The following is a 57,671-nucleotide window of genomic DNA, read 5'->3' on the forward strand; positions in this document are numbered from 1 at the left end:
AGAACAGAGAATGCAGATTCTAAGTGAGCAGCCCTTTTTTATAACATGGTATGAAGAATATAAACAGTATGTTGAAGAAATAGATCGTATCTGGATGCGCTATAATAATGCGTTAGATGAATTTTCTGCCCAAAAAATTAGCATGGAAGATATGAATACAGATTTGCTGAAAATACAGGCCGATTCTGATGAACTGAGAAATGAGCTGGAAAAAAAATTGCCGCCGCAGGAATTGTCAGATGAAAATTATAGACTGGTGTATGAAGTCTTGGAAAAGACACGACAATATCTGGCTGCGGAAAATTCTACCATAAAAATGACTGTTCAAATGATGCAAATTCCTCAATTTAAAATGAAAGCAGTTGAGGAACAGTATAGGGAACTGGATAATATCCGCATTCTTAATTCGCCGGTCAACTTGAATGCAGCGGGAGATATTTCTTCAGTGAGGGATAATCTCAGTCTGCCGGATCTGTAAAATTACCTTCAAAATCAACATAATCTTTTATTTTATAAAGGAATAAGCTTTTTAATAAAGAATATACTAAAAGAATAAATAGAGAGAATTTTGTTCTTATGACCACCAAAAAGGGGGAAGTTTCTTTAAGTGGAATTTCATCATATAAGTGTTATGGCTGATGAAGTTATTGAAAACTTAAAAATAAAGCCAAATGGAATATATGTCGACTGCACTCTGGGCGGTGCCGGACATTCTTCCCGCATTGCCGGGGCACTGAATGAACAGGGTGTCTTATTGGGGATAGATCAGGATACTGAGGCAGTGAATGCCGCAAAGGAAAGACTGGCGCATTGTGTCTGCGATGTCAGGATCATACATGATAATTTTGCGCATCTTGAGCAAATACTTATTGATCAGGGAATAGAAAAGGCAGACGGTTTTTTGTTTGACCTGGGTGTTTCCTCACATCAAATTGACGATGCCGGGCGCGGTTTTTCTTATATGCATGACGCAATTTTGGATATGAGAATGGATAAAGATGCGAAACTCACGGCTCAAATTGTTGTCAATGAGTATAGTCAGGAACGGCTGACTGAAATAATAAAAAACTATGGTGAAGAAAGATGGGCAAAAAGAATAGCGGCATTTATAGCAGAAACCAGAAAAACAACTCCAATACAGACTACGGGACAGTTGGTGGATGTTATAAGGAGAGCAATCCCTGCCGCAGTTCGCAAAAATATGCAGGGGCATCCTGCTAAGAGAGTTTTTCAGGCTGTCAGAATAGAAGTCAACAATGAGTTGAATATTTTGGAAGAATCTTTTAAATGTGCTGTACGGCACTTAAATAAGAATGGCAGACTTGCTATAATAACTTTTCATTCATTAGAGGATAGAATTGCTAAAAATACCCTTAGGCTTATGGCCAGAGGCTGTATCTGTCCGCCGGAAGTTCCTTTTTGTGTATGCGGACATGAAAAACAGCTGAAGCTCTGCGGCAGGGCGGCCACTCCGTCTGAAACTGAAACAGACGATAACTCCAGAGCCAGAAGTGCTAAACTGCGCGTCGCGGAGAAAATAATATAAATGGAGACTTAATTCAGACGGCGTTTTGACGCCGCCTGAATAGTAGTCGAAATTATCCAGGAAGTTAGCCGCTCTTTACTCACCGCTTGCAGAAGCAGGAGTATTAGAGCGGGTTAGTCATCGGATAAAAAAGTATTTTGGGAAGAACATGCGGAGGAACGGGCAATGTCAAAGTATTATAATTATAGTAATTTAGCAGAGAAGCCGACTGATAAGAAAAGAAAATCGCCTACACGCAATTATATAAATTATTCTAAATCAAAAGCAGCGGGAACTAAGATACATTTAAATAACAAGCTGCGCTTGCGTTGCTTTTTCTTAGTTGTGATTGTATCTGCGATGGGGATGTTCATTACCTTTCGCAATGGAGTGGCAGCCAGCCAAGGGTATGAGCTTGTAAAAATGAAACAGTCTGTGTCTTCCCTTGAAAAGGAAAACTCAAGATTAAAGCTTGATATCGCTGGACTGAAATCGCCTGAGCGCATAAAGGGGATAGCAGTTAAAGACCTTGGCATGGTGCTGCCGCCTCAGATATATTTTGCTAACAAAAATCGTTGAGCTTGTGATTTAAGGGGCTGTTTTTTTACAGCTCCTTTTTAGTTTGCTGATTATCTGCTATAATATATTTGTTTTGGAAAAATAGGAGGTATTGTGATGCCAAAATCTATAAAGACATTGATAGAAAAGCTGGACAATGCTAAAATTACGAATGATGCAGAAGTTGATATCACTTCAGTCGAATGTGATTCGCGCAGGGTGAAAAAGGGTTCTCTTTTTTTCTGTGTAAAGGGGGCCACAGTGGACGGACATGAATTTGTTCCGGCTGCTTTGTCAAATGGTGCCGTGGCGGTCATAGCTGGAAGAGATGTCGATGTACCTGATAATATAGTCAAAATAATAGTTGATGATGTACATGCGGCAATGGAAAAAATTGTGCCGTTTTTTTATGACTATCCTGGCAAAAAAATGAGAATGATCGGTGTTACCGGTACCAACGGAAAGACAACGATAACGTATATCATACGGTCAATTTTGCGTAAGGCCGGATATAAGACAGGTCTTATAGGCACTATAAAAATAATGATAGAAGATGAAATACTGCCAATTCATAATACTACACCTGATATAATTGATCTGCAGCAGACGCTGTTCTGCATGGTAAAAGCCGGTATGGATTACGTTATTATGGAAGTATCGTCCCATGCGCTGGCACTGCATCGTGTTGCCGGGTGTGAATATGATACGGCAGTATTTACCAATCTTACGAGGGATCATTTAGATTTTCATAAAACATTTGAAAATTATGCTTTGGCAAAAGCCCGTTTGTTTTCTTCCTTGAGTGCGCCAGAAAACGAAAAAGGTAACAAGACTGCTGTGATAAATATAGATGATGGTGCTGCCGCGGTGATGCAGCAGCATGCAAAGTGCCGTACATTTACTTATGCGATCGATAAGCAGGCAGATATTAAGGCTGATAATATCAATATTCATGCTGATGGAGCATCTGTACATATAGGCGGTAGTTTGTGCAATATGGATTTGCTTTTGAATATAACGGGACTTTTTAATATATATAATGTCATGGGAGCTGTTGGCGCTGCCTTAGCGGAAAACGTAGCTCCTCATATCATAAAAGAGGCTTTGGCGGATTTTCACAGTGTTCCGGGAAGATTTGAATTGGTGCGCGCAGGGCAAGACTTTTCTGTTATAGTTGATTATGCGCATACACCTGACGGACTGGAAAATGTTTTAAAAACAGCCAGGCAGATAGCCAAAAAAAATATTATTACAGTATTTGGCTGCGGCGGGGACAGGGATCGCACTAAGAGACCAATAATGGGACGCATAGCTGCTGAAAGATCAGATATAGTTATTGCTACCTCTGATAATCCGCGTACGGAAGATCCTGAATTTATACTGGAAGAGGTTGAAAATGGTGTTCTGCCGTCTTTGCACGGTAACTTTCATGAAAAAATTACTGACAGAAAAACAGCAATTTACCGTGCCGTGGAATTAGCTCAAAAAGATGATATTGTCATAATAGCAGGAAAAGGGCATGAAAATTATCAGCTATTGAAAACGGGAACGATACACTTTGACGATAAGGAAGTAGCTGCCGCGGCTATAAAAAGGAAACTTTCGGAGGGAAAATAATTGCCGTCTTTTACATTGGAAGAAATAAAAGAATATACTGGCTGTGAAGTTATAGAAGAAAAAAGCACAAAATTTGATAATGTGTGCACTGACACCCGCAGTATAATGCCTGGGATGATTTTTCTGGCTATAAAAGGAGAAAAATTTGACGGACATGATTTTCTTGATAAGGCACTGGAAAAGGGAGCGGCGGGAATCATTCTGTCGGACAGAAATAAAGCTGAAAAAGTAAAAAATAAAAATGGCACAATTTTATATGTGCCTGATACATTAAAAGCGTATCTAGATATTGCCGGTGGATGGCGAAGTAAATTTTCTCTGCCTGTATTGGCTGTAACCGGTTCAAACGGAAAAACGACAACAAAAGATTTAACGGCGGCTGTGCTGTCGGAAAAATATAAGGTTTTAAAAACACAGAAAAACTTTAATTCAGAAGTGGGTATGGCTCTGACCTTATTAGCGTTGAAACCGGAACATGAAGTTGCCGTGATAGAAATGGGAATGAGGGGTCTGGGGCAGATACGGAACTTGGCTGAGGCGGCTAAGCCGAATATAGGAGTGATCCTCAATGTGGGAAACACCCATATGGAACTGCTGGGATCGATTGAAAATATTGCTAAGGCTAAAAGTGAGCTGGCAGAGGCGATAGAGTCTGACGGAATTGTTATTCTTAATGCTGACAATGAATACACTGCTTCTATGGCAGAAAAAACAAGAGCAGGAGTAATAACTTTCGGTATAAAAAAAGCTGCGGATGTAGCCGCAGTAAATATACATACTGAAGGTGCCGCAAGGACGATATTTACTTGTAAAACTGCAGAGGAAAGTGTTGAACTTTCCATACCGCTCATCGGTGATCATAATGTTTATGATGCCTTGGCAGCTATTGCTGCCGGCCGTGCCATGCATTTGAATTGGGAGATGATAGCTCGGGGCCTGAATAATTTTGTATCATCCGGCATGCGCTTTGAGATTTTTGCGCTGAATGATTATACGGTTATCAATGATGCATATAATGCCAGCCCGCTTTCGACAAAGGCTGCAATAGAAAATTTATCTGTCATACCGGCAAAAAGACGTATTTTTGTGTTTGGGGATATGAAAGAATTGGGTGCCGCGGCAAAGGCAGCGCATGAAGAAATAGGAAAGCTTTGCTTTTTAAAAAAAATAGATATATTGATAACTTTGGGTGCCCTGGCTGGATATGCCGCCGCTGCCGGCAGGCTGTATGGAATGGAAAATGTCAGCAGCTGCAGAACGCGAGAAGATATAGCCGTGCTTTTGAAGAGCATTTTAAAAAAAGGAGATGCTGTTTTGTTTAAGGGATCACACAGCATGCAAATGGAAAAAATAATAGAGTTATTGGGGAAAAGGCAATGATGATAATAGCTTATCCTGTTTTGGCTGCAATTTTTTCTGCGGCCATCGTTCTTTTCTGCGGACCGAAGCTTATTCCTGAGCTTCACAAATTGAAATTTGGACAGAGCATACGACAGGAAGGACCTAAAAGTCATCAGGCCAAATCAGGTACGCCTACTATGGGCGGTATTATGATTGTTATTGGGATTACTGCAGGTACAATGGCTTTTGCACATTTGAGTGTAGAAATATTGTTGGCATTATTAATAATGTTTGGTTATTTTATTATAGGATTTATAGACGATTATATAAAAGTGGTTTTAAAACGGAATCTTGGCCTAAAAGCCCGTCAAAAGTTTCTTGCACAGCTTTTTATTGCACTGCTCGCAACCTATTGGGGAATACACAGCGGTGTATTGGATACATCTCTTTGGCTGCCGATATTGAATATGAATATAAATATTGGGTTGTTATATTATGTATTGGTATGGTTGGTTTTTGTAGGTACCACAAACGCAATAAATTTAACGGATGGACTGGATGGTCTTGCGGCTGGATCTGTCGCCATTGCTTCTTTTATTTATGCACTGATATGCATTTATCTGGCAAAATATGATCTGGCGGTTTTTTGTCTGTCATGTACCGGCGCATTGGTAGCCTTTTTAAAATTCAATCAACATCCGGCCAGAATTTTCATGGGAGATACAGGATCCTTAGCACTGGGCGGTGTTATATCGGCAGTGGCTGTTTTGACACACACAGAAATACTTTTGATAATTATTGGCGGACTTTTTGTAATAGAAGCTCTTTCTGTTATAATTCAGGTTATTTCTTTTCGCTGCAGAAATGGCAAGAGAGTTTTTCTGATGAGTCCGCTTCATCATCATTTCGAATTGAAAGGGTGGCCTGAGATCAAGGTAGTGCGGAATTTCTGGCTGACTGGTGCATTATTCGGAATACTGGGTATGGCTGTTGTTCTATTAAGTTAAGAAAGAAGTAATAAAATGAATTTTACGGATAAAAATATTATAATTTTAGGGGCGGGAATAAGTGGCATAGGAGCTGCGAAGACAGCCCATAAATTGGGCGCGGAAGTGACACTGTGCGATGCAAAACCAGCAGAACAGATAAAATATGATTTGAGTGAACTAAGAAATATTAATATAAAATTAGTTTTAGGTCAGCAGAAAATAAATATTTTAAAAAATGCGGACATGGTAATATTGTCTCCGGCGGTAGCATTACATATTCCTCTTTTGGACGAAGTAAGGAAACTGGGAATAAAAATAATAAGTGAAATAGAATTTGCCTGGTATATTGCATCAGCTCCTATATATGCGGTAACGGGGACAAACGGAAAAACGACTACCACCGTGCTGCTGGGGTTGCTCATGAAAAAGATATATGAACGGGTCGGTGTGGGAGGCAATATAGGTGTACCATTGTGTGAAGAAGTGCAGCGTGTCGCTGATAAAGGCTGTACTGTGGCAGAAATATCAAGCTACCAGCTGGAAAGTTCACATGAATTTTGTCCGCATATAGCCGCTGTATTGAATATTACACCTGATCATATCGCGCGGCATGGATCAATGGAAATATATCAGCAGATGAAAGAGAAAATTTTTGTCAATCAGACAAAGCAGGATTTTCTTGTTCTGAATTATGATGATCTGCGTACACGCAATATGGCCGAACGGGCTAAAAGTACGGTTATGTTTTTCAGCAGGGCGATATCTCTTGAAGAGGGAGTATTTGCCCTGGATAGCAAATTGATGATAAAGTGGCGGGGGAGAGAATATCTTGTTTGCGGCGTGGATGAAATAGGAATAAAGGGCGGACATAATGTGGAAAATGCCTTAGCTGCCACGGCTACGGCTTTTTTGGCAGGTGTTTCGCCGGCTCAGATAGCTGATGTTTTGAGAAATTTTTCGGGAGTTGAGCATCGTATAGAGGCAGTAAAAGAGATCGCTGGCGTGAAATATTTCAATGATTCAAAGGCGACAAATACAGATGCTGCTATAAAAGCGTTAGAAACATTTGACGGGCATGTTGTTCTTATAGCCGGTGGACATGATAAGAAAACAGATTTGACAGAATTTATGCGGCTGGCCAGCCAGCGTGTCGATAAATTGATTTTGCTCGGTGAAGCTGCCGCAAGATTCAGAGAGGCTGCTATCCTCAATGGAATAAGAGAAAATAATATAGTGGAAGCGGGCTATTCAATGAAAAAGGCAGTATCATTGGCGCGGCAGTATGCTGTTGCACCGCAGGTAGTATTGCTTTCACCGGCTTGTTCGAGTTTTGATATGTATGATGGATATGAAGAACGAGGACGTGACTTTAAAAAAATAGTTAACGAATTGGAATAATAGGGTAAGCAGGTAATAGGAAAATGAAACTTATTTTTTCAGGGGGCGGGACCGGAGGACACATTTATCCTGCAATAACGCTGATTGAGAGTATAAAAGAGAGAAATCCTCAGGCGCAGATACTTTACGTCGGGACCTCCAGAGGGTTGGAAGCCGATATAGTGCCGAAAGAAAATATCCCATTTAAAACTATTGATATAGAGGGTTTTTCCAGGCACCTGACTGTAAAAAATATTGTTGTTTTTGGTAAGGCAGTCGCTGGAATGATAAAGGCTCGCACCATACTAAAAGAATATAAACCGGATGCTGTCATTGGAACGGGCGGATATGTGAGCGGACCAATCCTTCTTGCAGCTTCTTTTATGAATATTCCTACGCTTATTCAGGACCAGAACGCTATTCCGGGAATTACCAATAAAATTTTGTCAAAATTTGTCAATAAAATAGCATGCGGTTATGAATCAGCATGCAGCCATTTCCCTTCGCAAAAGACTGTCCTGACAGGAAATCCTGTACGAAAAGATGTTTTGATGTCTTCCCGCAGTGAGGCATTGTCTTCAATTGGATTGGACAATACAAGAAAGACAGTTCTCATTACAGGAGGAAGCAGAGGGGCAAGAAGAATAAATGAAGCTATGACGGATGTGTATGAGCAGTTTTTGAATGATACGGCAGTTCAATTCCTGCATATAACGGGGACAAATGAGTATCAGAAAGTGCTCGACAGTATAAAAGCTAAAGGCATCGATTTGGGGAGAGCAGATAATATATTTGTAAAACCGTATTTATATGATATGCCAAAAGCTTTGGCAGCCGCTGATATGGCAGTTGCCAGGGCAGGAGCCATAGGTTTGGCAGAAATAACAGCCTGTGGTATTCCTTCAATACTGATTCCCTATCCATATGCCGCGGAAAATCATCAGGAATTTAATGCCCGCGCACTTGTCGAAAAGGGTGCTGCAGTAATGATATTGAATTCAGAACTCACAGGCAAACGTCTGGCTCGGGAATTGACAGAATTGCTTGCATCAGAAAATAAAGTGCAAAAAATGGCTTTGGCCAGCAAAACTATGGGACATCCCGGAGCGGCAGGGGAAATTGCGGATATGATTTTAGAACTGATTTATAATAAAGGATAATCTATTTAAATTGCAGGAGGGAAATTTTTTGCTTAAAAATATAAAAAAAATTCATTTTATCGGTATAGGCGGAGTCGGCATGAGCGCTATAGCTGAAGTCTTGTTGGAAAAAGGATACATTGTGACCGGTTCGGATTTGAATGCATCAGATATTGTTGCAGGTCTGCAAAAACGCGGAGCTTTAATATATAAAGGGCATTGTCCATCAAATATTACTGATTGTGATGCTGTGGTAATCTCTTCGGCTATAGCTGAGGATAACCCTGAATTATTGACTGCCAAAAGCAAAAATATAAAAATATATCATCGCTCAGATATACTGGCTGAGCTGATAAATTCAGCTAAAGGGATAGCAGTGGCAGGATCACATGGCAAAACCACCACATCATCAATGCTGAGTGTGGTCCTGGATAATGCAGGTGTTGATCCCACCGTATTGATAGGTGGTGTAGTCGATTATTTTCACGGCAATGCCAGACTGGGAAAAAGTGAATATGTGATAGCTGAGGCTGATGAAAGTGATGGATCTTTTTTGAAGTTTAATCCTTATATTGCTCTTGTTACAAATGTTGAGGACGATCATATGGATCATTACGGAACAATGGAAAATATCATTGTGGCATTTCGCCATTTTTTGGCTAATACTGATCCGGCAGGAATAGCAGTTTTATGTTTTGATCATGAAAATGTGAGGAAGATAGCTGCGCTCACCGACAAACGTTTTATTTCATATGGAATTGTCAATGATGCTGACTATATGGCAGCTAACATGAACATGTCAAAATTAAAAACAAGCTTTGATGTAATTTATAAAAAAGAAAATATTGGTAAAATAGAGCTGAACATACCGGGACGGCATAATATTTTAAATGCTTTGGGAACCATAGCGGTATGCAGGTTTTTGGGCATATCTATGGAGAAGATCGCAGATGGATTTAAAATATTTCACGGTGCTGACCGCAGATTTCAAACAAAAAAAAGAACAAGTGACTTTTGGGTAGTAGATGATTATGCACATCATCCTACAGAAATAGAGACGACTTTGGAAGCGGCAAAGCAGACCAGCCCAAAGCGCCTTATTTGCATATTCCAGCCGCATAGATACAGCAGAACAAAAATTTTGGCGCAGGAATTCGGCAGCTGTTTTTCACAGGCTGATATTTTGATTTTTACGGACATATATTCTGCAGGTGAAAAACCTATTCCGGGTATATCTGGAAAAACTATTTTCGATGAAGTAGAAAAAAACGGGAAAAAAGCCATATATATAGAAAATATGGAAGAAATAAGCAGTTATGTGAAGTCTATAGTCAAGTCTGGTGATTTGATTATTACGATGGGAGCAGGTAATATATTCAGGTGCGGAGAAAAATTGGCACAGGAATTATAGCTGCTTAGCCAGTATAAAAACATATATGCATAAGCATAATTACAATCAGGCAGGAGAGTAAAATATGAAATATAATAAAATCGCAGTTGTCATGGGCGGACCATCTTCAGAGGCAAAAATATCGCGATTGACAGGAATGGCGGTAATGGAAGCTTTAAAAAGCAAGGGCCATGAGGTAATACCAGTCGAGCTTTGTCGGAACACTGTTGTGGATGATATAAAAAAAAGTGGCTGTGACGTGGTTTTTAATGCTGTTCACGGCAGGTATGGCGAGGACGGAATACTCCGTGCAGTTATGGAGATGATTGATATGCCATGTACAGGCTCAAATGTACTTGCAAGCGCGCTGACTATGAATAAGGCAGCCAGCAAACGCATATTCTTGTCGGCAGGTATAAGCACGCCGCGTACATTGTTTTTTAAAGATACAGATGCAGAAAACATTGATATAAAAGCGCAGGTAATGGAAGAATTTGATTTCCCGGTAGTCGTCAAGGCTGTGGATCAGGGATCAAGCATAGGCGTAGTTACTGTAAATAATGAAGAAATTTTTATTAAAGGAATGGAAGAGGCATTCCGATACAGTAAAGAGATTATTATAGAAGAATTTATAAAGGGCCGTGAATTGACAGTCGCAGTGTATGGCGGCAAGGAAAAAAAGGCCATGCCCATAATAGAAATAGTTGCAGCAGACGGTGTTTACGATTATCATAATAAATATACAAAAGGCTGTTCAAAGCATATAATTCCAGCTCCACTGTCGGCAGAATTAACAGAAAAAATCAAGCAGATATCTGTAGAGGCCTGCGAAATAACGGGCTGCAGCGGAGTGGCTCGTGTTGATTTGATTTTAAGCGAGGATAATGTGCCCTATGTGCTGGAAATTAATACGGTGCCGGGAATGACTGAAACATCATTAGTACCTGACGCAGCGGGGCACGCAGGTATAAAATTCCCCGAACTGTGTGAAATGATGATAGATATGATAGATTAAAAATGCGAAAGAATATGGGAAGGAGAGGGCGGCAGCCTGCGTATAGAATATGAAAAGAAGATTTTCCCGATATACGGCAAGAATATCTTTCCTGCTTCTTTTGTTAACAGGCGCTGTTTTTTTTCTGAATTCCCCCATATTGGCAGTGAGCAGCATAGCGGTGCAGGGAAATGAAGAATTGACCAAAGAACAGGTAATTCAAATAGCAGATATCAGAGAACCAGTAAATATTTTTGCGGTAAAAACAGATTATCTGCAAAAGCGTTTGGAAAGCGATCTGCGCATTGCAAAAGCTTCTGTAAGGAGAAGTTTCCCCAATGTTCTTCTTATTGATATAAAAGAACGAAAGCCTATTGCTACATTACGCTGCAATTATGGATATGTTGATATAGCGGGCAATGGAATTATTATGAACTCCTATCGGAATATGCAGACCATGAAATTTCCCATGATGACCGGTATCACACTGGGGGACGTTTATATTGGCGATAAAATAGATGATGCGAATGTCTTGAAAGCGGCAGCTTTTCTTGAGCAAATGGACAGCACCGCTTTAGCTCAGATATCGGAAATCAGCATCATATCACCTCAGAATATTGTGGCATACACTACAGGCGGTGTGAAAATAAAATTGGGTGATTTGTCATTTTCTGAGCAAGAGGCGAAGAAAACAGCTGTTTTTCTGAACGATTTAAAAACAATGAAAAAACCTGTCGAATATGTTGACTTTGGCTATATATCACCTGTACTTAAATTTAAACCCTGATCGAGGAGTAAATTATGCTGTCAAGAAAATATAACCGGATATCTATAATACTGGCCTGCTTCCTTCTGGGGTTTATGTTGGCAATTCAGTTCCATTCTACGCAGAATAGTCTGAAATATTCAACGCAGTATCAAAGGACGGAGGAGCTGTCACAGCGTCTTTTGGCAACAGAAAAAGAAAGGGATTCTTTGAAAAAACAGAATCAAAAATATACACAAGATAAAAATGGTGGACTGACAGATGCGCAGATCATTGAAGCTGGTGCCTCAGAGGTCAGCGGACCGGGTCTGGTGGTGACTGTTGAAGACAGCAGCAAAAAAACTGCCACCGATGAAAATGCTAATTTATATATAATACATGATGAAGATATGCTGCGGATCATAAATGAGCTTCGTGCGGCGGGAGCTGAGGCTATTTCCATTAATGGGCAAAGAGTGGTGGCTACGACCGAAATAAGATGCGCAGGACCTACTGTGTCTGTTAATAATGAACGTTCGGCACCTCCTTTTGTAATAAAAGCAATAGGTGATGCCGACACGCTGGAAAATGCAATGAAGATGCGCGGGGGCGTGATTGATACGTTGAGTGTATGGGGCATAAAGATTGATATTGCAAAAAAAACGCAAATACTGCTGCCTGCTTATAGCAAAGGTGTTGATTTTAAGTACACTGAATTGGTGGAGAAAGGCGGAGAAAAATGATTTTTGCTGTATTAAGTTTAACTGCAGGGGCAATAGTAGGGTATTTATGCAATGTAACAATACCCGGCGAATACAGCAAATTATTTTCTGTGGCGTTGCTTGCTGGATTTGATGCCATATTCGGCGGATTGAAGGCCGTTTCATTAAATAATTTTGATAATATCAATTTTTTGCTCGGCTTTTTTTTAAATACAATATTGGCAGTTTTTATGGTATTTATCGGTGACAATTTGTCAATTGAACTCTATTATGTTGTTCTATTTGTATTTGCTCTCAGAATTTTTAAGAATCTATCATACCTTAGACATCACCTGATTAGAAAATAATGAAACTATATAGAAAATTAAGATGGATTATTCACTGCATATGTTATATAATATAACTATTAATCTGACTGCTTATATGCCATGAACGGCATTTTATATGGAGTATATGGGGGTTGCTTCTATTGTTTGAATTAGATATGGACGTTGACCAATTTGCTAAGATAAAAGTTATTGGTGTTGGCGGTGGCGGTAACAACGCAGTCAACCGCATGATTGAGTCCGGTCTTAAGGGTGTTGATTTCATAGCGGTCAACACGGATGCACAGGCTTTATTGAATGCTAAGGCACAGAATCGCATACAGATCGGTGAAAAATTGACAAGAGGATTAGGGGCCGGTGCGAAACCGGAAATTGGTGAAAAAGCTGCTGAAGAAAGCAGAGAAGAACTGCTTGGAGCTCTCAGAGGCGCTGATATGATTTTTGTGACGGCTGGAATGGGCGGAGGAACAGGTACAGGAGCGGCACCCATAGTGGCAGAATGTGCACGCGAGATAGGTGCACTTACTGTTGGAGTTGTGACAAAGCCATTTACCTTTGAAGGACGCAAACGCTTTAAACAGGCTGAAATAGGTATTGTGAACTTGAAGACAAATGTCGATACACTCATAACTATACCTAATGACAGACTGTTGGATGTTGTTGATAAAAAAACATCCATGATGGATGCTTTCCGCATAGCTGATGATGTGTTGCGTCAGGGCGTGCAGGGGATTTCGGATTTGATAGCCATACCGGGACTGATCAATTTGGATTTTGCCGATGTCAAATCTGTTATGAATAATGCAGGTTCAGCGCTCATGGGTATAGGTGAGGCAACAGGGGAAAATGCTGCTGTGGATGCAGCTCGTGCGGCAGTGAACAGCCCTCTGCTGGAAACTTCTATTCAGGGTGCCCGTGGAGTGTTGCTCAATATAACAGGCGGTTCCAATTTGAGCCTTTTTCAAGTAAATGAAGCTTCCGCTATAATATCAGAAGCTGCGCACGAAGACGCGAATATAATTTTTGGTGCGGCTATTGATGAAAATATGCAGGACAATGTGCGGGTTACTGTTATTGCAACAGGATTTGATGACAGCACGGTAACTGTCGAGCTGGATGGTAAAAAAATGGATGTTAGTACTGTAACGCATAAGATAAATGACTTTAAAATGGACAGGGAAATTCCTGATATACCAATATGGATGCGGAAAAAATAGCAGAATGCAAAGAGAGCAATCGTTGCGGTTGGCGGCGGTTGCTTATTTTTTATAAAATGTTATACTTTAATGTAAAGTGAATTTTTGACAGAATAAGTGCATTGATTATTCGCTTCTGACAGTTGGGAGGCTGGTTATGCGGCGCTATATACCGTTGTTTTTTATCGTGTGCAGTATCTTGTTAATTTTGTTGGCGGTAAACACATATTGGATATATCATACAAGTGATAATCGGCAGATTACTGTTACAAGGAATAAAATAACTGTTTATACTACACTGCCTATGCAGGTAGCTGCTCCAATAGCGGCAGAATATGAAAAGCTTAACAAAGTAAAAGTGAATTTTGTTTTGCTTTCTGAAAAAGAATTGACAGATAAAATGCAAAATGGAACTATGCCTTTAAATGGACAGGCAGACATTATTCTTGCAGGGCAGGATGTTTTGAAACGGGCAGCTGCTTTAAATGTTTTGGCAGCGTTTTCGTCTGAGCAGGAGGATGTTGTAGCAAACATATTTAAAGATAAGAATAATTTATGGACGGGCATTTGGTACGATCCGATTATTTTTTGTGCTAATAGAGATTATCTGCAGGCTGCTCCTTATATACCTCGTACATGGGCTGCTTTAGTGAATGAGGAAAATATACGTATTGGACTCACAGACTTTTTGGCTTCTGATACTTCAGCAAATTTATTCTATGCGTTCATCAGGCATTATGGAAATGAACAGGCGTTTTCCTTTTTGCAAAAGCTGCATCCTAAAGTTCTGCAATATGCAAAATATCTGTCAACACCTGTCAGAATGGCTGGAATGGGTGAGGTAGATATTTCTATTGCAGTGCAAAGTGAGGCTGTTAAATATTTAAATAATAATTATCCTTTAGTGATAATTTATCCTGAAGACGGGACCTATTATCAGGTCACAGGAGCAGCACTTTTAAAAAATGCGCCCGATAAGGCTCAGGCATCCCGATTTATTCAATGGCTTCTCGGTGATGATATACAGCTTTGTCTGCAGCGAAACGGATTTTTTTTCGTACCAACAAATTATTCCACATTTGCTTATAAAACTTATGCGGGAAAGGGCTTGGTTCCCTTTTCAAATAATATAGAGATGCCTACTGAGGAGCAGAAAATGAGTCTGCTTGATGAGTGGGTAAAAAATATACGGCTGCAATAGACCGTATGTGCAATGATGGGTGGATGATTTGCTTTACAATATATATTTTGGAGGAACTAAATGCTTAGAGCTGGATTTGTAAGTCTTGGATGCTCAAAAAACCGTGTTGACACAGAGGTTATGTTGGGTATACTGAGTAAAAATGATATAAAAATCACTGCCGAACCATCTGAGGCAGATATATTGATAGTAAATACCTGCAGCTTTATTGAGTCAGCGAGAGAAGAATCAGTAACGACTATTTTGGATATGGCCGAATGTAAAAAGACGGGGAAATGCAGATCCCTGATTATCGCAGGCTGTTTAGGCCAGCGTTATGGACAGACATTACTGGATGAGATGCCGGAAGCTGACGCTGTTATCGGTACAGGCGCGTGGAACAGAATCATGGAGGCTGTGGATTCAACTTTGGCGGGGCGGCGTGTGGTAATAACCGGTGAGGCAGATACTATCTATGGGCAGGATACACCGCGCATCATTACAACACCTTCCTTCAGTACATATGTTAAAATTGCCGAAGGCTGCAACCACAGATGCGCTTTTTGTTCTATTCCTTTGGTGCGTGGCAATTACCGCAGTCGTACCATTGAAGATATAAAAGAAGAAACAGTGCGGCTTGTCAAAAATGGCGTAAAAGAAATAAATCTTGTTGCCCAGGATACGACAAATTATGGCAGTGACATCTATGGACGTGAAAATTTGGCTGGACTGCTTCGCGAATTGGTTAAAATCAAAGAACTGCAGTGGATAAGAGTACAATATACCTACCCGCATTCTTTCACCGATGAACTAATTAACGTGATGGCATCGGAAGAAAAAATCTGTAATTATGCAGATATTCCACTTCAGCATGCCCATAATGCCGTGTTGAAAAATATGCGCCGTTCTGATACGACTGAATATATTGAAGATGTGATAGGCAAGTTGAGAATGCGTATTCCGGGTATATCTCTGCGCACAACATTTATTGTTGGGTTTCCCGGTGAAACAGATTCACAATATCAATTTTTGCGGAATTTTGTGGAAAAATATCGTTTCGATAAAGTAGGGGTCTTTACTTTTTCAAAGGAAGAAAATACACCTGCGTACAGCATGTCCAATCAAGTGCCAGAAAATATAATGCAGGAAAGATACCACGATTTGATGAGTGTGCAGAGTAGAATTTCAGAAGACATAAATAAAAGCTTGGAAAATAAGATATTCGATGTGCTTGTTGAAGGCCGCGATGCAGAACAGAGCAATGTTGCATATGGCAGATCATATCGTGAGGCTCCTGATATAGATGGGCAGATATATATAGAGAATGATGAAGAAAGCAGTCCTGGGGATATTATAAAAGTAAAAATTCTTCAGGGATTTGCTTATGATCTCGTGGGCCAAAAGCATAATAAGGGGACTGAAAAATGCGAGTTGAATTAATTACTACGGGCAGTGAGCTTTTGCTGGGGCAAATTGTTAATACCAATAGTGCGTATATGGCCTCTCATTTGAATGATATAGGATTTGATGTGCTTTATCAAACCACTGTCGGGGATAATTATGACAGGATGAAAACTGTAATCAAAAATGCGCTTGAACGGGCAGATATAGTTATAACTACGGGTGGTTTGGGTCCTACTCAGGGAGATATAACTAAATATGTGTGTGCAGAAATAATGGGAAAAACCATGGTCACTCATGCCGAAAGTAAAAAAAGAATGGATGATCACTTTCGCGAAAAAAACATAGAAATGACTGAAAATAATTCTCGACAGGTGCTTGTTCCGGAGAGTGCACATGTTTTCATTAATTATAATGGTATTGCACCCGGTATCGTACAGGCCTGTGACGAAAAAGTTCTGATAAATCTGCCCGGACCACCGCGCGAAATGAAAGATATGTTTGACAGATCTTTGAAACCATTTTTACGAGATAAATTTGGTATAAAGCATGTTATTCATTCAGTGGTGCTTGATACTTTCGATATAGGCGAATCGTTTTTGGAAACAAAAATTCGTGATCTTATTCTTAAGCAGTATAATCCTACATTGGCACTGCTCGTTCGTCCCAGCGGAGTGATAATTCGTATAACAGCAAAAGCAGACAGTGTCGAAGAGGCAAAACAGCTTATTCAACCTGTAGAGGAGGAAATATATTCACGTGTCGGACAGTATGTTTATGCCGTTGATGATGAGCCAATGGAAAATGTAGTCGGGAGGCTTTTGGCGGCAAAAAAAATAACTGTTTCCTGCGCCGAATCTTGTACAGGCGGCCTGCTGACAAGCAGGCTTACGGATATAGCGGGCAGCTCAGAATATGTAATGGGTTCGATAGTCTCTTATTCCAATCTGGTAAAAGTAAAACATCTCCATGTGCCGGAATCAATTCTTGCCGAAAAAGGAGCTGTAAGTGAAGAAACAGCTCGTTATATGGCTGAAGGAGTGGCCAAATGCATGGGAACAGATATCGGTGTTGGAATAACGGGAATTGCAGGACCAGGCGGTGCAACGGAGCAAAAACCGGTGGGACTTGTTTATATATCTGTGACAGGAGATAGAGGCACATATGTCGTTAAAAATTTATTTTCGGGAAAAAGAGAAGAAATTAAATATCGTGCTACGCAAAAGGCACTAAATATGATACGATTATACTTAGAAGATAAATCAGTCTTATAATGGGCAGGTTTATTTTATTGCAATCTTTATTGAGGGAATGTTCTTTCGAGATAGTGTTTTATGTTGCACACTGCGGGGAGTATGGAGTAGATTGGAGTATCTCGCAAGTTCAATTTATAAAAGTCAGGAAGTTCAATCCGAAAATAAATGAGTTTATAAATTATAAATTAAGAAACAGGAGGATCTATTTTTGAAAAATGAAATAATGTCATTTGGTGATATTACTTTGAACAAAAAAATTGTTAATGCATTAAGTGATATGGGCTTTGAAGAACCATCACCAATTCAGGCAAAAACAATTCCCTTAGTTTTGCAGGGAAATGATGTACTTGGACAGGCACAGACCGGTACAGGTAAAACGGCTGCATTTGGTATACCTACTGTGGAAAAGATAGACGAAACTAACAGGCACATACAGGCACTTATTATAGCACCTACCAGAGAATTAGCCATTCAGGTAGCGGAAGAATTGAATAAAATAGGCAAATATAAAAAAATAAAAACGTTGCCTATTTACGGTGGGCAAATGATCGAACGCCAGATTCGTGCTTTAAAGAATGGTATTAAAATCATTGTTGGAACACCCGGACGTTTATTAGATCATATCAATCGAAAAACAATAAATCTTGATTATATTAAAACACTTGTCCTAGATGAAGCGGATGAGATGCTTGATATGGGCTTTATTGATGATATAAAGTCAATAATGTCTCATATTCCTAAAGAAGAAAGGCAGACATTGCTTTTTTCGGCTACAATGCCGGCTACTATTGAAAAATTAGCACAAAGTTATATGAATAAACCGCAAAAGGTTTTGATTAGCAGAGGACATCTGACGGTTCCGCTTATTGATCAGATTTATTATGAAACGCGGGATAAATTTGATGGCTTGTGCCGTATTCTTGATGTGGAGGAGACTGGCAAGTTCATTATTTTCTGTCGTACAAAAAAAGGAGTGGACGATCTTATTGCCTCGTTAGAGGCCAGAGGATATATGGCTGGCGGGCTGCATGGTGATATGAATCAGGCACAGCGGCAGAGAGTAATGAAAAAATTCCGTGAAGGTAAGCTGGATATTTTGATCGCTACGGATGTTGCGGCAAGAGGTATAGATATAGATGATATTACGCATGTTATCAACTATGATATTCCGCAGGATCATGAATCGTATGTTCACCGGATCGGCAGGACAGGCAGGGCAGGACGCAGCGGTATTGCCATAACCTTTATAGAACCGCGCGAATATAGGCAGCTGCGGCTTATTGAAAAGCTTATAAAACATAGTATGATTCGAGGTCAGCTGCCAACATCGGCGGATGTGCTCGAATTGCAGAAAGAAGCAATAAAGGAAAAACTAGTGAAGGTGTTGCAGACTAATAGTTATTCCGATTATCATATGATTGTATCGGATTTGGTGGCAGATAAATATGACTCTCTTGATATAGCCGCAGCCGCAGTAAAGTTATCGGTTGAAGGATTAAAAGAACGTAATGGGGCTGATGATGAAGGCGGCGGTAACTTAGAACAAAAATTTGATAACAGCGGCGGCGCTCCTGGTATGGTAAGACTGTTTATCAATATAGGCCGCAATCAGAAGATAAAACCGGAAGATATTGTACGCTTTATAGCCACGGAAGCAGATATCCCAGGCAATATTATCGGTGTTATCAATATATATGATAAGTTTACTTTTGTGGAGATTCCCCGCAATGTGACCGAACGAGTTATTTCTGTTATGCATAGAAATACTCTTAAAGGTTATAAAATCAATGTGGAACCGGCTAAGAGCCGCAATTAAGGGCTGGCTTATTAAAGAATAAAAAATATATCTTTAAGGATGCATGGAAATATCTTCTGTGCATCTTTTTTATATAAAAAGACTGCCACCAAAGCGTTTGACTTTGGTGGCAGTCTTTTCGGTTTGTGACTTTCAGCATTGCTGTTCCTGGATGACAGTACCTATAGATTGACAGATTATTTCCAGTTGTTTTTGATCCGGACCTTCTGCCATTACACGTATCAGCGGCTCTGTACCCGAAGGACGAACTAATATACGGCCATCACAGCCAAGTTCCTGTTCACCATCTTTTATAGCCTTTTTTATAAGTTCATTGGAATCCCAGCCGTTTTTAGAGGCTACACGTACATTAAAAAGCAGCTGGGGATAGGTTGTCATAACATCTACTATTTGAGACGATTTTATTTTATTTTCTGCAATATGGGCAAGAACTTGCAAAGCCGTTATAAGACCATCACCCGTAGTAGCAAAATCGGTAAAGATGACATGACCGGATTGCTCACCGCCCAAATTATAATTATTTTTTTTCATATTTTCGAGTACATAGCGATCTCCGACTGCTGTTACTTCTACATGGCAGCCGTTTTTTCTGAGTGCTTTATGAAAGCCGATATTGGCCATGACCGTTGAAACTACTGTGTTGTTGTTAAGCCTATTATTTTTTTTCATAGCAAGGGCACAAGCTACGATAATATGGTCACCATCTATAATGCGTCCCTTTTCATCAACACAAAGGCAGCGATCAGCATCCCCATCATGAGCTATACCGATATCCGCAGAGTGAGATAAGACTTCCTTTTGTAAATATTCCAAATGTGTAGATCCGCACTCTTCATTTATGTTGATTCCGTCCGGATTATCATTTATAACTATCAATTCTGCGCCAAGCCTGCGCAAAACTGCAGGCATTGATTCATATGCCGCACCGTTTGCACAATCAAGGATTATTTTCAGTCCGGTCAATTTTACTCTGACTGTTGATGCTACATAATCAATATAGTCATGAATAAGATCATGCCTGTATTCGATTGTTCCGATGTTTTTGCCGACTGCACGGGGAAAAACATCGTCAGTGTTGATTTTGACGACTATTTCAGCTAATTCATCCTCTACTTCATCGGGAAGCTTATACCCGTCTCCACCAAAAAATTTTATACCGTTGTCATGAAAAGGATTATGGGAAGCAGAAATTACGATACCAGCATTGGCACCATATTTTTTTGCTAAATAAGCCACTGCAGGAGTGGGAATAATACCGGTTATGATCACATGACCGCCCGCTGAGCAAATGCCGGCAGCAAGAGCCGATTCAAACATGGCACCCGAAATGCGAGGATCCCGTCCAATTAAAATTCTGCATGCATCGTTATCATCTTTGCCAAAATACAAGGCAGCAGCTCTGCCGAGTTTATAAGCCAGTTCTGCTGTAAGCTCTTTATTTGCTTCGCCGCGTACGCCGTCTGTGCCAAAAAGTCTAGTCATTAAAAAAATCTCTCCTTGAATTTATTTGGTGCAAATAATAATTTCTATCTTTTATATATATAACTTAGTGCAGCATTCATTCCATCAATGGCAGCACTCATTATACCACCTGCATAACCAGCGCCCTCACCAATAGGATAAAGACCGGCAATGCTGACGGATTTGAAGGTGTTTTTGTCCCGTATAATGCGGCAGGGTGCTGAAGAACGCATTTCGAGGCCAGTCATCACAACTGATTTATCAGCGAAACCAGGAATTTTTTTATCAAAATTTGGCAGAGCAAGTTCGATAGCCGCAGAAACTTTGGCAGGAAGAAGCTCATGCAGATCTGCCAGAGTGATACCCGGTTCGTAAGTAGGGATAGTCAGAAATTTATCAGAACCATGCTGATGAGTAAGAAAGTCGCCTACGGTCTGGACCGGAGCATGGTAATTTTTGCCGCCGGCAGAAAAAGCAAGATTTTCATAATGCCGTTGAAATTCCATTCCCGAAAGGATGTTCCCGCCAAAGTCCGCCGGTGTCACAGGTACCAGCAGCGCACTGTTAGCAATACCTGTGTTTCTGGCATAATAGCTCATACCGTTGGTAGTGAGCCTATTTTCCTCTGAAGATGCGGATACTACTTTACCTCCAGGACACATGCAAAAGGAATAGCAGGATAATGCTTTTTCCCGATTCTGCCACGTAAGTGCATAATCTGCAACGGGAAGATACGGGCTGCCTGCATCAGCACCATATTGTGAAGCATCTATTAAAGATTGGGGATGTTCAATGCGCACTCCTACAGCAAAAGATTTTGCTTCTATCTGTATTCCTTTTCTCAAAAGCATTTCATATGTGTCACGGGCACTATGTCCTATGCCTAAAAATAAATTTTCACAAGGAATAGATTCACCGGATGAAGTAGCAACACCTTTTAATTTGCTGTTGATTATTTGCAGATCTGTGAGCTGATTTAAAAAATATATTGATCCGCCGGCAGCCAGAATTTTTCTGCGGATGTTCTTAACTACGCTGTGTAATATATCTGTTCCGATATGCGGTTTATGCAGGTATAGAATTTCCTGAGGAGCACCTGCTTCTACAAAATCGCGAAGGACCTGAGTTATTTTAGCATCATTGATTCGTGTGGTCAATTTTCCGTCAGAAAAAGTGCCCGCACCGCCTTCACCGAATTGTACATTGGATAGGGGATCAAGAGTACCTGTTCGCCAAAAATTTTTTACATCTTCATGTCTTGTGTCAATATCGCGGCCTCGTTCAAGAATAATCGGACGATAACCGTAGCGGCATAATGTGAGAGCGCAGAACATACCGGACGGACCAAAACCGGCGATGACAGGACGCAAATTTTCAGAATTTCGCTTAAAGCCAGAGACAATGGGAATTACCTTTGGCAGTGGCTGTGCAGATAACTCGATATTTTTATTTGTTCGCAGACGTTTCATAAGTTTTTTTTTGTCTGCATTATCCGTTAAAAAAACGTCAAGTGTAAAAACGTTGAAAATGGGAGAATTTCTATATCGGCGTGCATCTATTGCTTTACGGACTATTACAGCTTTTTTTATATATTTATCACTGATTTTTAAATAAGCAGCAGCTATTTTTTCTAAAGGCTCAGTATTGTTAAAGGCTGTGTTCAAATTTTTTATGCGAATCAATTACGAAACCACCTTAGTTTTTATCAAGTTTTTTTTCGGAAATTTTGATGCTCACAGTAACTGTATTAGTGGAGGTAGTGACCCCTTGAGGAATCAGTAAGTTCACAGTCTGATCACCAGAAGAAGTTATTTTTCCCAAGGAAAATTTTTCCGTATCAAGATAATTTATGGTAGAAATTACCTGAGGATTGCCCGTTATTTCTATTTTATCGGGTGTTGCCTTTAAAGAATCAAGAGTATACTCCGCGGGCAAATCAGAGTTTGCCAATGGTTTTATAGTGACGATTTTGCGGGTGAGGCCGTGAGCCAGTGTTATACTGGCATTGACGGTGGAACTTAAGAGCGTGACATTGCTGACGTCTTTATTGTCGTCGTCAACAGCCCGAAGCGGCACGATGACAGTAAAATCATCTTTATTATTGTCAAGGCCTATATAGCCTATAGCTCTGCGCACAGCATCAACTTGTGTCCGCGGCCCTCTTACGACTATTGTGTCCGCGGATTGCTTTGTGCTGGCAACTACCATATCGTCAGCTGGTTTTCCGGAAAGAACAAGATCTACCGGAATCTGTTTTTGAACTATTTTATCAACAACGAATTTTATATTTTCGGGCGAGGAGCCCAAGAGTTCAAAACCTGCCGGAAGCTGGATATGAACAGGAAGCGTCTGTTCACCTTCCTTGACATCAGTCAGATCTACATATGCTTTAAAATCAGAGTTGTCAACAGAAGCAAATGCGGAACGCGGAGCTTTAAGTCTGATTTTTATTGTGTCATTGTCATGATGAATTTGATAACCGTCAGGAGCGTTAATAATACTGAGCTGTACAGAGACAGAATTTGTTATTGAAGGATTTTGTTCATTCATCACATAAAGCCACAATCCCAATGCCAAAAGCAATGAAATGCATTTTAAGAATAAATTCTGCTTTAGTAAATTTATCATTTTTTACCGTTCCTCCAGTTCCTGATAAAATCGCTGAATACAGAAGATTTTTGAGAAAACAGCGGTATCAGATACTGCCTGAGCTGATCTGAATCTAAATGTCTGTATATACGACCGTGTTCAGCCACTGATATTGTTCCTGTTTCTTCGCTGACAACGACTACGACCGCATCACACTGTTCGGATAAACCTATCGCAGCACGATGACGTGTACCGAGTTCAGTACTTAGTGTACGGTCATCTGTCAGCGGCAGAAGACAGCCGGAGGCAATAATGCGTTTGCCTCTTATAATTGTGGCACCGTCATGGAGTGGAGTGTTTGTAATAAAAATATTCATGAGCAGTTCAGCAGATACGACACCGTCTATGAAAATACCATTCGAAGCTATATCATCAAGTCCCATTTCTCTTTCTATAACAATAAGAGCACCTGTTTTTTTCTGAGCCATACGCATAACAGCAGAATCTATTTCACTCACAAGACTGCGGGCCTCATGGATATCAAGCAGGGCAGATCTGACGAAAAAGCGTCCCTGCCCGATATGCTCAAGGGCACGACGCAATTCTGGCTGAAAAACAATCGGCAGAGCCACAAAGAGCAGTGTAACAGTTTTTTGCAGGAGCCAGTAGATGACATGCAGTCCGAGCCAGTCACTTATTATAGTGAGCACGAGTAATACAATAATACCCTTGACAAGGGTTATAGCCCTTGTGTTTCTCAGCATTTCATATAATTTATATAAAATAATGGCAACAATAATAATGTCGGCAACATCAAGTGCATCGATAGTTGATAATAATCCCTTAATTTCTATTAACATTATGATTCTCCTCAGAAAAGGTATAAATAGCTATTCTATTTTTTAAATATAAAATCCTTGTACATCAGACAATTTATGCAAGTGTATAAAATATTATTTTTACTGATGGTAGACACAAATAATATTGCGTACAAAAAAAATATCAATTCAATACATATAATAGTATCATATTATTTATGCGTTGTGGAGGACCAATAAATAAAATCAATAGGAAAATGAAAAATTTATGGTAAAATATAGTTATAGTCATGTATTGAAAATATGATAAAATTATTTACAGAGTATTGATCAATGTGAAAATCTCAGCGAGGCGGGAATGTTTTGAGCCAAATAATGATTTGCTGAATCAAAAAGGAAAGAGGATAAAATGTGGAAAAGACAGTAAAAGTAACATATTTATATAACAGCGGCTTTGTAGTTGAATTGGGTACGAATGCATTAATTTTTGATTATTATACTGATAAAGCGGATTGTTTGTCCGACATTTTACAAAAATACAAAAGCGTTTATTTTTTTGTTTCGCACAGTCATTTTGATCATTGGAACCCAGCTATAGGCAAATTTTCGCAAAATGTGCGAAAATATTTTTTGAGCTATGATATACATAATATGGAGACCTTGCCTGGGGAAAAAACGGTTGTTATGAATGAATATGATGAATATAAGAGTGATATGATAACTGTAAAATCATATAGCTCCACAGATGCAGGCATATCTTTTCTTGTCAGCATTGAAGGCTGGAATATATTTCATGCCGGTGATTTTAATTGGTGGCATTGGAAGGGAGATACCGAAAAAAATAATGCTTTTGCCAAAAATGGTTTTTTAAAGCAGATGAAGAAAATTGCAGGAATGGAGGCTGATATCGCTTTCTTTCCGGTAGATAGGCGTTTGGAGGAATATTGCGATTGGGGTGTAAAAGAATTTTGCAGGCAGACCAATGTAGATAATATAATTGCTATGCATAATGCAGGACGTCAGGCCTGGCCTCTGAAGACAAATGCAAGTGATGGCAGGCATATAAATGTATGGTCACCGGAGCTGTCTGGTGAGACAATAATTATAAAAAAAGACAGATAATAATATTGAAAAAGGAGAATTTTAAATGGAAAAAAATAAGATTTTATTGTTCAAGACAAATCAGGGTGATTTTGAAGTAGAGCTGTTTGAGGATAAAGCACCAATAACGACTAAAAATTTTCTTGATTTGGCAGATAAGGGATTTTATGATGGTGTTATTTTTCATCGAGTTATTGATGGTTTTATGATTCAGGGAGGAGATCCCGACGGAACAGGAATGGGAGGACCTGGGTACACTATTCCTGATGAATTTGATGTAAGCCTTAAACATGACGTTGAGGGAATTCTTTCCATGGCTAATGCGGGACCAAATACCGGCGGTTCACAATTTTTTATAACATTAGCTCCCACACCGTGGCTTGATGGACATCATTCTGTTTTTGGCAGAGTTGTGAAAGGGATGGATACAGTTACTCAAATAGGTCATGCCGAAACAGATTTCCAGGACAGGCCGTGTGAAGAAATAGTAATTGAATCAGTTTTTCTGAAGGAAGATTAAAAAATGAATGCGTACACGTATATGCTTCATTGTAAAGATGGAAGCTTTTATACGGGCTGGACAAATGATTTGGCGAAGCGTCTGGCGGCACACAGTAATGGGAAGGGTGCAAAATATACGCGTATGCGCCTGCCAGTGAAGCTGGTATATTATGAGACGTATTCCAGTAAGTCAGCTGCAATGAGCAGAGAATATGAAATAAAACAGCTTACCCATAAAGAAAAAATCAGTTTGTGCGGTAACGTTGATGACAAATTTTTCTAAAAGTGATAACATATAGCTAATTATCCAGTAAATTAATAAGGAAGGTAATGAGTTAATAAAAGCACTAGTAGGAGAAAATATTTTTGTCTGCAGTAAAAGAATATGCGGAGACAGTGCTGCTTTGTTTTTTTATCCGGCGGGAAATGATATACTTTTGCTGTATGCTTTAAAGTTGATCATGATGTTCCTAAATACAAGGCAGGGGGATGAAGACTCTTATGCAGAAACTGATAACAGAGGTTTTGAATATTGAATATCCTATTATACAAGGCGGGATGGCTTGGATATCTGAATCAAAGCTTGCAGCGGCTGTTTCAAATGCCGGCGGTGCGGGAATTATTTCAAGCGGTGGTAGAACAACGGAGTTTGTACGCGAACAAATAAGGCTGGCAAAAAAATTAACTGAAAAACCTTTTGGTGTAAATATGATGTTAATGGCACCTAATAAAGAAGAGATTTTGGAGGTAATCTGTGAAGAAAAACCGGCTTTTGTCACCCTGGGAGCAGGAAATCCTGTTCCTTATTTTGAACGGCTGCATAAAGCTGGCATAAAGGCAGTGCCTGTAATACCAAATGTAAAGCTGGCTAAAAGAGTGGCAGCTGCGGGTGCGGATGCCTTGGTAGCTGAGGGGATGGAAGCAGGAGGACATATAGGAGTTCTTTCGACAATGGCTCTGATGGAACAGGTGATACCGGCTGTTAATATACCTGTTGTCATGGCAGGCGGTTTTGCGGATGGCAAAGGGTTGGCCGCCGCATTGCTGATGGGAGCCGCAGGCGTACAAATGGGAACGCGTTTTCTGGTGGCGGATGAATGCCAAGTGCATCAGAATGTTAAAGATATGCTCTTGTCTGCTAAAGATACAGATACCATCGTTACCGGTTATACATTGGGAGCTGCCGTCCGCGGTCTGAAAAATAAATTTTCACAGGATTTTGTCGAGAAAGAAAATAAGGGTGGCGCAACTAAAGAAGAACTTATAAAGATGGCTACAGGAACAAACAAGTTAGCCGCGGTGGAAGGCGATATCGAGTACGGAATGGTCCAAGCAGGGGAAAGTCTCACATTGCTGGAAAAGATAGAACCGGCAGCTGATATTATTAAATCAATTGTGATTGAGGCAAGAGCTGCACTGCGGCAGGCTGAACAGATACGTTTTTGATCTTTTTCGGTGGGCATTAGTTTTAGTAACAGGTATATAAAAAAATAATTTATATAGGATTTTCAGGATGCAGTATGGAATATATAGTAGGTCAGATCAATGCTTTTAATAGATGGATTTATTAATCCAGGGAGGAATTGAGCTTGGAAAAATCTACGCTTATAGGTTTAACTGCAGGTTTTTTATCTTTAGGGATAGGATATGTACTAAAGGGAGCGGATCCATCCATATTGGTCACTCCAGCAGCATATTTGATAATCTTGGGAGGGACTGTGTCGTGTTTGTTTACGGGTTTTACGCTTGAGCAGATGAAGACCTTTCCTAAACTTATCAAGAAAACTTTACAGTCCCCTGATAATAAACCTAAAGGTGAATTGCTTCACTTGTTTGTGGAATTATCCCAGATTGCACGCCGTGAAGGTATATTGGCATTGGAAAATCGTATCAATGAAATACAAGATCCTTTTTTCCGGTCAGGTTTGTCGATGGTTATTGATGGAATGGATCCTGAATTCGTCAGTGATGTATTGGAAGCGGAGCTGCAAGTTATGGAACATCGTCATGCTGAATGTATGTCGATATTTGTTCAGGCTGGTACATATGCACCGACACTTGGTGTTTTGGGGGCCGTTGTAGGTCTGATTGCGGCGCTGGGTAATTTAGGTGATATAGTTGCTTTGGGACATGCTATTTCTGCGGCATTTGTTGCTACCCTGCTTGGTATATTTACGGGTTATGTATTATGGCTGCCTATAGCTAATAAGCTGAAAATATTATCACAAATGGAAATAGCTCAGAAAAGAATGATAATTGAAGGCATTTTATCTTTGCAGGCTGGTGATTCACCGACAGCCATAGAAGCTAAGTTGATGATATTTATCCCTCAGACAGAAAGGGATTTATTGAAATCCGAAAAAGCGGGTGAATGAAATGGCACGAAAAAAGAGAGCGAAACCAAAGGAAGATCATCCGAGTGAAGCATGGCTTTTGCCTTATTCAGATCTTATGACATTACTGCTGGCCTTGTTCATAGTCCTTTATGCCATAAATGCAGCATCAAAGCAGACCACTTCAGAAGAAGTGACAGCTACCTTCAGGCATGGTTTTAATGCGGGAGGTATATCCTTTTTTGATAAGATGGGTACTCAAAGCGGATATACGGCTTATTTAACAGAAGATGAATCTAAAGATAAGTCTGTGAATAATTACGTGGCTGAAAATGATAAGCTGGAAAAAGAAAAACAGAAATTAGAAGCATATATAAAGGAAAAGAATCTGGAAAATGAAGTCAGTACACAGCTGACAGAACAGGGATTGATGATCCGTGTCAAGGAAAAAGCATTGTTCCCATCGGGCAGTGCCGACCTGACAAATGATTCTGATAAGATAACTACTATAGTTGCTTCTTTATTGGGAGCTGTAAAGGAAAATGTTGTGATATCCGGGCACACGGACAATGTGCCTATTTCGAACAGCAGGTATCCTTCAAATTGGGATTTGAGTTCACAGCGGGCGCTGAATTTTATGAAGAGTGTCCTGCAGAAAAATCCACAGCTGGACCCAATAAGATTTCAGGCCACAGGAAACAGCGAATACCGTCCTATTGTACCCAATGATACGCCTGAGCATCGCGCTCAAAACAGGCGTGTAGAAATTTTGATAGCACGCAGTTATAACTCATCGGGAATGCAGACAGTTAAGTAAAATTTATAATATAATTAATGCATATTAAATTTTTGTTGATAAAACAATCAGATTTAATATGCATTAATTATATCAAAAAGAATATAGTGCCGTTGTTCATTAGGACTGATAAATTTATTTAGTTTTTGGGGGAAGTCAATTGCGTATTGCAACAAAAGAAGAAATAAGACAGGTGGATAAGAAGGCTATTGAAGAGTACGGTATGGAAGAAATTGTCCTTATGGAAAATGCAGGGAGAAAGGTAGCTCAGGCTGTAGAAGATTTTTTTGACGATATAGGCAATAGATCTGTTTTTATAGCTGCAGGAACGGGCAACAATGGCGGTGATGCACTGGTAGCAGCCAGATATTTGCTTAATTATAGTGCCAGGGTCAAAGTTTTTCTTGTAGGTAATATTGATCATATGACAAAATCAGCCAGCTCTAATTATAATATATTGAAATATATGCATGCTGATCTTTATCATATAGGCACTGAATATGACTGGGATAAAGTAAGGCTGTCATTGGGGCTTGCTGATGCTGTGATAGATGGGATATGCGGAACGGGAATAGATCTGCCGCTTAGGTTTGATCAGCAGAAGATGGTTGCATGCATCAATAATGCACATAAGCCGGTCGTGGCAATTGATATACCGAGCGGTCTTGATGCTGATACAGGAAGTGTATATGAAGGGCAGGCTGTGAAGGCAGCATGTACTGTTACTATGGGTATTCCTAAGGTGGGCTTGCTGCTTTATCCAGGAGCCTATTATGTAGGGAAGCTTATTATTGATTCTATAGGAATTCCTTTGGCTTTACTAAATGATAAAGCTATACAGCAAAGAATGATAGATAGATGCTTAGTCAAAAAGTTTATCCCAGTTCGCTCTATGGAAGTGCACAAGGCAAATTGTGGCAGGGTTTTGGTGTTAGCGGGATCTATAGGCTATACGGGGGCTGCAGCTCTTTGCGCTCAAGCTGCTCTTCGGCTGGGGGCAGGTCTTGTAACGCTTGCGGCAGCCAAAAGCCTCTATCCTATTTTTGCTGAAAAATTAACAGAAGTTATTGTTATGCCCTTGCCCGAGGAAGAGAAAGGAATATTAGGGATGCAGGCAGCGGAAGTGCTTTTGCCCAGAGAAGAAAGTTACGATACTATTTTAATGGGACCGGGTCTGGGAAGATCTGAGAAAACTATGGAATTTGTCCGCAATTTCGCGGTAGCTGTGAAAAAGCCGCTTGTTCTTGATGCCGATGCAATTTTTGCTTTTGCCGGGCATGCGGAAGAATTGAAAAATTGTGCATTTATTCCGATATTGACACCACATTTGGGAGAAATGGCCAGCTTACTTCAGATAAAAGTAAAAGAATTGAAAAATGATTTATGGAAATATGCAAGAAATGCTGCCGCAAAATATAATTGTATATTCATATTGAAAAGTGAAAAAACAATTGTTGCCTGCCCTGATGGAAATATATTTTTAACGACTGTAGGTAATCCGGGTATGGCTACTGCCGGCTGCGGCGACGTTCTGGCAGGAGTGACAGCAGCTTTGCGAGCCGATAGGCTGGACGGGAAAAAAGCTGCTGTTTCAGCTGTTTTTCTGCATGGGACAGCAGGTGATATAGCAGCCGGGAAGGGAATGGCCGGGCTCACTGCCGGTGATATTTTAGACAGCATTCAGTCCGCCCGCAAGTATGTGGACGGCAAGTGATATGACGTTGTTGCTAAAAGGAAGAAAATGAACAGTGAATGCATAGATAGGTTACAAAGGTAAGGTATTTAACTAAGATAAAGCAAATTGACAACTGTTATTAAAAACCCTATACTATACATAATTATATCCTGTTTTATCGCAATATAGGAGGGGTTTTATTGTCCGCGTGTAGACGTATTGTTATTGACTTGCCTAACGATCTGGCTGGTGAATTGGAAAATCTGGCACAGGCGGAGCAGGCTAGTCATGAGGAATTATTGTGTAAAGCTGTTCAGTCATATATTGAGAATTGCAAACATAGAAACATTGTGGAACAGATGAAAAAAGGTTATAAAGAAATGGGGTCAATCAACATAACTATAGCGGAAGAAGGTTTATATGGAGGGATATCAAAAAGATGACCGCGGCATGATAAAACGCGGCGATATTTTTTATGCCAATCTCAGTCCGGTGATCGGGTCTGAGCAGGGAGGATCGCGCCCAGTCTTGATATTGCAGAACAATATAGGCAATAAATACAGTCCTACTATAATTGTTGCGGCAATAACTGCACAAATAAGTAAAGGAAAGCTGCCTACACATATAGAATTAAAGGCGGAAGAATGCAGACTGGACCGCGATTCCGTCGTACTGCTTGAACAACTGAGGACAATTGATAAAAAAAGACTTCGCAATAAGATTACCACGCTTGACAATGATATTATGAAAAGCGTGGACGAGGCTGTGAAAGTCAGTATGGGTTTGGTACAGCTCTAAAATAAAAAATAATTAATTGGGCGGCAGAATCAAGAAATAGTGGCAGATTTAGTATCATGCTTTAAAAAATGAGGACAATAACAGCTGATAGCGATATAAACAGATATTTTGTGATACATAGCAGAGCATTTGATTTTTCACGAAAATGATATCATTTGCATCTTGAATTATTGAGGAAGATTTTGCCGCTTTTTAGTGACATCAAAAGAGAAAATATGTTTTTACTGATAATGTAATTTTTGAGATAGGGATAATTATTGCTTGTATACGGTGTTTTTTCTGATCAGGCAGAAAAATAATCATCGGCTGTATGCAGACAATAGTAATATCAGAGTATTAATTATCTGATGGAAAGTGAGTATCAGCTTTGTTAAAAAGGACAGCTTTATTTTTTATTTTTCTAATGCTTCTCATTCAGACAGTTTGCTCGGCGGCTTCTTTTTCAACAGATGATTTTCGATATAGTGTTTTGAAGTCATCTGGAGCGGAGAATTATTTACATATGGAATTTAAACTGGGCAGTAAAGATTCTCAGTATATTTTACAGGTCAATCCTCAAAATAAGAAAGAATTATTGCTGACTTTTCCGGGCACAAAAATTAAGAACACCAGCCAAAGACCGATTACACTTGATGGTTCGCTTGCTAAAAGTGTGAAATTTACGAATGAAAATGGAAGCGGCAGGGCGGTCGTATCTCTGCCGTATGACGCGGATACAGTCAACTATAAGGCTTATATAATCAATAATGCTGACTCGCGACGCAGAAACAGCTCAGTTTTGGCAGTGGATATCAGTAAAAAAGCAGCGGTACTGTCCCGGTCACTGCAGGCAGTGGCCGGACATGTGATAGTCATTGATCCTGGACATGGCGGCAGTGATTCCGGAGCTGTAGGACCAGATGGGATCATGGAAAAAAATGTGACACTGGCTGTGGCAAAGAAAGTATATAACATTCTCGTCAATAACGGGGCGACGGTGATTATGACGCGTACTGTAGATAAGGATGTATATGCACCCAATGCAAGTGCGGTTCAGGAACTGCAGGCACGAGTCAATGTAGGAGAGTATACGAAAAACACAGATATTTTCCTGAGTGTGCATGCCAATTCTTTTACAAGTCCCTCTGCCAACGGTACAGAAACATATTATTACCAAAGTTCATCACAGGGAGAAAAGTTAGCTTCGCTGATACAGGATGAAATGGTGAAAAGCAGCGGACTGAATGACAGAGGAATAGCAGCCGCAAATTTTTATGTTTTAAAACATACGTCGATGCCATCAGCATTAGTGGAACTTGCCTTTATATCTAACTACAGAGAAGAAGGACTGCTGAATGCCGATGATTTTCAGGAAATGATGGCAGAAGCTATCTGCAGAGCCATAAGCAGGTATTTCCAGGCCGATTAAGGGGGAAATAATTTGGAACGGATAAGGACAATATTAGCAGCATTTTTTATTATCTCTACGGTTTTTATAGCGGGGTGCAGTGATAATTCCGGAAATAAAGCTCAGTCGGAACAACAAAATGGACAGATAACAACAAATGATCAGGCAAAAAATGAAAAGGAATCTTCTGATAAAAAAAATATTAAACAAGTCAAGGCTACAGTATATTTTCCGGATGAAAACGGACAAAAACTTATTGCCTCGGACAGGACTTTGAATACAGAAGTCGACGATAAATATCTTGCGGCGGTTAAAGTTTTACTGCAAGGACCTAAAAAAGGAGAAGGAATTGCTGTCATTCCCAAGCAGGCAAAACTTCTGGCGGTCAGCGTTGATAAAAATGGAATCGCATCAGTCAATTTTGATAATGCGCTTGTTAAAAATTTTTCGGGCGGTTCTACGGGCGAAATAATGCTTGTGGGATCTGTTACGGATACGCTTACTAATTTTCCTGAGGTAAAAGCTGTACGGTTTTTAGTTGACGGTAAACCGCTTGAAACATTAAGCGGACATCTTGATCTTACAGAACCTGTTAAACGAATGAAAAACATATTATAGAAAAACACACCGGAAGGATCATTTTTCCGGTGTGTTTTTTTTCCATATGCGATATAAGAGGGCATTGTTGTTTTTATAGATTTTTTCTAAATCTTCGGCAGAAAATTTATGACAATTTGGTCTGTTTTGTAAATCATGGAAAAAGCTATTGAATTTATCTATTAAAAAGGGGTGCCTCAGTAAATATATAGTTTTGCTGCAATTTCGCAAAAAAGATTTATTTTTCTTTAAATAGGCTGTTTTTGTATTGCTGTAATATGATAATTTGAAGGAATCGTCTTCGTTTTGCGGCTGCGATTCACTCAGCAAATGGATATTTATGGCAGGATTATTCCTCATGGATTTTATTAATTGCTGAAGCTGTGCTTCTCTTTCCTGGGCAGAAGCAATATAGTCTATTTCGCCATAAGTAAGCTGTCCGTTTTCTATATAGCGTATTATATTGGCCTCGGGAAGGATAAAATCAATATGTGAACTGCCAAATTGTTCTTCCCAGGTTATCTGCATGTTTTGAATGGTTTGTTGCATATCAGAGGAATATTTATAGTCACGTGAAGAACTAAGGAGCTTTTTGAAAGCCTGAGCGGGCAGAAAAAATTCAAAGCCTTTTGCACAGAAAAGTAAAAGATCGCTGTTCAAATAAAAAAATGAACGGAATTTAACAAGTTCTATATCATCTTTTGGTTCAAGGATACAGCAGTTAAAATCAAATTTTTCATATGTGCGTTCCCAAACTTCTTTTACCGTCTTTTTATCTGTTATATAAGTGCAGATATCTATTAAATTATCTTTGTGCATTGAGTAGTGCATGGTAAAATAATTTTTTACCGTTATTATATTTGATTTTGCAAAATTCTGGTCATCGTATATATAGAAGTTGATATTGATATATTTGTTGAGCATATTATATAATCTGGGAAGAAAGGAATCCGGAGATTGTTTGAGTTCATTTATGCAGCAGCCAAGATAAATATTGACATTTTCTGAAGAAAAATGACAGCAGTTTAAAAAATCAAGAAGCGCATTACGGGAAAGCAAAGAAACGATATCGCCTGTTATAAGAATACTGATGTCCTCTTGAGTGGTGCTGAATAATGAAGCAATTTTTGTGTTGAAAAATTTTTTTATATTGGTCCTTCCAACGATCGTTAAATAAGATGCCGCTGAAACAGCAGACTGACCATTGTCCTCCGGGATCGGTTCAGCTTGATTGTGATAATATACATCGTTCAGTAGATTATTTATTTCTGTTGTCAGACGGTCCTTTGTATTTTCTGCGGTCATTTTGACAGAAAGCCTTATATCAAATTCGTTGAAAAAAGGATAAATACGATCCTGCTTTATCAGTTCATCTGCTATAAATGTGGCTATGCGGCGATTGATACGTGTTATATATTTAGGAGAAGGATGATTGATACCGTTACACCATTTGCTCAGATAGGAAACATCATAACCTATGAAATCGGCAAGAGCACTAAGCTTTATGCCGGAAAATTTTGTAAGATGTTTTAATGTCTGTGAAAAATTTTTTTTCATTGCAGGTTAATTCCTTTTTATTTAATGAAAAACATTTTACTATAAACAAATACTAAGTATATTATACAATAATAATACTAAATATGAATAATAAAATTAATTTATTATATATAGAATGGAAATTATTGATTTTTTTTGAATAATATTATTCAAGATAAATCAAAGAAATTAGCGAAAAATCTGTAAATTGTACTATTATTATAGGCGTATTTTTTGAATAAAACAAGTTAATGGATATTCAAGAAAATAATCTATAGAAAAAATGATCATTAAAAGGCTTAAATAAAGTGATGTGCCGATTTGAATAATAATTCAAGTTAATTCGTAACACATTTTGCCTGCGTTGACTATGTACTGCATTTATTTGTATTATATATACATGGAATATGTTTATTGATTTTAAATATATATAATATTTCATAAATTTTAAATATTAATGAAATAACTTATGTCTTTCTTATATTACACACAGTCAGTATGATCGCAGTTTTGATAAGAGTGTAAAGTATCGCTGAACAGCAAAAGGAGAGAAGGTTGATGTTATGCAATGAAAACACAAGGTACCAGATGCAGATCGATTGCAGAAAATTGGAAATGGAATGTTGAGGTACTGCATGAAAAACAGAGAAAGAGCGTAAGTTTTTTTAGATTATTTTACGCAAGGAGAGAAGAAAATGTATATACAGAATTTTGATCCGCTAAATAATATGTTTCTATCAGCAGCATTGGCATTTTTACCTATTGTTTATTTCTTTGTAGTATTAATAGTGTTCAAAGTAAAAGGACACTGGGCGGCTATATCTACTACTGTTCTGGCTGTTGCACTGGCCGGCTGGGTTTATGATATGCCGATTGTTCTGTCGATTATGTCAGCTGTACATGGAGCATTATACGGACTTTTTCCTATAGGATGGATAGTTATAGGTGCTGTTTTTCTTTATAACATCAGTGTAAAAACAGGTCAGTTTGAAATCATAAAAAAATCAATAGTGTCTATAACCGATGACAGACGGCTCCAATTGCTGCTCATAGCCTTTTCCTTCGGAGCTTTTCTCGAAGGTGCAGCGGGATTTGGCACACCTGTGGCAATTACATCAGCCATGCTTATAGGCATGGGCTTCAAGGCAAAAAAGGCAGCGTGCCTCAGCTTATTGGCGAATACAGCCCCGGTAGCCTTTGGCGGCTTGGGAATTCCGGTATTGGTTGCAGCGCAGGTAACCGGTTTTTCGGGGGATTACATTGCTAAACTTTTGGCAATGATATGTCCGATAATAGGTTTTATCGTTCCGTTTTATCTCATAATTGTAATGACGGGCCTTAAAGGATTGAAAGAAGTTTGGCCGGCAGTTCTTGTTACTTCAATATCTTTTTCTATCCCGATGGCGCTTACCTCTTTTTTTCTGGGACCTATTCTTCCTGACATAATAGCATCACTGGCATCTATGATAGCCTTGGTATTGTTTTTAAAAGTATGGCAGCCAAAACATGTTTACCGTTTCGAAAATGAAGCAGATGTATCGGGCGAAAGCACAGCTGTACTCAGCAAAAAAATGATTATAAAGGCATGGAGTCCCTTTATTGTACTCATAATGTTTATAGCTGACTGGGGAATGAAAAGTGTCAGCAGTGTATTGGACACAGTGAATATATTAATACCGCTGCCTTTTTTGGACAAAGCTATAATGAACAGCACGACTAACAGTCTTTTGGCGGCGGTCTTTAATCTGAACTGGCTTTCCACAGCAGGAACAGGCATCATTCTGGCCGCATTTATGTCTTGTCTCATACTAAAGGTTTCTTTGAAAAAATCGATAGGGATTTTTGCTTCGACGATAAATGAATTGAAAATTGCTCTGCTTACCATAAGCGGTGTATTAGCTTATGCTTATGTGGCAAACAACAGCGGTATGACCACAACGATGGGACTGCTGGTTTCAAAAACGGGCGATATGTTTCCATTGTTTGCACCGATAGTAGGCTGGCTGGGAGTATTTGTGACGGGCTCGGATACTTCGGCAAACGCTCTCTTCGGTAAATTGCAGACAACAGCATTTTCTGCTGTAGGTATAATGCCTGTGATGGGAATAGGCGCCAATCTGGCAGGCGGGGCCGTCGGGAAAATGATATCGCCGCAATCCATAGCCATCGCAGCCGGGACGACCGGATTAACAGGCAGAGAAGGAGAAATATATAAATTCAGCATGAAACATTCGATGATCTTACTGGCTATAATATGCTGCATAATTTATTTTTATGAAGGTGTTTTTGTTTCCGTTCTTGCGGCAGAGGCCGGAACAGGTGCTGTGCAGGCAGCCGGCAGCAGTTCCGCCGGAGGCAGCGGTGTAATAATATTGCTGATTTCTTTCTGTGTTATTTTATTGGCCAGAACAATGCTGGCATCGTCTTCTGATAAAGGACTGCAGCATTATAAAACGCATTAAATTTACGGAGAGAAGAAAAATGAAAATACTAGTATGCATAAAGCAAGTACCGGGAACGAACAAGGTGGAAGTGGATGAAAAAACAGGAGTGCTGAAAAGGAACGGGACAGACAGCAAGATGAATCCGTATGATCTGTACGCGCTGGAGACGGGGCTGAGACTCAAGGAGAAGTACGGCGGTACAGTAAGCGTTATCACAATGGGTCCGCCGCAGGCGAAGGCTGTTTTGTACGAGGCTTTTGCGATGGGTGCGGATAACGGGGCGCTCATAACGGACAGGAAGTTTGGCGGAGCGGATGTGCTGGCAACGAGCCGGACGCTGTCGCAGGGTATAAGGAGGTTCGGCAGTTTTGATGTTATTTTGTGCGGGCTGCAGACGACAGACGGAGATACGGCACAGGTAGGACCGGAAGTGGCAGAGCTGCTGGATATACCGAGTGTCTGCAATGTCCAGAGGATCGAAAAGGCCGAACAAGGCAGTATCATAGTGGATATGGATATGCCGCATGATATAGAAACGATAAAGGCAGCTTTTCCCTGTCTGCTGACAGTAAAGAAGGATATCTGTCAGCCGCGGCTTCCTTCTTATCTTCGCAAGCAGCAGACAATGAAAAAGGATATAGATATATATACTTTCAGTGATATGGAAGATAAGGATGAAGAAAAGTACGGTCTGACGGGTTCGCCGACGAGTGTGCAGCGGATCTTTCCTCCGATAAGCGATAAGGTGCAGGAGCATTTGGAGGGAACAAGCAGGGAACTGGCGCAGAAGATATACGCCACCTTAAAGCAGAAAAAATTCATAGCGGGATAGAGGGAAAAACCATGGCAAAACTATTGATTCATCAGGAAAAGATAACGGATGCCAAAGCACTGGCAATGATCTGTCCGTTCGGCGCTATGCAGGAAAAAGACGGCCGGCTGAGCATAAATGCAGGCTGCCGCATGTGCAGGCTGTGTGAAAAGAAGGGCCCCAAAGGGGCAATAGAATATGTAGAAGATAAAAAGGCACCGCAGATCGATAAAACAAAATGGCGGGGCATAGCCGTCTACGTGGACCATGTGGACGGATCGATCCATCCCGTAACATATGAATTGCTGGGAAAAGCAAAAGAACTGGCAGGAAAAATAAAACAGCCTGTTTACGCGCTTTTCATAGGAAGCGGTATAAAGCATAAGGCCGAAGAGCTTCTGCACTACGGAGCGGATAAAGTATATATCTGTGATAAATCACAGCTGGAATACTTTAAAATCGAAGCATATACCAGTGTCTTTGAAGAATTCATCACCAAAATAAAACCCGCAGCCATTCTCGTGGGTGCCACACCGGTGGGAAGACAGCTGGCTCCGCGCGTAGCGGCACGTTTCGGCACAGGTCTTACGGCGGACTGCACCATCCTTGACATAAAAGAAAACACCGATCTTGTTCAGATACGTCCGGCCTTCGGCGGCAATATTATGGCCGAGATACTTACCCCGAACACAAGACCGCAGATGGCTACCGTGCGCTATAAGATAATGGACGCTCCCAAATGGAGCGACACGGCAACGGGAACGGTACATGAGCTTGCCATAAGCGACGAAAAACTGAAAAGCCGCATTCAGGTGCTCGGCGTCACCAAAAAACCAAAAGAAAAAACAATAGACGGAGCAGATGTCATTGTCGTTGCCGGACGCGGCATCAAAAAAAAGGACGACCTGAAAATGCTCGAAGAACTGGCCGACCTGCTGGGAGGACAGACAGCCTCCACAAGACCGCTGGTAGAGGCGGGCTGGATGGACCCCAAAAAGCAAATAGGACTCAGCGGACGCACAGTAAGACCAAAACTTATCATTACCTGCGGAGTATCCGGTTCAGTCCAGTTTGTGGCGGGCATGAACCATGCCGACACCATCTTTGCCATAAACAATGACCCTAAAGCTGCCATCTTCAAGACGGCAAACTATGCGGTAAAAGCAGATATTTACGACGTGATCCCCGAGCTGATCCAAAAAATAAAGACAGGGGGAAAAGCACTATGACACCTTATAAACAAATAACCGAAGAAGACCTCCGGAACCTGAGCGAAATAACGGGCAGAGAAAGAATCCTCTGGCAAAAAGAAATCAATGAAGAATACAGCCATGACGAACTGAGTGCGGGACGCCATTATCCGGAACTGGTCATAAAAGCCGCGGCTGCGGAAGAAATATCCAAGATCCTCGCCTACGCAAATAAAAACAACATCCCCGTGACCCCGAGAGGTGCCGGCACAGGACTTGTAGGCGCCGCGGTGGCTGTCGAGCAGGGTATCCTGCTCGACACCACCCTCATGAACCACTTCATAGAACTTGATGAGCAAAACCTCACCCTCACCGTAGAACCGGGAGTACTGCTCATGGAACTTGCCGAATACGTAGAAAAAAGAGGCTATTTCTACCCGCCGGACCCGGGAGAAAAATCAGCAACTATAGGCGGCAACATCAGCACCAATGCCGGAGGAATGCGAGCCGTCAAATTCGGCGTCACCCGCGACTATATCCGCGGCCTTGAAATAGTCCTTGCCGACGGAACAATAATGACACTGGGCGGCAAAACAGTAAAAAACAGCTCCGGCTATGCCTTAAAAGACCTTATAGTAGGCTCGGAAGGAACACTGGCGATCATCACCAAAGCGATCCTGCGGCTTTTGCCCCTGCCCAAAAAAAACGTCAGCCTGCTCGTCCCCTTCCCGACACTTGAACAAGCAATAAGCGCCGTCCCCCCCATCATAAAATCCAAAGCCATCCCCACCGCAATAGAATTCATGGAAAAAGAAGTAATAAAAGACGCCGAAGAATACCTCGGCAGAAAATTCCCGGACAACCAGGCGGACGCCTACCTGCTGCTCAAATTCGACGGAGGCACGATGGAAGAAATAGCCTCCTACTATGACTCTGTGGCACACATCTGCCTTGAACAGGGAGCCACCGACCTGCTCATAGCCGACACCGACGAAAGAGCCGAAGCCATCTGGAAAGCAAGAGGAGCATTCCTTGAAGCAATAAAAAGCTCCACCACGGCCATGGACGAAGTAGACGTAGTAGTACCGCGCAGCAGCGTCAACGACCTCGTCGAATACATCCACCAGCTGCAAAAACAAACAGGCACAAGAATAAAATGCTTCGGGCACGCAGGAGATGGCAACCTGCACGCCTACATCCTCAAAGATGACATGACAGAAGAACAATGGAAAAAAACCCTGGAAATGACAATGGGAAAAATGTACCAGAAAGCCCACAGCCTTAAAGGAAGCGTTTCAGGAGAACACGGCATAGGCTACGCAAAAAAAGAATACCTGAAAAAATCCATGCCGGAAGAAGCCATACAGATCATGAAAGGGATCAAAAAAGCTTTTGATCCGCTCAATATTTTGAATCCCTGCAAGGTTTGTCAGTAAAAAGTATCGGCATAATATGATATATATAGCAACGGAAAATTATTGAGGAGTGAATCAAAGTGAGAAAGGTAAGCCACGAATGGCAGAAATATTTGCAAAAAGGATTTATAGATAAAAAGTATTGGAATGATTTCAAAGAAAACGCACAGGCTGCCTCGGTGGAGTTAAAGGAAGTAAAAAATTATGAAGATGCGATGCCGATCATTGAAGATATAATAGCTGGAGCAGAAGCTTCCAGATTGGCTGCTGTCGGCGGTGGAGAATCTGAGGAGCTGAGCCGTATATATAAAAATCTGGGACAAAAATATCAGGTCTATACAGACAAGTTTGAAATAGCAAGAAATGCACCTTCTGTTGATATAGGTATTTCTACCGCGGAGTTTGGTGTGGGAGAAACAGGAAGCATTTGTGTTGATAATTATTCCTATGAAGCCAGAGTGGCTACTATGCTGCCTCCTATAAATATAGTATTTATGAATAAGAACAATGTAGTGGATACTATGACGGATGCCTTTGAGATATTGGAACAGGTTTTTGATAAAGGGTACACCGGTTTTGTTACAGGACCAAGCCGTACTTCGGACATAGAAAGAGTGCTGACTTTAGGTGTGCATGGTCCAAGCAGATTGATACTATTTGCAGTGGATGGGATGGAGTGATAAAAATGGAAAAACGTAATATAAAAATAGAAATAGAAGATAAACTGCATGATGAAATCCTGCGCAGCAACCTGGAAAGATTTTCGGAACAGTATCCCGCCGCCAGAGCAAAGGCTTATGCCAATGTTGAAAGTATAGAAGCTTTGCGGGATGACCTCAAGGAAATGAAAAGCTACTCTGTATCCCATATAGAAAAATTAGCTGATCAGTTTCAGGAATCCCTGGAAAAAAGAGGTGCCAAAGTTTTCAGAGCTAAAGACGGAGAAGCGCTTAAGCGGCAGCTGCTCGAAATATGCAGGGAAAATGATGTGCATAATATTGTAAAATCAAAGTCGATGGCAACGGAAGAAATAAGACTGAATGATTACTTGGAAGAGCAGGGACTGCATGTAAAGGAAACGGATTTGGGCGAATGGATGCTTTCTGTTGCGGGCCAGCACCCATCACATATGGTAATGCCGGCGATTCATTTGAACAGAAATCAATGTGCCAAGTTTTTTTCTGATGAGCTTAAGGAAGATATTCCGAGCGATATCCCCTTTATGGTGCAGACAGCCAGACGAGTGATGCGCAAGGAATTTCTGAAGGCAGATATGGGGATATCCGGAGCAAACTTCGGCATAGCTGAGAACGGTGCCATAGGTCTCGTTACGAATGAAGGCAATGCTCGTATAGTAACGACTATGCCGCCGATACATGTTATTATAATTGGCTATGAAAAGCTTATACCGAAGATAAGTGATGCTTCGAAGATAATGCGCCTTTTGCCGCGGAATGGTACGGGGCAGCGAATGGTAAGCTATCTGACGCTGGTTGATGGTCCTACACCGATAATTCATGAAAAAAACGGTAAGATGGTAGAAGAAAATAAAAAGGTGTATGCTATTCTGCTTGATAACGGAAGACTGAAAGCAGCGCATGATCCGGTAATGAAAGAAGTATATCAATGTGTGCGGTGTGCTTCATGTCTGAATGTCTGTCCCATATGGTCGACTGTTGGCGGTAACGTGTATGGACATATTTATTCGGGAGGCATAGGCGCTATTTTAACGGGGCTGCTGAACAGTATGGATGATTTTGCTCAGTTCAGTGATTTATGTATAGGGTGCCGCCGATGCACTACGGTGTGCCCGGGAAAAATAAATATTCCAGACCTTATTCAGGAATTACGCAATAGGCGGGTAGCGGAAAAAGGATTGTCACTGCCGGAAAAATTAATATTCCAAAAAATTATGACGAACAGAAAAATTTTTCATACACTGCTCAGAACGGCTTCAATAGGACAAAAGCCGGTGAAATCAGGAAAATTTATTCGTAATCTGCCATTGTTTTTTGCCAAAATGACAGAAGGACGCAGCTTGCCGGCGATAGCAGATAAACCATTCAGAGACAGGGCAAACGATCTCTTCAAAAATAATCCTTCCTCCGCAAAAATGAAGGTGGCCTTTTTCAGCGGCTGCAATTTAGATTTTGTTTTTCCCCAGACAGGTGAATCTGTGGTAAAAGTTTTGCAAGATATCGGTGCAGAGGTAATATATCCGCAGGATCAGAATTGCTGCGGTAAGCCGATCATAGGAGCAGGGGATCTTGAAACGGCACGCAAACTAGCAATGCAGAATATAGAAGCGCTGGAAAAAGCAAATGCCGACTATATAGTGGCAGCCTGTCCGACCTGCGCAGAAACTTTGAAACAGACATATAAAGAATTGTTTGCCCATGACAGGATATGGCTGGAGCGTGCTGAAAATCTGAGTAAAAAAATAAGAGAATTCACTTCGCTGGTAGAAATGTCATACGCAAAAAATAAACGTTTGAAAACCACCCATGGTGCGGAAAAAATAACTTATCATGATTCATGCCACATGAGGCGCAGCCTGGATATATATAAAGAACCGCGCAGACTGCTTGAAGCTGCTCCCGGCTACGATTACGTGGAAATGGACGGTGCCGATCAATGCTGCGGCATGGCAGGCTCCTTTGGTATGAAATATGCGGACTTATCCGTTCAGTTGCTGAACAGAAAGATCCATAATATCAAAGAAAGTGGTGCTCAGACTATTGCTGTAGCTTGTCCTGCATGCATGATGCAGATCGGCGGAGGTCTTGATAAAAACGCACCGGAAATAAAAATAAAACATATAGCTGATATTTTAGCAGAAAATATTTCTGATTAAATTGCCCACTCAACATTTTTAATATAGAGCCGCATGATAAGATTATGGTATTATAATCACAAATACTGTAATTTATCCTGCGGCTCCTTTTATATATTATTACATAGAATTACATCGATAATATACAGTATACATTCGATTATTATATTATATTTTTCATCAAAAGGTGGTATAGTTTCAATATGGAAAAGTTGAATATGACCAATTTAGAAAGAATGACTATTCCGGAAAAGATAAGCAATGATCTGCGCAGACAAATACTTGTCGGAAAATTAAAAGGCGGTGATCAGCTAAAGCAGGATGCTTTGGCGCAGGCATTCAATGTCAGTGTCAGTGCGTTCAGAGAAGGTCTGAAAATTTTGGAGGGAGAAGGTCTGGTTCGCTTTATGCCAAATCGCGGAGCTATGGTGACTGAATTGTCATCGGAAGCTGCTCTGGAAATTTATCAGATACGTATATTTTTGGAAATGGGCGCGTTAGAACTCGCCATTCCCCAAATGGATAAATATGTCATAAACAAGGCAGCGGAGTATCTCGAAGCTGAAAAAGACTGTACAGATCCAGCCTATTACAATGAAATAAATTCATTGTTTCATGAATGTCTTTATGAATCCGCCCAAAATGACAGATTGCTTGATATGATAAGAGTTCTTCATAATAATGTGGCAAGGTATTTGATCTTGTATTTAGGCGAAATGAATTACAGAGAATTTTCGCATGGAGAGCATGAAGCCTTGCTGAAAGCCTGTGAAGAAAAAAATACGGCAAAAGCAAAAAGAATTTTAAAAAAACACATGATGAGCGCTTGGAAACAGTTTGACAGATACATAAAAAGACATCAGACCACTCAATAAAAGGGGAATATTTATGTTAAGCCGGCGTATGGAATCTTTTAAAAGAAAATATATTGAAACAACACCTTCTATCAGCAGCAAGAGAGCGGAAATTTTTACGCGGTCTCATAAAAACACAGAAGGAGAACAGCTTATATTAAGAAGGGCAAAGGCCTTCCGTGCAGTATGTGAGGAAATAGATACACCCATATTTGAAGATGAATTGATCATAGGCAGCATCGGTGAATTTCGCCGCAGCGGCATCATCTGTCCTGAATATTCGTGGAGCTGGGTGGAAAAAGAAATGGATCATTTTTCTGATCGCCCTCAGGATCAGTATGAAATAAATCATGATACTAAAACAATATTGAGCGAAAAAGTATTTCCTTATTGGAAGGGAAAGTCACTTGAAGAAACATTTTTGGCCAGGCTTGACAAAAAAACGGCAAAATTGCTGGTTGATACTGGAATCGTTGACAATGATTCTAAGTGGAGAAGCGCTGTAGGCGAAATAACAGCCGATTATCAGGATCTTATATTTAAAAAAGGTTTTGGCGGTCTGAAAAAAGAGGCGCAGCAGAAGCTTGATGCATTGAGCAGTGTAATGGCTGAAGATATAAATAAAAAAGCATTTTATCAGTCTGAAATAATAGTTTGTGAAGGAATAATAACTTTATCCAGACGATATGCGCAGGAAGCTGCCAGATTGGCAGAAAAGGCTGATCCTGCCAGACAGGCTGAACTTATGGAAATTGCAGCTATATGTAAAAATATACCTGAAATGCCGCCAAAGAATTTCAAGGAGGCAATTCAATGTGTTTGGTTTACACAATTGGGATCAATTTTATCAGAAAATTCTCTGGCGCTGAATTTAGGGCGATTTGATCAGTATATGTATCCCTACTATAAGGAGGATATAGCCAAGGGTGCCATTACCCGGCAGGAAGCGTTGGAAAGGATAGAAGCTCTCTGGATTAAGCTGTCCGAATGGGTATGGGCAATATCAAGTAATACGGCACAATTTTTTGCAGGTTATAATTCTTTCCAAAATCTTACTGTAGGAGGAAGAAAACGCGACGGCAGCGACGCGACAAATGATATATCTTATCTCTGTCTTGAAGCAACAAGCAATATCAAAACACATCAACCGGGGCTCAGTGTACGTATTCATCCAAATTGTCCGCCGGAATTTCTGCGTGAAGTGTGCAAACTGGTAAGACTGGGAACGGGTTTTCCTGCTATCCATAACGATCGGGCCGGTTCACAGATGCTTGTGGCCGCGGGTCTTTCACCGGAAGATGCGAGAGATTGGAATAATTGCGGCTGCGTTGTACCTCATTTTCGCAAGATAGGCGAGTGGACGTCGGCAGTGAATATAAACTTGGCAGCTGCTATGGAATATGCGGTAAATGACGGATACAGCAATATGACACACAGTATCATGGGAATGAAAACTTCGATAAACGATATAAACACTTATGAAGAGTTTAAAAACCTGTTTTTTAAACAAATTGCGAACCTGATAAAAGCAGCGGTGACAGGTTCACTGATCTGTCAGGAGGTGCATAGGGAAATTGTGCCGCGTCCCTACATGTCTCTTCTGGTGGACGGATGTATGGAAAAAGGCCGTGATTTGAGTCAGGGCGGTGCCAAATATTGTCTGGGGCCTGTACTTACAGGTATAGGCCTGGCCGATACGGCTAATTCTCTGGCGGCAATAAAACAACTTGTTTTTGAAAAAAAATTATTTACCTTGCAGGATTTTGCCGAAGCTTTGCGTGCTGATTGGCAGGGTTTCGAAAAACTGCATGCGGCTGTGTTTTCTGCGCCTAAATACGGCAATGATGATAATTATGTGGACACCATTGCCACGGAAATATCTGATTTTTATCATACGGAAATTCATAAATACAAGGATATCTTCGATGCGCCATTTAATTCGGCTTTTATGGGCATATCCAATTATATACCGGCAGGCTCCGTCATAGGGGCAACACCGGATGGGCGCAAGGCGGGCGCACCGTTGACAGAAGGCGTGTCTCCACATGCCGGAACAGATATAACGAGTCCCACAGCAGCTATGCGGTCAGCTGCAAAAATAAATCATGATATTCATCAGGGAGGGACGCTTGTGAATGTAAAACTTTCTCCTGATTTGATAAAAACAGACAGAGGGCTCAATAATCTGGCTGCACTGATTAAAGGTTATTTTGCCTTGGGAGCATTCCATATACAGTTCAATGTAATATCTCCTGACATTCTTTATAAAGCACAGGAAAATCCTAAGGACTACCGTGATCTTTTAGTGAGAGTTGCCGGATACAGTACACAGTTTGTTAATTTATCAAGAAAAGCTCAGAACGCAATAATTGAAAGAACTACTTATGAAACAATGTGATTATATATTCCAAATGCAGCGGCTGTCTGTCAATGACGGAGAGGGCATACGCACCACTATTTTTCTCAAGGGATGCAGACTGCGCTGTCGTTGGTGTGCCAATCCCGAATCATGGAGAGATGTTCCGCAGGTAATGTTTTTCGCACATAAATGTATCAGCTGCGGAAAATGTATTACGGTATGCCCGTCTTTGGCTAATAATACGGACAGTGCGGGACGGATATTTTTTCATAATGAAAAATGTAAGACCTGCGGACATTGTCTGCAGGTCTGTCCGGTCAATGCCCGCCAGATGATGGGAACGTATTTTTCTGCCGATGAAGTAATGGATCAATTAAAAAAGGATATGATCTTTTTTGATGAATCAGGCGGCGGTGTTACGTTTTCAGGTGGCGAACCGTTCCTTCATACGGCATATTTACGTGCATTGATTAAAAGATGCGGGCAGTTGGGAATTTCTACCGCCGCGGAAAGCTGCGGATATTTTGATGCAGAAGCCTGTAAAGATATTATTGCGGCAATGGATATGATTTTTTTCGACATAAAGATGATGAATAGTATTCGGCACAAAAAATATACCGGCATAGGAAATGAAGAAATTCTTCATAATATAGCGGCTGCCGCACAAATTAATGACAATATAGTAATAAGAGTTCCCCTGATAAAAAACATAAATACAGATAAGCAGAATTTCGCAGCAATGATTGATTTTCTGCGGGAGAATTCTCTGAATAAAGTTGAACTGCTTCCCTATCATATATTAGGCTACGAAAAAATGCGGGCACTTGGCATGTCTCCAGAAAAATATTCCACACCGGTTGGAGCTGAAATAGAAGAGTTGGAATATTTACTGAAAAGCAATGATATAGAAGTCGTGAGTTATAAATAATCAAATATTTGTTTTTATGAAAAACAGCCAGAGAATATATTCCCTGGCTGTAAAAATTTTATATTATTTATTCTCCTCCTGATTAATGGCTGATAATATTAATTATCGTACATTAATATTTATTGCTGTCTTCAAAAGCATTCATTAAAAAAATTATGCTTGCTATTGTTGACTGCAGTGCAAAAACAGCAAAATATTCGGGAATATCGCTTGAAGGTTTTAATGGTTTGCTTTTTTTCAGTGAAGAAATATTAATTTTTAAGATATTAGATAAAGACGTATATTGAGTTTGCATATATCCGGGAATCAATTTGCTGTTGCAAATTATATTGATAAGTTTAGTCCCCGAATTTAAACTGACAATCCATTTTTTACTTATACAAATATATTTCATTGTATTATCAAGCGCCAATAATGAATTGCTGATGGTCTCTTGATAATTTTTCTTGCTGTAATATTCTTGTGCCTCAAGAATATTGTTTATCACGTCATTAAATTCATATTTAGTTAATATTTTTACGGCAGAAGCCATAAAAGTATGCTGCAAGTTAGTTTCCATTTTATTTCACCCGTAAATTTATGTTGATATAGTAGCTCAATAAGAATATGCACATTAAATATGGTACTATTTTATAGCACAAAAAAAGAACCCCCGACAAAAAAGGGCTCTCATGTATCCTAAACTTATAATAAGATTACTTTTAGTGTTACTTAATCATATCATCATACACCAATAAAGTCAAATCTGTCTACACTGCCAATGCATTTTTAGCTTGCTAGAGACATATAATGCATAGTAATTTGAGTCAGGCGGCTTTCTCAATTAGAGAAGAAACATTCGTGCTATATTATCAACAAAAAAAACAATAATCAGCGCAGGCAGTAAATTGATCGCATTGACAGATTTGAAATGTAATATATCCAGTCCTATTACAAGCGTAATAATGCCTCCCACAGAAATAAAATTCTCAATGGCTGTAGCGGTTATATATGGTGCCATAAATGTTGATAAAAAAAATAATGCTCCCAAAATGATGACTTGAGGGATAATAATGAGCAGCATTGGAAAACCTAATACAGTCGCAAAAGTAAAGGCACCAAAAATATCCATAACACTTTTAGCAATAAGTATGGTAGCGTCTCCATTTAAACCTTCTGTGATCGCGCCAAAAATATTGGTGCCACTAGCGCAGAATATCATAAGGACTAACAAGTATAAGGAAACATATTCTTCGCTTGATGTTTCTTTTTCTAAATGCAATAAAAAAAATATTTGCCGGGCTATTTTCTTTATGATTTCATATATTTGAAACTTTTCTCCTACGATGAGGCCTAATCCTAGTGAAAATAATACCACAGATATGTTTTCCTGCTTGATCAAAGAAATAATTCCTATGCAGATAGCAGACAGTCCTGAAAAGTTTATAAGAAATTGAAATTTTCCTTTTTGGTATTTTCCTTTCATCAGACTGCCGACAATTGTTGCTGCAAAAATCACGGAACAATCTATAATGATGCCGACGGGCATTGTAATATTTTCTGCCATAACTTCCACCTCAATGCAATGATATTCATAATAAGATAATATATATTCACATATGAAATTATTTTTGTCAAGTATAGTATGAGAGATTAATAAAAAGCACGGCATAAAGGATATTTTTCAATCCATATGATTTTATGAGAATAGACTGTAAATAATCTTCAAGCCAAGTACTTTTTTATTCATAGTCTGTTATAATGTATTTATATTAATTTTCTGATGATGGATGAAATATCAAGGAGGGCGGATTGTTATGAAGGAAAGACAGATTAAGCAGAAGGTTGTCGGCGAAAAGGCTGTTGATGGGGCCGGGGTAAGACTGGTACGTGTATTAGGAAATAATACAATAAGAAATTTTGATCCTTTTTTGATGCTGGACTCATTTGACTCTGTAAAGCCGGAGGATTATACAGCAGGATTTCCGATGCATCCGCATAGAGGAATCGAAACAATAACCTATTTAATAAAAGGGAAAATTGATCACGAGGACAGTCTTGGCAATAAGGGTGTTATTCGTGAAGGCGAGTGCCAGTGGATGACAGCCGGAAGCGGCATACTGCACCAGGAAATGCCGCGGGAGAGTGATCGAATGCTGGGATTTCAGCTTTGGCTGAATCTGCCGCAGAAAAATAAGATGACGGAACCGGCTTATATGAGTATCACTAAAGATATGATAACCAGGACAAAAGCCGGATCGGCAGAGATTGCAGTGCTGTCAGGAAGTTTCGGCGGGAAAAAGGGTGTTCTGCCAAAATATATACCGGCTAGTATATATGACATAATTTTGCCTAAAAATGAAGTAATAAAGCTGCCTACAAAGCAGGATGAAAATGTATTTGTCTTTACTATCTTAGGTGATATATTTGCGGCAGGAGAGCACATTGCTGAAAAGACAGCAGTGTTGTTTAAAGATGGTGATTACGTGAATATAACTGCTCCGGCGGAAAATGATGTGAGATTTATCTTTTTTTCGGCAAAAGCGTTGAATGAATCGGTAGCATGGGGCGGTCCTATCGTAATGAATACAAAAGAAGAACTGGCGGAAGCCTTTTCTGAACTTAACGAGGGAATATTTATCAAACATAAATAATAAAGATATAATTTCTCAGGTTTTTAAATAAATATTACTGAAAAAATATTGCTCAGCAGGATATTCTGCAAAATGCCGGTCATTCGAAAGATGACCGGCATTTTTTTACAATAATATTCCTTGGTCGCTGATATATAAGTATTTTTAATTTATCAGCTGATTATTATCTCATACTTGACAACTAATAAATAAAGTCGTATAGTTTTAATATACCCCATGGGGGTATAAGGAGGCGATAATATGGTATGTCAATGCAATAATAAGAATAACGATGGTATAAAATATAAAAGAAGAGATATGGAGGAAAAAAAGAACTTAATGACCAGGCTTAATAAAATCGAGGGTCAGGTCAGAGGGCTCAAAGCAATGGTCGATGAAGACCGTTATTGTGTAGATATCCTGATACAGGTTTCAGCCGTTCAATCAGCATTGAACAGTTTTAATAAAGAACTGCTGGCGCGGCATATAAAGACATGTGTGGCGGAAGATATAAGAAAAGGCAATGATGAGGCCATCAATGAGCTTTGCGAGCTTTTGAAAAAACAAATGAAGTAGGTGGGAAAAGTGAAGGAGAAGTTTGCGGTAACAGGAATGACTTGTTCTGCATGTTCATCGCATGTGGAAAAAAGCGTGGCAAAGGTGTCAGGTGTATCGTCGGTCAGTGTCAACTTGCTCACTAACAGCATGCAGGTAGATTTTGACAATAAGATTACGAAGACAGCAGAAATAGTGAATGCTGTTGAAAATGCCGGCTATGGTGCTTCTGTATATGGAAAAGCAGAAAAAAAACAGCTGCCGTCTCAAAATACGGGGATAGCTGCCATGAAGAAGCGACTCATAGTTTCGATTGTTTTTTTACTCCCCCTGCTGTATATCGCAATGGGGCATATGCTTTATGAAGCTCTTTCATGGGAAATGCCTGTTTTTATGGACAATTATTTTACCGGTGATGCAAATGCAGTCGCTTTCGCATTTACGCAGCTTATACTGTTGCTCCCAATAATGTTCGTCAACCGGAATTATTTCGAAAATGGTTTTAAGACGCTCTTTAAAGGCAGTCCCAATATGGACAGTTTGATTGCCATAGGCGCTGGTGCAGCCGCTGTGTATGGGATATTTGCTATTTATCGCATTGGTTATGGGCTGGGTCATGCTGATATGGCAGTTGTTGAACAGTATAGACTGAATCTTTATTTTGAATCGGCAGGAATGATTCTGACTTTGATAACGGTGGGGAAGTTTCTTGAGGCCAGATCAAAAGGAAAAACCAGTGAGGCAATTACCAAGCTGATGCAGCTTACACCGAAAACGGTGACCGTTATAAGAAATGACAGAGAAGAAGTTATTGATGCAGAACAGGTAGCCGCCGGTGATATCTACATTGTGAAACCGGGAGAGGCAGCGGCAGTGGACGGCATAGTTCTTGAAGGAAAATCTTTCTTTGATGAATCAGCAATAACAGGAGAAAGTATGCCTGCGGCAAAAGAAAAAGGTGACAAGCTGATTTCGGCGTCGATAAATAAAACTGGTTTAATAAAAGCCAAGGCGGTGAGGGTAGGCGAAGATACTACAATTGCTCAGATTATAAAGTTAGTGGAGGAAGCTTCATCAAGCAAGGCGCCGATTGCCAAATTGGCTGATAAAATAGCGGGCGTTTTTGTTCCAGTCGTCATAGGTTTAGCGATAGTTACCGCTGTTCTTTGGCTTAGTATGGGGGCAGGTGCAGAGTTTGCCGTTTCGACGGCGATTGCTGTTTTAGTCATTTCCTGTCCCTGTGCACTCGGACTTGCCACTCCGGTAGCTATTATGACCGGTACTGGCAGAGGCGCACAGCAGGGTGTCTTGATAAAATCGGGAGAAGCGTTGCAGACTGCGCATCAGATAGATACAATGGTCCTTGACAAGACCGGTACGATAACACAGGGAAAACCAAAAGTAACAGATATAATATGTGCTGAGGGCATAGCTGAAAAAGAACTGCTGATAATTGCCGGTTCCATAGAAAAAGGCAGCGAGCATCCACTGGCAGAAGCAGTAGTCAATAAATGCATACAGGAAGATATTGCCTTGCTGCCGGTGTCCGAATCTGCCGCATATTTTGGCCGCGGGACAGAAGGTATTTTAAACGGACATAAATATTATGCAGGCAATGAAAAACTGATGAAGGAAAAACAGATCGACTTCAAGGGCCGATTTTATGATCTTGTACAGACTCTTGCCGGTCAGGGCAAAACACCGTTGATATTTGCGGATGAGAAAAATGTTTTGGGTATAATAGCAGTGGCTGATACGATAAAAGCAACAAGCAGAAAAGCTGTAGAAAAGCTGAAATCATATGGAATAAATGTGATAATGCTGACGGGGGACAGTGAAGCCGCAGCGAAAGCCATCAGTAAACAGGCGGGGATAGAACATGTCATAGCCGGAGTACTGCCTGATCAAAAAGAAGCGCAGGTAAGTGCATTAAAACAAGAAGGGCATGTGGTGGCCATGGTCGGCGATGGAGTGAACGATGCTCCTGCGTTGGCCGCTGCTGACGTCGGTATCGCTATCGGCGCAGGGACCGACGTGGCTATAGACAGTGCGGATATTGTTTTAATGAAAAGCGATCTTCTCGATGCAGCAAAAGCAATCAGGCTCAGCAAGGCTGTAATACGCAATATAAAAGAAAATTTATTCTGGGCATTCTTTTACAATGTTATTGGTATTCCTTTGGCTGCCGGTGCTCTTTACTTGACTTGGGGCATACGCCTCAATCCGATGTTTGCCGCGGCGGCGATGAGTCTCAGCAGTGTATGTGTTGTCAGCAACGCTTTGCGGCTGAAAAGACTGCGGCTTGGCGACTCTGTCAATGAAGATGAATCGGTACCAAATTCAAATATAGATGTTTATAAAGGAAAAGAGGAAAATAATATGAAAACAACAACGATTATGATTGAAGGTATGAGCTGCGGGCACTGCACAGGCAGAGTGGAAAAAGCTTTGCAGCAGGTGGATGGTGTCGATTCCGTGAAGGTAAGCCTGGAAAATAAAAATGCTGTGGTTTCGGCAGGTGAAAATGTAACTGCGGATGTTTTGAAAAATGCGGTCACAAATGCTGGGTATGATGTGATAGGTGTAAAATAAGCCGTTAAACTTTGATAAAGGAATATTGAACCAATAAACACCGGTAAAGGAATATATATATTGTTTTATCGGTGTTTATTTTAGATTTGTGATTATATATAGCTTATTTGGCGGAGAAATTAATTTTATAGAAGGAAAATTATTCGCTGCAGAGAAATCTTATTATTTAGAAGGCTTTTTGTTAAATCTTTATAATTTTAGGAATAAAGTAAATAAAATATTATCAAGGAAAGAGGAGAATGGGAATGTATAATTTATTGATAGGCGGTGCAGCCGGGCAGGGGATTGATACGACTGCGGCAATTCTGGAAAAATTATTCAAAGCGTCAGGGTATAATGTTTTTAGTATCAAAGATTTTATGTCACGTGTCCGCGGCGGGCATAACTTTTCTTTGATGCGCTTTGGTGCGCAGCCCGTATATTCACACAGCGAAATTTTGGATGGGATAATAGCTCTTGATAATGATACAGTGAAGCTTCATAAAAACAGCTTAAAAGAAAAAGGTTTTATTCTCTGTGATACCGAATTGACGGCAGAAGATGAACGTATGCTTAAAATAAATATGAATGATATCGCTAAAAAAATAGGCAATCCGCGTGTAGCCGGAAGCATATCGGTGGGAGCGGTTCTTAAGTTGTTTGGAGAATCACTTCAGCATGTTGAAAAAATATTGAAAACTTCCGTAAAACCGGATTATTTTGCTATGAATATCGAGGCAGTGAAAGCGGGATATGACGCGGTTGAAAATCGATTCAGACATATAGACGGAAAATATGCAGACAATATGCTTATTTCAGGCACAGATGCCGTGGCGCTGGGAGCTGCCGCAGCCGGTGTAAAGTTTTATTCGGCATATCCGATGTCACCGTCAACAGGAATAATGGAATCCCTGGCGGCTAAAAGCAATAAAGCACAAATAGTAGTGGAACAGGCAGAAGACGAAATAGCCGCCGTGAATATGGCAATAGGAGCATCCTATGCGGGTGTGTGTGCAATGACAGGAACGTCCGGCGGAGGTTTTTCTTTAATGGTCGAAGCCTTGGGATTTTCCGGTATAGCAGAAATACCTTTAGTTGTCATTGATGTACAGAGGCCGGGACCTGCCACGGGCCTTCCCACAAGAACGGAACAAAGCGATCTCGATTTTGTAAGATCGGCATCACAAGGCGAATTTCCCCGTATGGTCATCGCTCTGCGCAGTGCGCAGGATGCATTTTATCAGACAATGAGAGCTGTTGATATTGCGGAAAGATATCAGATTCCGGTAATAGTGCTCAGCGATCAATATTTGGGTGATTCGCTGTCTACCGTTGAGCTTTTTGATCCGAAACGGATAAAACCGGCCAGACCAAGTTCATCATATACGGGAGAAGAATATCTGCGCTACAGATATTCTGAAAGCGGTGTATCACCGCGGTTGATACCGGGAAAAAGCGGACAGGCTGTGGTTATAGCAGACAGCGACGAGCATGATGAAAAAGGCCATATAACCGAATCTGCCGAGGTCAGGACAAAAATGGTCGATAAACGTATGAAAAAACTCATAAACCTGAGTAAGGAATTGGCAGAACCAGATTTTATAGGAGAAGAAAAATTCAATGTGCTGCTGCTGGGCTGGGGATCGTTATGGGGGCCAATAAAAGAAGCGGTGGAATTGTTGAATAAAGATGGTGATCGAAAATACGCAGCCTTGGTGTTCGGTGATATCTATCCTTTGCCGAAGAAAGTTTTGCAGGAAAAGGCAGAAACGGCTGAATATATTATAAATATTGAGCAGAATGCCACGGGACAGTTAGCCAAATTGATATGTGAAGAGACGAATATAGTATTTGACGGCAGTGTGCTTAAATATGACGGCAGGCAACTGTCGGGAGAAGAGATAGCTCTGCGGATAAGAAAAGGAGAGATAAAAAATGACTGAGAAATTTTGCACTTATGAAACAGCATGGTGCCCGGGCTGCGGAAATTTTCCGATTATAGACTGTTTGAAAACGGCATTGGAAGAATTGGATAAAGATCCTTCAACGGTTCTTGTGGCAGCCGGCATAGGACAGGCAGCCAAGACCCCTCAATATATAAATACAAATGCTTTCTGCGGGCTGCATGGCAGATCGCTGCCGGCCGCTGTTGCGGCTAAAATCGCCAACGAAAACTTGACAGTCATTGTCAATACCGGTGATGGTGACTCATATGGCGAGGGCGGCAATCATTTTCTGCATAACATCCGGCGTAATGTGGACATTACTCATTTTGTCCACGATAACCAAATTTATGGACTGACAAAAGGGCAGGCTTCGCCTACCTCTATGACAGGTCTTGTGACAGGGGTCCAGGTTGACGGTAATTTCAATGAACCATTAAATCCGGTACTGCTTGCTATTGCGGCAGGAGCTGGATTTGTTGCCAGAGCTTTTTCGGGGAAAAAAGAACATCTCATTAAAATAATGAAAAAAGCAATAAATTATAAAGGATATGCTTTAGTGGATATTTTGCAGCCATGCGTCAGCTTCAATAAATTGAATACTTTCGGCTGGTATAATAAAAGAGTTTATGAATTGCCGGAAGAATACGAAACAAATAATAAAATTGCCGCAATGTCCATGGCAATGGAATTTGGTGATAGAATTCCCATAGGAATAATCTATGAACAGGAAAAACCGGTATATCATAGTAAAAATAAAATACTGGCGAATGGAGGACCTCTTGTGGATAGGCAGACTGATACGGCAGTAATAGAGGAATTGCTGAAAAGCTATATATGATGTATTAAGTTTTTCTTTATTATTTTAGGCTATTGAATTTTATTAAAAGATAAAAAAAGCAGCTGTTGTCAAAATGACTATAGCGGGACTTCTTCATAGATTGTGTAAACCTTCAAGCTGATGTAATATAAAATCAGTTTGGAGGTTTTATTTATGAGCAGGAAAAATGAAAGTACCCAAAAAGCAGCAATGCGGGAAATGATGAAAAATTATTTAAAGGATACTAATACCAATGTTCGTGATGGTGCAGATGTTAAAAATGTCATGAGGGATATGATGTCTGTTTTATTGGAAGGTGCTCTTGATGGTGAATTGGATGAATCTCTTGGCTACAGTAAATATGACTATAAAAATAAAGAAACTGACAATTCCAGAAATGGACATTCCAATAAAACAATGCATACGAGTTATGGAGATATGAATCTTGCTGTTCCACGAGATCGTAATGGCGAATATGAACCACAGATTGTAAAGAAATATCAGAACACTGTCACTCAGGATATGGAAGAAAAAATTATTTCTATGTATGCCAAAGGAATGACTACCAGTGATATAGAATCTCATATGCAAAATTTATATGGCCTGGAAATATCTGACAGCACCATCAGTCGTATAACAGACAAGATAATGCCCTTAGTTAAAGAATGGCAGGAAAGACCATTAGCAGAGGTATATGCCGTTGTTTTTATGGATGCCATTCATTACCATGTTCGTTGTGATGGGCATATTGTAAAACGAGCTGTTTATATTGCTCTTGGCATAGATATGGACGGGCATAAAGATGTTTTAGGCATGTATGTTGGCGAAAATGAAAGTGCAAAATACTGGCTGTCCATAATGAACGGGTTGAAAAATCGTGGGGCAGAAGATATTCTAATAGCTTGTGTTGACGGTCTCAGTGGCTTCCCACAAGCTATTGAAGCAGTGTACCCTCAAACAGAAATACAGCAATGTGTAATTCATCAAATACGCAGTTCAACAAAATATGTATCTTACAAAGACATAAAAGCTCTGATGTCAGACTTAAAACTGGTATATGCTGCTCCAACAGAAGAAACAGCATTAGCTGAGCTTGATCATTTTAAAGAAACATGGGATAGTAAATATCCTAAAATTTATAAATCATGGCATGAAAAATGGGCTGTTTTAGC

51 protein-coding genes (2 of these 51 cut by a window edge) are annotated in these 57,671 nt (G+C 40.3%); 44 read left to right on the top strand and 7 right to left on the bottom strand.

The window, feature by feature from the left end; translation table 11 throughout:
- The 18 genes from I6758_RS07915 to I6758_RS08000 form a co-directional block, all read left to right on the top strand.
- On the top strand, nt 1-478 hold the 3' portion of the coding sequence (locus tag I6758_RS07915; protein ID WP_196604671.1) for a hypothetical protein. 179 nt of this gene lie to the left of the window's left edge; the window shows 478 of its 657 coding nt (coding positions 180-657); the start codon falls outside the window, past its left edge; it ends in the stop codon at nt 476-478.
- A 129-nt stretch (nt 479-607) separates the two neighbouring features.
- Nucleotides 608-1,546, top strand: a complete 939-nt coding sequence (gene rsmH / locus I6758_RS07920; RefSeq protein WP_196604672.1) for a 16S rRNA (cytosine(1402)-N(4))-methyltransferase RsmH — start codon at nt 608-610, stop codon at nt 1,544-1,546.
- Between the two features lie 165 nt (nt 1,547-1,711).
- A complete protein-coding gene (locus I6758_RS07925) occupies nt 1,712-2,104 on the top strand; it encodes a cell division protein FtsL (protein WP_196604673.1) in 393 nt (130 codons plus the stop codon).
- Between the two features lie 96 nt (nt 2,105-2,200).
- Complete coding sequence (locus tag I6758_RS07930) at nt 2,201-3,700, top strand: UDP-N-acetylmuramoyl-L-alanyl-D-glutamate--2,6-diaminopimelate ligase (protein ID WP_196604674.1); 1,500 nt, start codon at nt 2,201-2,203, stop codon at nt 3,698-3,700.
- Nucleotides 3,701-5,080, top strand: a complete 1,380-nt coding sequence (locus I6758_RS07935; RefSeq protein ID WP_196604675.1) for a UDP-N-acetylmuramoyl-tripeptide--D-alanyl-D-alanine ligase — start codon at nt 3,701-3,703, stop codon at nt 5,078-5,080.
- Nucleotides 5,077-6,048 (top strand): phospho-N-acetylmuramoyl-pentapeptide-transferase, encoded by a 972-nt coding sequence (mraY, locus tag I6758_RS07940; protein WP_370871639.1) that lies wholly within the window; start codon nt 5,077-5,079, stop codon nt 6,046-6,048. Before I6758_RS07935 ends, mraY begins: the two co-directional genes overlap by 4 nt.
- Nucleotides 6,049-6,063: 15 nt before the next feature.
- A complete protein-coding gene (gene murD, locus I6758_RS07945; protein ID WP_196604676.1) occupies nt 6,064-7,428 on the top strand; it encodes a UDP-N-acetylmuramoyl-L-alanine--D-glutamate ligase in 1,365 nt (454 codons plus the stop codon).
- Between the two features lie 23 nt (nt 7,429-7,451).
- The gene (murG, locus tag I6758_RS07950) at nt 7,452-8,567 is read left to right on the top strand and encodes an undecaprenyldiphospho-muramoylpentapeptide beta-N-acetylglucosaminyltransferase (RefSeq protein WP_196604677.1); all 1,116 of its coding nucleotides are present in this window, start codon (nt 7,452-7,454) and stop codon (nt 8,565-8,567) included.
- Between the two features lie 28 nt (nt 8,568-8,595).
- Complete coding sequence (murC, locus tag I6758_RS07955) at nt 8,596-9,957, top strand: UDP-N-acetylmuramate--L-alanine ligase (protein ID WP_196604678.1); 1,362 nt, start codon at nt 8,596-8,598, stop codon at nt 9,955-9,957.
- 64 nt (nt 9,958-10,021) lie between these two features.
- Nucleotides 10,022-10,951 (top strand): D-alanine--D-alanine ligase family protein, encoded by a 930-nt coding sequence (locus I6758_RS07960; protein ID WP_196604679.1) that lies wholly within the window; start codon nt 10,022-10,024, stop codon nt 10,949-10,951.
- Between the two features lie 49 nt (nt 10,952-11,000).
- Nucleotides 11,001-11,717, top strand: coding sequence for a cell division protein FtsQ/DivIB (locus I6758_RS07965; RefSeq protein WP_196604680.1), 717 nt, complete (start codon nt 11,001-11,003; stop codon nt 11,715-11,717).
- A 14-nt stretch (nt 11,718-11,731) separates the two neighbouring features.
- Entirely contained in the window at nt 11,732-12,418 is a 687-nt protein-coding gene (locus I6758_RS07970; protein WP_196604681.1) for a DUF881 domain-containing protein, read from the top strand.
- A complete protein-coding gene (locus tag I6758_RS07975; protein ID WP_196604682.1) occupies nt 12,415-12,744 on the top strand; it encodes a small basic family protein in 330 nt (109 codons plus the stop codon). The genes I6758_RS07970 and I6758_RS07975 overlap by 4 nt, the downstream gene beginning before the upstream one ends.
- 122 nt (nt 12,745-12,866) lie before the next feature.
- Nucleotides 12,867-13,940, top strand: coding sequence for a cell division protein FtsZ (gene ftsZ, locus I6758_RS07980; protein WP_196604683.1), 1,074 nt, complete (start codon nt 12,867-12,869; stop codon nt 13,938-13,940).
- A 136-nt stretch (nt 13,941-14,076) separates the two neighbouring features.
- Nucleotides 14,077-15,120: an extracellular solute-binding protein gene (locus I6758_RS07985; RefSeq protein ID WP_196604684.1), complete on the top strand. Its 1,044-nt coding sequence runs from the start codon at nt 14,077-14,079 to the stop codon at nt 15,118-15,120.
- A gap of 60 nt (nt 15,121-15,180) precedes the next feature.
- Complete coding sequence (gene rimO / locus I6758_RS07990; RefSeq protein ID WP_196604685.1) at nt 15,181-16,539, top strand: 30S ribosomal protein S12 methylthiotransferase RimO; 1,359 nt, start codon at nt 15,181-15,183, stop codon at nt 16,537-16,539.
- On the top strand, nt 16,524-17,774 hold the full coding sequence (locus tag I6758_RS07995) for a competence/damage-inducible protein A (protein ID WP_196604686.1): 1,251 nt from the start codon (nt 16,524-16,526) through the stop codon (nt 17,772-17,774). Before rimO ends, I6758_RS07995 begins: the two co-directional genes overlap by 16 nt.
- A gap of 205 nt (nt 17,775-17,979) precedes the next feature.
- Complete coding sequence (locus I6758_RS08000) at nt 17,980-19,572, top strand: DEAD/DEAH box helicase (RefSeq protein WP_196604726.1); 1,593 nt, start codon at nt 17,980-17,982, stop codon at nt 19,570-19,572.
- A 132-nt stretch (nt 19,573-19,704) separates the two neighbouring features.
- Here I6758_RS08000 and glmM read toward each other — a convergent pair whose 3' ends face one another.
- Genes glmM through cdaA form a run of 4 tightly spaced genes read right to left on the bottom strand, consistent with a single transcriptional unit; the run spans nt 19,705 to nt 24,482 of the window.
- Entirely contained in the window at nt 19,705-21,054 is a 1,350-nt protein-coding gene (gene glmM, locus I6758_RS08005) for a phosphoglucosamine mutase (RefSeq protein ID WP_196604687.1), read from the bottom strand.
- 44 nt (nt 21,055-21,098) lie between these two features.
- On the bottom strand, nt 21,099-22,715 hold the full coding sequence (locus I6758_RS08010) for an NAD(P)/FAD-dependent oxidoreductase (RefSeq protein WP_196604688.1): 1,617 nt from the start codon (nt 22,713-22,715) through the stop codon (nt 21,099-21,101).
- 13 nt (nt 22,716-22,728) lie between these two features.
- A complete protein-coding gene (locus tag I6758_RS08015) occupies nt 22,729-23,661 on the bottom strand; it encodes a CdaR family protein (protein ID WP_196604689.1) in 933 nt (310 codons plus the stop codon).
- Nucleotides 23,658-24,482, bottom strand: a complete 825-nt coding sequence (cdaA, locus tag I6758_RS08020; protein ID WP_196604690.1) for a diadenylate cyclase CdaA — start codon at nt 24,480-24,482, stop codon at nt 23,658-23,660. Before cdaA ends, I6758_RS08015 begins: the two co-directional genes overlap by 4 nt.
- 369 nt (nt 24,483-24,851) lie before the next feature.
- Here cdaA and I6758_RS08025 point away from each other — a divergent pair, with 369 nt between their 5' ends.
- From I6758_RS08025 to I6758_RS08075, 11 genes are all read left to right on the top strand, one after another.
- Nucleotides 24,852-25,562, top strand: a complete 711-nt coding sequence (locus I6758_RS08025) for an MBL fold metallo-hydrolase (RefSeq protein WP_196604691.1) — start codon at nt 24,852-24,854, stop codon at nt 25,560-25,562.
- A gap of 25 nt (nt 25,563-25,587) precedes the next feature.
- Entirely contained in the window at nt 25,588-26,061 is a 474-nt protein-coding gene (locus I6758_RS08030) for a peptidylprolyl isomerase (RefSeq protein WP_196604692.1), read from the top strand.
- Between the two features lie 3 nt (nt 26,062-26,064).
- The gene (locus I6758_RS08035; RefSeq protein WP_196604693.1) at nt 26,065-26,325 is read left to right on the top strand and encodes a GIY-YIG nuclease family protein; all 261 of its coding nucleotides are present in this window, start codon (nt 26,065-26,067) and stop codon (nt 26,323-26,325) included.
- Between the two features lie 218 nt (nt 26,326-26,543).
- Nucleotides 26,544-27,488 carry a nitronate monooxygenase gene (locus I6758_RS08040; RefSeq protein WP_196604694.1) on the top strand — a complete coding sequence of 315 codons (945 nt, stop codon included), beginning with the start codon at nt 26,544-26,546 and terminating at the stop codon, nt 27,486-27,488.
- A 143-nt stretch (nt 27,489-27,631) separates the two neighbouring features.
- A complete protein-coding gene (gene motA, locus I6758_RS08045) occupies nt 27,632-28,417 on the top strand; it encodes a flagellar motor stator protein MotA (RefSeq protein WP_196604695.1) in 786 nt (261 codons plus the stop codon).
- 1 nt (nt 28,418) lies between these two features.
- On the top strand, nt 28,419-29,192 hold the full coding sequence (locus tag I6758_RS08050) for a flagellar motor protein MotB (protein ID WP_196604696.1): 774 nt from the start codon (nt 28,419-28,421) through the stop codon (nt 29,190-29,192).
- A gap of 139 nt (nt 29,193-29,331) precedes the next feature.
- Entirely contained in the window at nt 29,332-30,885 is a 1,554-nt protein-coding gene (locus I6758_RS08055) for an NAD(P)H-hydrate dehydratase (protein WP_196604697.1), read from the top strand.
- A 161-nt stretch (nt 30,886-31,046) separates the two neighbouring features.
- The gene (locus tag I6758_RS08060) at nt 31,047-31,289 is read left to right on the top strand and encodes a ribbon-helix-helix domain-containing protein (RefSeq protein ID WP_196604698.1); all 243 of its coding nucleotides are present in this window, start codon (nt 31,047-31,049) and stop codon (nt 31,287-31,289) included.
- Nucleotides 31,267-31,644: a type II toxin-antitoxin system PemK/MazF family toxin gene (locus tag I6758_RS08065; protein ID WP_432748915.1), complete on the top strand. Its 378-nt coding sequence runs from the start codon at nt 31,267-31,269 to the stop codon at nt 31,642-31,644. Before I6758_RS08060 ends, I6758_RS08065 begins: the two co-directional genes overlap by 23 nt.
- Nucleotides 31,645-32,146: 502 nt before the next feature.
- A complete protein-coding gene (locus I6758_RS08070) occupies nt 32,147-33,052 on the top strand; it encodes an N-acetylmuramoyl-L-alanine amidase family protein (protein ID WP_231038589.1) in 906 nt (301 codons plus the stop codon).
- A 12-nt stretch (nt 33,053-33,064) separates the two neighbouring features.
- A complete protein-coding gene (locus I6758_RS08075) occupies nt 33,065-33,649 on the top strand; it encodes a GerMN domain-containing protein (protein WP_196604699.1) in 585 nt (194 codons plus the stop codon).
- 18 nt (nt 33,650-33,667) lie between these two features.
- Here the strand turns inward: I6758_RS08075 and I6758_RS08080 are convergent, their stop codons facing one another.
- Nucleotides 33,668-35,185, bottom strand: coding sequence for a helix-turn-helix domain-containing protein (locus tag I6758_RS08080; protein WP_196604700.1), 1,518 nt, complete (start codon nt 35,183-35,185; stop codon nt 33,668-33,670).
- A 674-nt stretch (nt 35,186-35,859) separates the two neighbouring features.
- On the opposite strand from I6758_RS08080, the gene I6758_RS08085 reads away from it, so the two are divergent.
- The 9 genes from I6758_RS08085 (at nt 35,860) to I6758_RS08125 (ending at nt 47,998) form a co-directional block, all read left to right on the top strand.
- On the top strand, nt 35,860-37,626 hold the full coding sequence (locus tag I6758_RS08085) for an L-lactate permease (protein WP_196604701.1): 1,767 nt from the start codon (nt 35,860-35,862) through the stop codon (nt 37,624-37,626).
- Nucleotides 37,627-37,645: 19 nt separating this feature from the next.
- Nucleotides 37,646-38,440, top strand: a complete 795-nt coding sequence (locus I6758_RS08090; protein WP_196604702.1) for an electron transfer flavoprotein subunit beta/FixA family protein — start codon at nt 37,646-37,648, stop codon at nt 38,438-38,440.
- A gap of 11 nt (nt 38,441-38,451) precedes the next feature.
- Complete coding sequence (locus I6758_RS08095) at nt 38,452-39,648, top strand: electron transfer flavoprotein subunit alpha (protein ID WP_196604420.1); 1,197 nt, start codon at nt 38,452-38,454, stop codon at nt 39,646-39,648.
- Entirely contained in the window at nt 39,645-41,045 is a 1,401-nt protein-coding gene (locus I6758_RS08100) for an FAD-binding oxidoreductase (protein ID WP_196604703.1), read from the top strand. The genes I6758_RS08095 and I6758_RS08100 overlap by 4 nt, the downstream gene beginning before the upstream one ends.
- 59 nt (nt 41,046-41,104) lie before the next feature.
- Complete coding sequence (locus tag I6758_RS08105) at nt 41,105-41,704, top strand: LutC/YkgG family protein (protein ID WP_196604704.1); 600 nt, start codon at nt 41,105-41,107, stop codon at nt 41,702-41,704.
- 5 nt (nt 41,705-41,709) lie between these two features.
- Nucleotides 41,710-43,878 carry an L-lactate dehydrogenase (quinone) large subunit LdhH gene (gene ldhH, locus I6758_RS08110; RefSeq protein WP_196604705.1) on the top strand — a complete coding sequence of 723 codons (2,169 nt, stop codon included), beginning with the start codon at nt 41,710-41,712 and terminating at the stop codon, nt 43,876-43,878.
- A 182-nt stretch (nt 43,879-44,060) separates the two neighbouring features.
- A complete protein-coding gene (locus I6758_RS08115; protein ID WP_196604706.1) occupies nt 44,061-44,732 on the top strand; it encodes a GntR family transcriptional regulator in 672 nt (223 codons plus the stop codon).
- 13 nt (nt 44,733-44,745) lie between these two features.
- A complete protein-coding gene (locus I6758_RS08120) occupies nt 44,746-47,109 on the top strand; it encodes a glycyl radical protein (RefSeq protein WP_196604707.1) in 2,364 nt (787 codons plus the stop codon).
- Nucleotides 47,096-47,998 carry a glycyl-radical enzyme activating protein gene (locus I6758_RS08125; RefSeq protein ID WP_196604708.1) on the top strand — a complete coding sequence of 301 codons (903 nt, stop codon included), beginning with the start codon at nt 47,096-47,098 and terminating at the stop codon, nt 47,996-47,998. The genes I6758_RS08120 and I6758_RS08125 overlap by 14 nt, the downstream gene beginning before the upstream one ends.
- 112 nt (nt 47,999-48,110) lie before the next feature.
- Here the strand turns inward: I6758_RS08125 and I6758_RS08130 are convergent, their stop codons facing one another.
- The gene (locus tag I6758_RS08130; RefSeq protein ID WP_196604709.1) at nt 48,111-48,557 is read right to left on the bottom strand and encodes a DUF7014 domain-containing protein; all 447 of its coding nucleotides are present in this window, start codon (nt 48,555-48,557) and stop codon (nt 48,111-48,113) included.
- A 264-nt stretch (nt 48,558-48,821) separates the two neighbouring features.
- Nucleotides 48,822-49,544 carry a DUF554 family protein gene (locus I6758_RS08135; RefSeq protein ID WP_196604710.1) on the bottom strand — a complete coding sequence of 241 codons (723 nt, stop codon included), beginning with the start codon at nt 49,542-49,544 and terminating at the stop codon, nt 48,822-48,824.
- A gap of 250 nt (nt 49,545-49,794) precedes the next feature.
- On the opposite strand from I6758_RS08135, the gene I6758_RS08140 reads away from it, so the two are divergent.
- From I6758_RS08140 to I6758_RS08165, 6 genes are all read left to right on the top strand, one after another.
- Nucleotides 49,795-50,631, top strand: a complete 837-nt coding sequence (locus I6758_RS08140) for a pirin family protein (protein ID WP_231038590.1) — start codon at nt 49,795-49,797, stop codon at nt 50,629-50,631.
- 240 nt (nt 50,632-50,871) lie between these two features.
- Nucleotides 50,872-51,186: a metal-sensing transcriptional repressor gene (locus I6758_RS08145; protein ID WP_307223963.1), complete on the top strand. Its 315-nt coding sequence runs from the start codon at nt 50,872-50,874 to the stop codon at nt 51,184-51,186.
- A gap of 9 nt (nt 51,187-51,195) precedes the next feature.
- Entirely contained in the window at nt 51,196-53,757 is a 2,562-nt protein-coding gene (locus I6758_RS08150) for a heavy metal translocating P-type ATPase (RefSeq protein ID WP_330998033.1), read from the top strand.
- A gap of 245 nt (nt 53,758-54,002) precedes the next feature.
- Complete coding sequence (locus I6758_RS08155; protein ID WP_196604712.1) at nt 54,003-55,679, top strand: 2-oxoacid:acceptor oxidoreductase subunit alpha; 1,677 nt, start codon at nt 54,003-54,005, stop codon at nt 55,677-55,679.
- Complete coding sequence (locus I6758_RS08160; protein ID WP_196604713.1) at nt 55,672-56,520, top strand: 2-oxoacid:ferredoxin oxidoreductase subunit beta; 849 nt, start codon at nt 55,672-55,674, stop codon at nt 56,518-56,520. The genes I6758_RS08155 and I6758_RS08160 overlap by 8 nt, the downstream gene beginning before the upstream one ends.
- A gap of 189 nt (nt 56,521-56,709) precedes the next feature.
- A protein-coding gene (locus I6758_RS08165) for an IS256 family transposase (protein ID WP_196603811.1) crosses the window boundary here: on the top strand, nt 56,710-57,671 show its 5' portion. It continues 256 nt past the right edge of the window; only the first 962 of its 1,218 coding nucleotides appear in the window; it begins with the start codon at nt 56,710-56,712; the stop codon falls past the right edge of the window.

The organism is Pectinatus haikarae, assembly GCF_015732185.1.
Taxonomy (GTDB): Bacteria; Bacillota; Negativicutes; order Selenomonadales; family Selenomonadaceae; genus Pectinatus; species Pectinatus haikarae.

What these genes read in the sequence shown, in the direction of transcription:
- I6758_RS07925 (WP_196604673.1), top strand. Translation starts at nt 1,712, where the DNA reads ATGTCAAAGTATTATAATTATAGTAATTTAGCAGAGAAGCCGACTGAT.
- I6758_RS07930 (WP_196604674.1), top strand. Translation starts at nt 2,201, where the DNA reads ATGCCAAAATCTATAAAGACATTGATAGAAAAGCTGGACAATGCTAAA.
- mraY (WP_370871639.1), top strand. Translation starts at nt 5,077, where the DNA reads ATGATGATAATAGCTTATCCTGTTTTGGCTGCAATTTTTTCTGCGGCC.
- murD (WP_196604676.1), top strand. Translation starts at nt 6,064, where the DNA reads ATGAATTTTACGGATAAAAATATTATAATTTTAGGGGCGGGAATAAGT.
- murG (WP_196604677.1), top strand. Translation starts at nt 7,452, where the DNA reads ATGAAACTTATTTTTTCAGGGGGCGGGACCGGAGGACACATTTATCCT.
- I6758_RS07960 (WP_196604679.1), top strand. Translation starts at nt 10,022, where the DNA reads ATGAAATATAATAAAATCGCAGTTGTCATGGGCGGACCATCTTCAGAG.
- I6758_RS07965 (WP_196604680.1), top strand. Translation starts at nt 11,001, where the DNA reads ATGAAAAGAAGATTTTCCCGATATACGGCAAGAATATCTTTCCTGCTT.
- I6758_RS07970 (WP_196604681.1), top strand. Translation starts at nt 11,732, where the DNA reads ATGCTGTCAAGAAAATATAACCGGATATCTATAATACTGGCCTGCTTC.
- I6758_RS07975 (WP_196604682.1), top strand. Translation starts at nt 12,415, where the DNA reads ATGATTTTTGCTGTATTAAGTTTAACTGCAGGGGCAATAGTAGGGTAT.
- I6758_RS07985 (WP_196604684.1), top strand. Translation starts at nt 14,077, where the DNA reads ATGCGGCGCTATATACCGTTGTTTTTTATCGTGTGCAGTATCTTGTTA.
- rimO (WP_196604685.1), top strand. Translation starts at nt 15,181, where the DNA reads ATGCTTAGAGCTGGATTTGTAAGTCTTGGATGCTCAAAAAACCGTGTT.
- I6758_RS07995 (WP_196604686.1), top strand. Translation starts at nt 16,524, where the DNA reads ATGCGAGTTGAATTAATTACTACGGGCAGTGAGCTTTTGCTGGGGCAA.
- I6758_RS08000 (WP_196604726.1), top strand. Translation starts at nt 17,980, where the DNA reads ATGTCATTTGGTGATATTACTTTGAACAAAAAAATTGTTAATGCATTA.
- glmM (WP_196604687.1), bottom strand. Translation starts at nt 21,054, where the DNA reads ATGACTAGACTTTTTGGCACAGACGGCGTACGCGGCGAAGCAAATAAA.
- I6758_RS08015 (WP_196604689.1), bottom strand. Translation starts at nt 23,661, where the DNA reads ATGATAAATTTACTAAAGCAGAATTTATTCTTAAAATGCATTTCATTG.
- cdaA (WP_196604690.1), bottom strand. Translation starts at nt 24,482, where the DNA reads ATGTTAATAGAAATTAAGGGATTATTATCAACTATCGATGCACTTGAT.
- I6758_RS08030 (WP_196604692.1), top strand. Translation starts at nt 25,588, where the DNA reads ATGGAAAAAAATAAGATTTTATTGTTCAAGACAAATCAGGGTGATTTT.
- I6758_RS08035 (WP_196604693.1), top strand. Translation starts at nt 26,065, where the DNA reads ATGAATGCGTACACGTATATGCTTCATTGTAAAGATGGAAGCTTTTAT.
- I6758_RS08040 (WP_196604694.1), top strand. Translation starts at nt 26,544, where the DNA reads ATGCAGAAACTGATAACAGAGGTTTTGAATATTGAATATCCTATTATA.
- I6758_RS08050 (WP_196604696.1), top strand. Translation starts at nt 28,419, where the DNA reads ATGGCACGAAAAAAGAGAGCGAAACCAAAGGAAGATCATCCGAGTGAA.
- I6758_RS08065 (WP_432748915.1), top strand. Translation starts at nt 31,267, where the DNA reads ATGGAGGGATATCAAAAAGATGACCGCGGCATGATAAAACGCGGCGAT.
- I6758_RS08070 (WP_231038589.1), top strand. Translation starts at nt 32,147, where the DNA reads ATGGAATTTAAACTGGGCAGTAAAGATTCTCAGTATATTTTACAGGTC.
- I6758_RS08080 (WP_196604700.1), bottom strand. Translation starts at nt 35,185, where the DNA reads ATGAAAAAAAATTTTTCACAGACATTAAAACATCTTACAAAATTTTCC.
- I6758_RS08085 (WP_196604701.1), top strand. Translation starts at nt 35,860, where the DNA reads ATGTATATACAGAATTTTGATCCGCTAAATAATATGTTTCTATCAGCA.
- I6758_RS08090 (WP_196604702.1), top strand. Translation starts at nt 37,646, where the DNA reads ATGAAAATACTAGTATGCATAAAGCAAGTACCGGGAACGAACAAGGTG.
- I6758_RS08095 (WP_196604420.1), top strand. Translation starts at nt 38,452, where the DNA reads ATGGCAAAACTATTGATTCATCAGGAAAAGATAACGGATGCCAAAGCA.
- I6758_RS08100 (WP_196604703.1), top strand. Translation starts at nt 39,645, where the DNA reads ATGACACCTTATAAACAAATAACCGAAGAAGACCTCCGGAACCTGAGC.
- ldhH (WP_196604705.1), top strand. Translation starts at nt 41,710, where the DNA reads ATGGAAAAACGTAATATAAAAATAGAAATAGAAGATAAACTGCATGAT.
- I6758_RS08115 (WP_196604706.1), top strand. Translation starts at nt 44,061, where the DNA reads ATGGAAAAGTTGAATATGACCAATTTAGAAAGAATGACTATTCCGGAA.
- I6758_RS08120 (WP_196604707.1), top strand. Translation starts at nt 44,746, where the DNA reads ATGTTAAGCCGGCGTATGGAATCTTTTAAAAGAAAATATATTGAAACA.
- I6758_RS08125 (WP_196604708.1), top strand. Translation starts at nt 47,096, where the DNA reads ATGAAACAATGTGATTATATATTCCAAATGCAGCGGCTGTCTGTCAAT.
- I6758_RS08130 (WP_196604709.1), bottom strand. Translation starts at nt 48,557, where the DNA reads ATGGAAACTAACTTGCAGCATACTTTTATGGCTTCTGCCGTAAAAATA.
- I6758_RS08135 (WP_196604710.1), bottom strand. Translation starts at nt 49,544, where the DNA reads ATGGCAGAAAATATTACAATGCCCGTCGGCATCATTATAGATTGTTCC.
- I6758_RS08140 (WP_231038590.1), top strand. Translation starts at nt 49,795, where the DNA reads ATGAAGGAAAGACAGATTAAGCAGAAGGTTGTCGGCGAAAAGGCTGTT.
- I6758_RS08145 (WP_307223963.1), top strand. Translation starts at nt 50,872, where the DNA reads ATGGTATGTCAATGCAATAATAAGAATAACGATGGTATAAAATATAAA.
- I6758_RS08155 (WP_196604712.1), top strand. Translation starts at nt 54,003, where the DNA reads ATGTATAATTTATTGATAGGCGGTGCAGCCGGGCAGGGGATTGATACG.
- I6758_RS08160 (WP_196604713.1), top strand. Translation starts at nt 55,672, where the DNA reads ATGACTGAGAAATTTTGCACTTATGAAACAGCATGGTGCCCGGGCTGC.